Source organism: Roseateles sp. P5_E1, from assembly GCF_054049335.1.
The window spans coordinates 1-46,806 of the sequence record NZ_JBFUMN010000040.1 but is presented as its reverse complement, the minus strand read 5'-3'; the positions used below and the strand labels follow the sequence as shown (position 1 = coordinate 46,806).

The 46,806-nt window shown below is 67.4% G+C and carries 38 protein-coding genes and 1 tRNA gene; 24 read left to right on the top strand and 15 right to left on the bottom strand.

The window, feature by feature from the left end; translation table 11 throughout:
• Positions 1–136 precede the first annotated feature (136 nt).
• A complete protein-coding gene (locus ACXJKJ_RS22685; RefSeq protein WP_457392700.1) occupies positions 137–979 on the top strand; it encodes a LytR/AlgR family response regulator transcription factor in 843 nt (280 codons plus the stop codon).
• Positions 980–1,014: 35 nt separating this feature from the next.
• On the top strand, positions 1,015–2,211 hold the full coding sequence (locus ACXJKJ_RS22680; RefSeq protein ID WP_457355884.1) for a hypothetical protein: 1,197 nt from the start codon (positions 1,015–1,017) through the stop codon (positions 2,209–2,211).
• A 169-nt stretch (positions 2,212–2,380) separates the two neighbouring features.
• On the opposite strand, the gene ACXJKJ_RS22675 is transcribed toward ACXJKJ_RS22680, so the two are convergent.
• A complete protein-coding gene (locus ACXJKJ_RS22675) occupies positions 2,381–3,175 on the bottom strand; it encodes an alpha/beta fold hydrolase (RefSeq protein WP_457355883.1) in 795 nt (264 codons plus the stop codon).
• Between the two features lie 240 nt (positions 3,176–3,415).
• Between ACXJKJ_RS22675 and ACXJKJ_RS22670 the strand changes: the two genes are divergently transcribed.
• Positions 3,416–4,486: a glycine zipper 2TM domain-containing protein gene (locus tag ACXJKJ_RS22670; protein WP_457355882.1), complete on the top strand. Its 1,071-nt coding sequence runs from the start codon at positions 3,416–3,418 to the stop codon at positions 4,484–4,486.
• A gap of 31 nt (positions 4,487–4,517) precedes the next feature.
• On the opposite strand, the gene ppc is transcribed toward ACXJKJ_RS22670, so the two are convergent.
• Both ppc and ACXJKJ_RS22660 read right to left on the bottom strand, forming a co-directional pair.
• Positions 4,518–7,316 carry a phosphoenolpyruvate carboxylase gene (gene ppc, locus ACXJKJ_RS22665; protein ID WP_457392698.1) on the bottom strand — a complete coding sequence of 933 codons (2,799 nt, stop codon included), beginning with the start codon at positions 7,314–7,316 and terminating at the stop codon, positions 4,518–4,520.
• Between the two features lie 90 nt (positions 7,317–7,406).
• Positions 7,407–8,642 carry a cytochrome-c peroxidase gene (locus tag ACXJKJ_RS22660; RefSeq protein WP_457392695.1) on the bottom strand — a complete coding sequence of 412 codons (1,236 nt, stop codon included), beginning with the start codon at positions 8,640–8,642 and terminating at the stop codon, positions 7,407–7,409.
• Between the two features lie 104 nt (positions 8,643–8,746).
• Here ACXJKJ_RS22660 and ACXJKJ_RS22655 point away from each other — a divergent pair, with 104 nt between their 5' ends.
• The 7 genes from ACXJKJ_RS22655 (at position 8,747) to ACXJKJ_RS22625 (ending at position 20,217) form a co-directional block, all read left to right on the top strand.
• On the top strand, positions 8,747–10,249 hold the full coding sequence (locus tag ACXJKJ_RS22655) for an ATP-binding protein (RefSeq protein WP_457392692.1): 1,503 nt from the start codon (positions 8,747–8,749) through the stop codon (positions 10,247–10,249).
• Positions 10,246–10,935 (top strand): response regulator, encoded by a 690-nt coding sequence (locus tag ACXJKJ_RS22650; RefSeq protein WP_457392690.1) that lies wholly within the window; start codon positions 10,246–10,248, stop codon positions 10,933–10,935. The genes ACXJKJ_RS22655 and ACXJKJ_RS22650 overlap by 4 nt, the downstream gene beginning before the upstream one ends.
• A gap of 522 nt (positions 10,936–11,457) precedes the next feature.
• Positions 11,458–14,538: a TonB-dependent receptor gene (locus ACXJKJ_RS22645; protein WP_457392687.1), complete on the top strand. Its 3,081-nt coding sequence runs from the start codon at positions 11,458–11,460 to the stop codon at positions 14,536–14,538.
• A gap of 172 nt (positions 14,539–14,710) precedes the next feature.
• On the top strand, positions 14,711–16,261 hold the full coding sequence (locus tag ACXJKJ_RS22640) for a tryptophan halogenase family protein (RefSeq protein WP_457392685.1): 1,551 nt from the start codon (positions 14,711–14,713) through the stop codon (positions 16,259–16,261).
• Positions 16,262–16,277: 16 nt separating this feature from the next.
• Positions 16,278–16,973, top strand: coding sequence for a SapC family protein (locus ACXJKJ_RS22635; protein ID WP_457392682.1), 696 nt, complete (start codon positions 16,278–16,280; stop codon positions 16,971–16,973).
• Between the two features lie 5 nt (positions 16,974–16,978).
• The gene (locus ACXJKJ_RS22630) at positions 16,979–17,962 is read left to right on the top strand and encodes a cupin-like domain-containing protein (protein ID WP_457392679.1); all 984 of its coding nucleotides are present in this window, start codon (positions 16,979–16,981) and stop codon (positions 17,960–17,962) included.
• Positions 17,959–20,217: a DUF6445 family protein gene (locus tag ACXJKJ_RS22625; protein ID WP_457392676.1), complete on the top strand. Its 2,259-nt coding sequence runs from the start codon at positions 17,959–17,961 to the stop codon at positions 20,215–20,217. The genes ACXJKJ_RS22630 and ACXJKJ_RS22625 overlap by 4 nt, the downstream gene beginning before the upstream one ends.
• On the opposite strand, the gene ACXJKJ_RS22620 is transcribed toward ACXJKJ_RS22625, so the two are convergent.
• Entirely contained in the window at positions 20,195–20,836 is a 642-nt protein-coding gene (locus tag ACXJKJ_RS22620) for a glutathione S-transferase family protein (protein WP_457392704.1), read from the bottom strand. The two genes, ACXJKJ_RS22625 and ACXJKJ_RS22620, sit on opposite strands and share 23 nt — an antisense overlap.
• A 66-nt stretch (positions 20,837–20,902) precedes the next feature.
• On the opposite strand from ACXJKJ_RS22620, the gene ACXJKJ_RS22615 reads away from it, so the two are divergent.
• From ACXJKJ_RS22615 to ACXJKJ_RS22590, 6 genes are all read left to right on the top strand, one after another.
• A complete protein-coding gene (locus tag ACXJKJ_RS22615) occupies positions 20,903–21,721 on the top strand; it encodes an AraC family transcriptional regulator (protein WP_457392673.1) in 819 nt (272 codons plus the stop codon).
• Between the two features lie 7 nt (positions 21,722–21,728).
• Positions 21,729–22,655: a hydroxymethylbilane synthase gene (hemC, locus tag ACXJKJ_RS22610; RefSeq protein WP_457392670.1), complete on the top strand. Its 927-nt coding sequence runs from the start codon at positions 21,729–21,731 to the stop codon at positions 22,653–22,655.
• On the top strand, positions 22,652–23,392 hold the full coding sequence (locus ACXJKJ_RS22605; protein ID WP_457355871.1) for a uroporphyrinogen-III synthase: 741 nt from the start codon (positions 22,652–22,654) through the stop codon (positions 23,390–23,392). Before hemC ends, ACXJKJ_RS22605 begins: the two co-directional genes overlap by 4 nt.
• A gap of 16 nt (positions 23,393–23,408) precedes the next feature.
• Positions 23,409–24,554, top strand: coding sequence for a uroporphyrinogen-III C-methyltransferase (locus ACXJKJ_RS22600; RefSeq protein WP_235531915.1), 1,146 nt, complete (start codon positions 23,409–23,411; stop codon positions 24,552–24,554).
• A gap of 13 nt (positions 24,555–24,567) precedes the next feature.
• Positions 24,568–25,815 (top strand): heme biosynthesis HemY N-terminal domain-containing protein, encoded by a 1,248-nt coding sequence (locus ACXJKJ_RS22595; protein ID WP_457392666.1) that lies wholly within the window; start codon positions 24,568–24,570, stop codon positions 25,813–25,815.
• An 81-nt stretch (positions 25,816–25,896) separates the two neighbouring features.
• Positions 25,897–25,973 (top strand) — tRNA-Arg (locus tag ACXJKJ_RS22590).
• A gap of 67 nt (positions 25,974–26,040) precedes the next feature.
• On the opposite strand, the gene ACXJKJ_RS22585 is transcribed toward ACXJKJ_RS22590, so the two are convergent.
• Positions 26,041–27,075 carry a CaiB/BaiF CoA transferase family protein gene (locus tag ACXJKJ_RS22585; RefSeq protein ID WP_457392663.1) on the bottom strand — a complete coding sequence of 345 codons (1,035 nt, stop codon included), beginning with the start codon at positions 27,073–27,075 and terminating at the stop codon, positions 26,041–26,043.
• A 14-nt stretch (positions 27,076–27,089) separates the two neighbouring features.
• Here ACXJKJ_RS22585 and greB point away from each other — a divergent pair, with 14 nt between their 5' ends.
• A complete protein-coding gene (gene greB / locus ACXJKJ_RS22580) occupies positions 27,090–27,659 on the top strand; it encodes a transcription elongation factor GreB (protein WP_457392660.1) in 570 nt (189 codons plus the stop codon).
• Here greB and ACXJKJ_RS22575 read toward each other — a convergent pair whose 3' ends face one another.
• From ACXJKJ_RS22575 to gmk, 5 genes are all read right to left on the bottom strand, one after another.
• Entirely contained in the window at positions 27,660–29,138 is a 1,479-nt protein-coding gene (locus ACXJKJ_RS22575) for a tetratricopeptide repeat protein (RefSeq protein WP_457392657.1), read from the bottom strand.
• A 163-nt stretch (positions 29,139–29,301) separates the two neighbouring features.
• A complete protein-coding gene (locus tag ACXJKJ_RS22570) occupies positions 29,302–33,069 on the bottom strand; it encodes a TonB-dependent receptor (RefSeq protein WP_457392654.1) in 3,768 nt (1,255 codons plus the stop codon).
• Positions 33,070–33,321: 252 nt separating this feature from the next.
• Positions 33,322–35,580 (bottom strand): RelA/SpoT family protein, encoded by a 2,259-nt coding sequence (locus tag ACXJKJ_RS22565; RefSeq protein ID WP_457392651.1) that lies wholly within the window; start codon positions 35,578–35,580, stop codon positions 33,322–33,324.
• Between the two features lie 207 nt (positions 35,581–35,787).
• Complete coding sequence (gene rpoZ / locus ACXJKJ_RS22560; RefSeq protein WP_056195325.1) at positions 35,788–35,991, bottom strand: DNA-directed RNA polymerase subunit omega; 204 nt, start codon at positions 35,989–35,991, stop codon at positions 35,788–35,790.
• Positions 35,992–36,014: 23 nt separating this feature from the next.
• A complete protein-coding gene (gmk, locus tag ACXJKJ_RS22555; protein ID WP_056195329.1) occupies positions 36,015–36,635 on the bottom strand; it encodes a guanylate kinase in 621 nt (206 codons plus the stop codon).
• A gap of 308 nt (positions 36,636–36,943) precedes the next feature.
• Between gmk and ACXJKJ_RS22550 the strand changes: the two genes are divergently transcribed.
• A complete protein-coding gene (locus ACXJKJ_RS22550; protein ID WP_056195332.1) occupies positions 36,944–37,570 on the top strand; it encodes a Sua5/YciO/YrdC/YwlC family protein in 627 nt (208 codons plus the stop codon).
• 16 nt (positions 37,571–37,586) lie between these two features.
• On the opposite strand, the gene ACXJKJ_RS22545 is transcribed toward ACXJKJ_RS22550, so the two are convergent.
• A complete protein-coding gene (locus tag ACXJKJ_RS22545) occupies positions 37,587–38,501 on the bottom strand; it encodes a YicC/YloC family endoribonuclease (protein WP_457326165.1) in 915 nt (304 codons plus the stop codon).
• A 32-nt stretch (positions 38,502–38,533) separates the two neighbouring features.
• Between ACXJKJ_RS22545 and ACXJKJ_RS22540 the strand changes: the two genes are divergently transcribed.
• Genes ACXJKJ_RS22540 through hemW form a run of 5 tightly spaced genes read left to right on the top strand, consistent with a single transcriptional unit; the run spans position 38,534 to position 42,931 of the window.
• Positions 38,534–39,502: a serine/threonine protein kinase gene (locus ACXJKJ_RS22540; protein WP_056195338.1), complete on the top strand. Its 969-nt coding sequence runs from the start codon at positions 38,534–38,536 to the stop codon at positions 39,500–39,502.
• Positions 39,502–40,410, top strand: coding sequence for a PP2C family protein-serine/threonine phosphatase (locus tag ACXJKJ_RS22535; protein ID WP_056195341.1), 909 nt, complete (start codon positions 39,502–39,504; stop codon positions 40,408–40,410). The genes ACXJKJ_RS22540 and ACXJKJ_RS22535 overlap by 1 nt, the downstream gene beginning before the upstream one ends.
• 13 nt (positions 40,411–40,423) lie before the next feature.
• The gene (gene rph, locus ACXJKJ_RS22530) at positions 40,424–41,152 is read left to right on the top strand and encodes a ribonuclease PH (RefSeq protein ID WP_457392649.1); all 729 of its coding nucleotides are present in this window, start codon (positions 40,424–40,426) and stop codon (positions 41,150–41,152) included.
• A complete protein-coding gene (rdgB, locus tag ACXJKJ_RS22525; RefSeq protein WP_457392647.1) occupies positions 41,149–41,754 on the top strand; it encodes an RdgB/HAM1 family non-canonical purine NTP pyrophosphatase in 606 nt (201 codons plus the stop codon). Before rph ends, rdgB begins: the two co-directional genes overlap by 4 nt.
• A 13-nt stretch (positions 41,755–41,767) precedes the next feature.
• On the top strand, positions 41,768–42,931 hold the full coding sequence (gene hemW / locus ACXJKJ_RS22520; protein WP_457392702.1) for a radical SAM family heme chaperone HemW: 1,164 nt from the start codon (positions 41,768–41,770) through the stop codon (positions 42,929–42,931).
• Here the strand turns inward: hemW and ACXJKJ_RS22515 are convergent.
• Positions 42,903–43,832 carry a LysR substrate-binding domain-containing protein gene (locus ACXJKJ_RS22515; protein ID WP_457324707.1) on the bottom strand — a complete coding sequence of 310 codons (930 nt, stop codon included), beginning with the start codon at positions 43,830–43,832 and terminating at the stop codon, positions 42,903–42,905. The two genes, hemW and ACXJKJ_RS22515, sit on opposite strands and share 29 nt — an antisense overlap.
• A 94-nt stretch (positions 43,833–43,926) precedes the next feature.
• Here ACXJKJ_RS22515 and ACXJKJ_RS22510 point away from each other — a divergent pair, with 94 nt between their 5' ends.
• The gene (locus tag ACXJKJ_RS22510; protein ID WP_056195354.1) at positions 43,927–44,232 is read left to right on the top strand and encodes a hypothetical protein; all 306 of its coding nucleotides are present in this window, start codon (positions 43,927–43,929) and stop codon (positions 44,230–44,232) included.
• 216 nt (positions 44,233–44,448) lie between these two features.
• Here ACXJKJ_RS22510 and ACXJKJ_RS22505 read toward each other — a convergent pair whose 3' ends face one another.
• The 3 genes from ACXJKJ_RS22505 to ACXJKJ_RS22495 all read right to left on the bottom strand — a co-directional run.
• A complete protein-coding gene (locus tag ACXJKJ_RS22505; RefSeq protein ID WP_056195356.1) occupies positions 44,449–45,537 on the bottom strand; it encodes a protein-glutamate methylesterase/protein-glutamine glutaminase in 1,089 nt (362 codons plus the stop codon).
• A 10-nt stretch (positions 45,538–45,547) separates the two neighbouring features.
• Entirely contained in the window at positions 45,548–46,213 is a 666-nt protein-coding gene (gene cheD / locus ACXJKJ_RS22500; RefSeq protein WP_056195359.1) for a chemoreceptor glutamine deamidase CheD, read from the bottom strand.
• Positions 46,214–46,215: 2 nt separating this feature from the next.
• Positions 46,216–46,806, bottom strand: a 591-nt coding sequence (locus ACXJKJ_RS22495) for a CheR family methyltransferase (RefSeq protein ID WP_457392644.1), incomplete at its 5' end; no start/stop codon positions are given.

Here is a 46,806-nt window from a genome sequence, read left to right as displayed (position 1 = left end):
GGCCGACGCGAACGGCCGGCCATGGCCTGGCCCTGCGCAATGTGCGCCAGCGGCTGAAGCTGATGCACGATGTCGCGGCGCGCTTCGAGATCGAATCCACCGAGCAGCGCTTTTCCTTGCGTATCCTGGTGCCGTTATGACCACAGCCCTGCGCGTCCTTCTCGTCGACGACGAACCCCTGGCCCGGCTGCGCCTGCGCGGCCTGGTCGACGCCATCCAGGAACCGCGCTGCGAGGTCGTCGCCGAGGCGGCCACCGGTTCCCAGGCCGCGGCCTGGCTGCGCGAACATGGCTGCGACATCGTGCTGCTGGACGTGCAGATGCCCGGCGCCGACGGCCTGCAGCTCGCCGACAGCCTGGCCCAGCGTCAGGCGGATCAGCCCGGCCTGCCGGCGCCGCTGATCATTTTCGTCACGGCCCATGCCATGCATGCGCTGCGCGCCTTCGAACTCGACGCGCTGGACTATCTGACCAAGCCCGTGCGCCGCGAGCGCTTGCAGGCCGCCCTGGCCCGCGCCGCGCAGCGCCTGGCCGAGCGGGGTGCCGCCCAGGCCCAGCAGCCGTTGGACACGCCCGGCGCGCCCGGCGCTCCTGATATGGCTGACTTCGTCACGCTGACCGACCGGGGCCGCCTGCTGCGCGTGCCGATCGCGGAGGTGCTGTATTTCAAGGCCGAACTGAAATACCTGACGCTGCGCACCGCCAGCGAAAGCCATGTGATGGACGGGGCCCTGTCCGACCTGGAGCAGCGCTTCGGCGAGCGCTTCCTGCGCGTGCACCGCAACGCGCTGGTGGCGCGCTGGGCCGTGCGCGAACTGGAGCGCCACGCGCCGACATCCTTCGGTGAGCTGGATGGCGGTGACTCCGCCGAGGTGGCCGACAGCTGGGCGGTGCGCGTCGTCCATGTCGACGAATGGCTGGYCGTGTCACGGCGCCAGGTGGCGGCCGTGCGCGAGGCACTGGCGGGACAGGCGCGTTGAGGCGAGGCAGGAGGTGGCTGGCGTTGGGCCTGCTGATGCTGGCGACTGCCGGCGGCCTGGCCGGGTGGCGGGTGTGGCGGCCACCGCAGCCCAGCTCGGCGGCGCCAGTCGCCGCGCCATCGGTCGCGGCCAGCTCGACGCCGGTGCCAGCGCTGGCGACTGCGGCCGCGCGGTCCATCGCGGCCTCCGTGGTGCAGCCACAGGCCAGCGGGCCGGCGGGCGCCGAGTCGAAGGAATTCGTCGAGGTCTGCGGCTTCGGCCGGGTGAAGCGTGCCGACATGGATGGCAAGAGCGAGGAGCCGCCGCCTTGGGCGCAGGTCTGGGAGCGGCAGGCCGAGGAGGGCAGGGCCAGCCTGCTCAGGCGTTTGGAGGCGGGTAGCCCGGGGCAGCGTATCTCCGCCGCCGTGCTGCGTGACGACGTGCAGGCGGCCGCCGCGCTCGCGGCCACGACCACCGACGCGGCAGCCTATCGCCTGGCACTGAGTGCCTGCCGCAACGATGCAGCCCGCCGAGTTGCTGCCGCCAGGCCGCCTTTGCCGCCGGCGTCGTATCCCAGTGGCGTGTTCCTGACAGAACCGCAGGCCCCCGGTCCTCTGCCGACGGCCTGTGCCGCACTGACCCTGGAAAGGCTGGAGCTGCTCAACCCTGGCGACGCCTGGCCCTGGCAAGCCCGCATGCAGGACAGCCAGCAGCGTGGCGACGCAGCGGGTGTTTCCCAGGCCCTCTATCAATTCGCCCAGCGTGCCCGCACGGCCCCGCCATTCAGGCCGCTATCCATCGCCATGGCCGAAGTCGCGGCGGCCGAGCCGACGCCGGAGGAGGCCATGGCTCTGATGATGGTGCTTGGGAAAGACATGGCCATCATGCAAAGCCCGCACTTCGAGATCTCGCGCGCCTGCCGCCCCGAAACGCTCGGTGATGCCAACAGGCGCCAGCTTTGCGAGCAAGCCGTGCGACGCCTGCCCGAGATGACGACGGAGCTCATCGAAGCCAGCCTGCTGTACAGGCTGGAGGAGCGCGTCGGCCTGGTGCACAGCGCCAAGGCTCTGCAGCGCGATGAGGGCAACCGGGTCCTTGAGGCGATGGCGGCAGACTCGATGCGGTGGTTGAAAGAGCCCAACTGTGGCGGCCTCAGCCGCATGGGGCGACAGCTCGCCCTGCTGGCTCGCCAGGGCGAGCTGGCCTATGCCCGCACGGTGATGAAGGACAGGCCGGCATCCGCGCCACCCTGAGGCGGCCGGCCTTGCCTATGTTGACGGCATGACTGCACGGACGCATCGCTGGTTTGGGATCGTGGCAGCCGGGGTGACGGCCTACCGGCGGCGTCGAGTGCCGGTTCGGCCGTCCTGGCGCGCATCATGGCCACGCCGCGCCAGCCAGCCTCTGCCAGCAAGGGTTGAGTCAACCTGCTGGTACCCGCTGCATCGCCCTCAGGCTCTCCAGCACCAGCCCATTGACCCGCGCCGCCTCCGTGATCGGCGCCATGTGCCCGGCACCGTCCAGCATCCTGAGCTTCACCAGCGGCAGCCGCACCGACAGGCTCTGCGCCACGCGGCGGGCGCTGGCGCGGGTGGCGCTGCCGCAGATCAGTTGCACCGGCATGCGCAGCAGGTCCAGCAAGCTGTCGCTCCATTGCGCGGCGAACAGGGCCTCGAAATGGCGGCGCACTGTCGGCATGGCTTCGGCGATACGCAGCTGCGCGGCGATGTCCATCTCGGGCCAGACGTCGCGGCCCTGCCAATAGGCGCAGAAACCGCGCGCGGCGCCGAAATCGTCGCTGCGGTCGAGTGCGGCACCCAGCGTGGCGGCGACCGCGCTGATTTCTTCCCACTCCGGCTCGTTCGGACCCAGGGCTGGCAGCACGCCGAAGGCCACGGGTTCGTACAAGGTCAGCGACAGCACGCGCTGCGGCTGCTGCAGGGCCATCTGCAGGGCGACGGCGCCTCCATAGCTGTGGCCGACGAGATGAAAGCCCTGGTTGGTTGCGAACGGCAAGCCGGCGAGCACGCCGTTGGCTTCGACCGACAGCTGGCTGGGCATCAGCTCCGGCCAGTCGGGCCGGCCGCCATGGCCGTAGAGATCGGGCGTGTGCCACTGCCAGGCGTCACTACCCTGGGCAACGAGGCGGCGCCATTGCTTGCCGCTGGCGGCGCTGGAGTGCAGGCAGACGACGGGGGTGGCTTGGGACTCGGTCATGGCGATCTCCGGTATGTGGCGGCATCCTCCGGTGCGTGTGTTTCAAGCAGGCTGCGAAGGGCCGGGCGTTTGTTTCATTCGTTTCAGGCCGCCGCGCCGGCGGGCGGCGCAGGGGATCACGAACCCAGTCGCATGGAAGGGGCTGTAGGTATGGGCCTACCCGTGAGCAGGCCGCAGGCCGATGTTTGCTGCACTGCGGTGGCGCCTAGGCTGGGGCTCCCCAATCAACAGGAGCGCGCAATGAAGCACGCCAAGCATTTCTCGGCAACGGCCCTGGCCTGCGCGCTGGTGGCCGGCACGCCCTTCCTGGCCGAGCCAGCCCAGGCGCAGCAGCGCAGCAGCCAGGTGGCGATGCTGCGCGTGACGGGCTTCGACGTCGAACAGGTCGACCGCCTCGAGCCGGGCGCCGAGCTGAACTTCACGGTCTGGGGCACGCCGGGGGCAAACGTGCTGCTGCAGATCGACGGCAGCCGGCGCACGGTGCGCCTGGACGAGACCAGCGCGGGCCGCTATCAGGGCAGCTACATCATTGGCCGCTCGGACCGCATCGGGCCGGATTCGCGGGTGCATGCCAATCTGCGCCGTGACAACCGCGTCACGACGGCGCTGCTGGGCGAAGCGCTGCAGGCGGGCTGGCCGGTGCCGGGCGAGACGGCCCTGCGGCCGGAGATCCAGTCCATGGATGTTGTGCGCGAACGCGGCCGTGGCCGCGCCGAGGCGCTGCGCTACACCTTGCGTGGCACACCAGGTGGCCAGGCCTCCGTGCTGCTGCAGGGCAGCGAGACGCGCAACATCGTCCTTGAGGAGATTCGCCCCGGCGAATATGCCGGCACCTATGTGCTGCCGCGCGGCGCCTGGGTGGATACCGAGCGGCCTTTGACGGCCCAGTTGCGCCTGGGGGACCGCAGCGTGCGCAGCAGCGTGCCCAATGCGTATGCCAGTGTGAACCTGCCGCCGCGCCGCGCCGAGGCCTGCTATGACTGCGCGACCGTGCAGGCCGTGAATGCCGTGCAGGTCGACGGCGAGGGCCGCGTGCTGGGCACGGTGGCCGGCGGCGTGCTGGGCGCGGTGGTGGGCAGCCAGTTCGGCAAGGGCGATGGCCGCACGGCCGCGGGCGTGGCCGGAGCAGTGGGCGGCGCACTGCTGGGCCGCGAGATCCAGAAGCGCAACAGCGAGCGCACGCAGTACGAAGTGGTGGTGCGCACGAACGACGGCCAGCAGCGCACGGTCGTCTATGCCGACCCGCCGTCTTTCCGCGTGGGCGACACGGTGCGCGTCGTTGGCGACACGCTGGCGGCCTACCAGCGCTAGCGTCCAGGCGACGCGGTCGGGGGCGTGCGCTTCAACCGGTGTTGCGCAGCCCCGCGGCGATGCCGTTGATGGACAGATGGATGCCGCGCTGCACGCGCTCCATGGCCGGGTCGTCGGCCTGGGTGCGGCGGTAGCGGCGCATCAGCTCGACCTGCAGGTGGTTGAGCGGATCGATGTAGGGAAAGCGGTGCTCGATGGAGCGGGCCAGCGACGGGTTGGCCGCAAGGCGCTTGTCGTCGCCGGTGATGAGGCTCAGCGCCGCTTGCGTGAGGTCGAACTCGGCGCGGATGGCCGTGAAGATGCGCTTGCCGAGCTTCTTGTCYTCCACCAGYTCSACGTAGCGCTCGGCCAGGGCCAGGTCGGTCTTGGCCAGCACCATGTCGAGGTTGGACAGCAGCGCGCGGAAGAAGGGCCAGCCCTTGAGCATGCGCTTGAGCAGGGCCAGGTTCTTGGCGCGCTGTGCCGGCTCTTCGCCGAGGAAGGCCTCCACGCCGGAGCCGAAGCCGCACCAGCCGGGCAGGGCGACGCGGGCCTGGCCCCAGGAAAAGCCCCAGGGGATGGCGCGCAGGTCTTCGATGGCGCGCGTAGCCTTGCGTGAGGCCGGGCGTGAGCCGATGTTCAGCTCGGCGATCTCGCGGATCGGCGTGCTGGCGAAGAAGTAGTCGGCAAAGCCGGGCGTGTCGTAGACGAGACCGCGGTAGGCGTCGAAGCTTGCGTCCGACAGCGCCTGTGCAGCCTGCAAAAAGCCCTTGGGCGCGCTCTGCGTCGGATGCAGCAGCGTGGCCTCCAGCGTGGCGGCCACCAGCGTTTCCAGGTTGCGCCGGCCGATCTCCGGGTGGGCGTACTTGGAGGCGATGACCTCGCCCTGCTCGGTCAGGCGGATCTGGCCGTTCACGGTGCCGGGAGGCTGGGCCAGGATGGCCTGATAGCTCGGGCCGCCGCCGCGGCCGACGGTGCCGCCACGGCCGTGGAAGAGGCGTAGCGTGATGGGGCCGACGCGCTTCAATTCGTCGAACAGCTCGACCAGCGCGATCTCGGCGCGGTAGAGCTCCCAGGACGACGTGAACATGCCGCCGTCCTTGTTGCTGTCCGAGTAGCCCAGCATGATGTCCTGCTCGCCGCTCGAACGGTCCACCAGGCCGCGCACGCCGGGCAGGGCGTAGAACTCGCGCATGATGTCCGGCGCGACGCGCAGGTCGCCAATGGTCTCGAACAGCGGCACGATGATGAGGTCGCTGACCGCATACTCGGTCAGCACGCCGCGCAGCAGGCCGGTTTCCTTCAGCAGCAGGGCCACTTCCAGCAGGTCGGACACCGACTCGGTGTGCGAAATGATGTAGTGGCGCAGCGCCTCGCGGCCGAAGCGGGCCAGGGCCTCGTGGGCGGCTTCGAAGGTGGCGAGTTCGAACAGCGTCTTGTCGGTATAGCTCGCGCCGATGACGCGCAGCGGGCGGGCGTCGTTCAGCAGCTTCAGCAGCAGTTCGCGCTTGGCGGCTTCATCGAGCGCCGGGTAGTCGGCCTCGATCCGGGCCGTGGCCAGCAACTCCGCCAGCACCAGCTCGTGCTGGTCGCTGCTCTGGCGCAGGTCCAGCGTGGCGAGGTGGAAACCGAACACCTGCACGGCGCGGACCAGCGGGCTCAACCGCGGTGCGATCAGCGCTTCGGCATGGTGGCTCTTCAGCGAGGCCTCGATGATGCGCAGGTCGGCCAGCAGCTCATCGGGTGTGCGATAGGGGTCTTGCGGCGCGACGGCATGGCGCAGCGCCTCGGTGCCGGTCAGCGCATGCAGGGTGGCGGCCAGGCGGGCATACATGCCCGTCAGCGCACGGCGGTAAGGCTCGTCCATGCGATGGACGTTCTGGTCGGGGCTGCGCTCGGCGAGCTTCTGCATGTCGGCAGAGACGCCCGTCAGGTGTAGCGAGATGGACAGCTCCGCGCCCAACTCGTGCAGCTCGGTCAGGTAGTGGCGCAGCGCCACCTCACTCTGGCGCTGCATGGCGCGCTTGAGCGTCACGGCGCCGACGTTGGGGTTGCCGTCGCGGTCGCCGCCGATCCAGTTGCCCATGCGCAGGAAGCTGGGCAGTTGCTCGCCGGGCAGGTGCTCCTCCAGCTCGGCATAGAGCTTGGGAATCTGGCGCAGGAAGGTGGACTGGTAGTAGGAGAGCGCGTTCTCGATCTCGTCGGCCACCGTCAGCTTGGAGTAGCGCAGCATGCGGGTCTGCCAGAGCTGGGTGATGCGGGCGCGCAGCAGGCCCTCGGTGTCGCGCAGCTCACGCTCCGTGCCCGCGCGGTCGCGAGCTTCCAACAGGCCGGCCACGGCGCGCTCGGCGTCCAGGATGCTCTTGCGCTGCACCTCGGTCGGGTGGGCCGTCAGCACCGGCGAGATGAAGCCGCGCTTGAGCACCTCGGCGATCTCGGTCGGGCGGATGCCGGCCTCGTGCAGATGCTCCAGGCAATAGGCCAGCGAGCCGGGCTGCAGGCTGCCGGCGCGCTCGTGCACGTCGCGGCGGCGGATGTGGTGACGATCCTCGGCGATGTTGGCCAGATGCGAGAAATAGCTGAAGGCGCGGATGACGCTGACGGCCTGCTCGCCGGACAGGCTCTTCAGCAGCTTGTCGAAGCGCTTGCCAGCCTCCTTGTCGTGCTTGTGGCGATAGGCCACCGACAGCTGGCGGATGCGCTCGACCAGCTCGTAGGCCTCGCGCCCCTCCTGTTCGCGGATGACGTCGCCGAGGATGCGCCCGAGCAGCCGGATGTCAGCCACCAGCGGTTCATTCTTGTCGGCCTTTTTGTCGATCTCTTGGCGGGCAGGAGCGGCTCGTGAGGGCATGGCAGGTCGTCCGAGAAGGAATTGCTATAGGAGAAGTAACCAAGTTACCTCTCCGTGACTCTAGCAGTTTCTTCTCTGGAACGGGCCCCTTCACTGTGCTGCCGGCGCTGTCGTGAAACCGTCGCTGAGCGTGCGCAGGAAGGCGACAACGTCGGTCACGTCCTGGGCGGTCAGGGCCGGCGGCTGGCCGGCGCGCCGGAAGGGTGCGCCTTGCTGGACATTGCCGTGGTAGAGGGCGGGCAGGTCGTTATAGACCAGGGCCTGTCCGTTGACGGTCGGGTACCAGCGCGCCGGATCGAGGTCACGCGTGGCGTAGAAGGCGACGGCGTCTTCGAGTGCGGCGAAGCGGGCGTTGTGGAAGTACGGTCCCGTCAAGGCGACGTTGCGCAGCGTCGGCGTGCGGAACATGCCGCACAGGTCGGCGCGGCCAGCGAGGTCGCTGCGGGCGCACAGGCCGAGATCGAAGAAGGCCGGATTGGCGGTGGCCTGGCTCTGGTTGCGCGGCACGCCGAGGGCGTGATAGCTGAAGTTGGTGAACAGGGCGCGGTTCAGGCCTGGCTGGATTTGAACAGGCCGGCTGTCATGGCAACTGGCGCAGTTGCCGCGCTGCGGGTCGTTGAACAGATTGAGGCCGCGCTGCTCCTGGGCGGTGAAGGTGGCGCGGCCGTCCTGGACCGCGTCGAACTTGCTTGTGAACGGATGGAACCTGGCGTCATCGGCCTGGTAGCGGGCGAGTGCGATGACGGCGGCGTCGACCCACTGGTTGTCAGTCGCGGCGGCCGGCAGATTGGCTGCGGCACGCAGGTCGGCCGAATAGGGCAGGGCGCGCAACCGGGTTGCCAGCGCGGCGACGTCGGCATTGGCCATCTCGTCAGCATTGAACAGTGGCCCGCGCGCCTGCTCGCTGCGGTTGTTGGCGCGGCCATCCCAGAACAGCCCGCCGCGGGGGCGGCCCTGGGCGTCAAACCCAAAAGCGCCGGCTTGGTCGAGGTAGCGCGCGCTCGGCGAGCTGCGCAGGCCCTGGTGGGTGCCGTCGGCACCACCCAGGGGCAGGAAGCTGCCAGCGGCGTCCGAATGGCCGCGCGCCTCGACGTGGCAGCTGGCGCAAGCCAGCTTGCCGCTGGCGGAGAGGCTGACCTCCTCGAACAACCGGTCGCCGACCTGGGCCAGCGTCGGCACGGGAACTGGCGCTGGCAAAGGCGTGCGGGGTGGGCGCTGGGCGGCGGCATCGGCGCTGGCGTCGGCAGCGGCGCCGCCAGCGCCGCCGCCGCAGCCAGCGAGCAGGCAGAGCAGCATTGCGGGCAGCAGGATGTGGCGGGCGGGCATGGCGGTCTCCTTCGTTGGCATGCCGCGAGCTTCCCGGCCGAGCGTGGGCCCAGCATGGAGAAACCGTGGAGGCTGGCTCCACAGTTGCCCGGCAAGATGCGCGCATGCGTCTCGTCCACCAGTTGTCCCTGCTTCTCATCACCATCGCGCTGGCGGCCGTCGCGGCCGTGGCCGGTCTCGTGGTCTGGAATCTGCGCGCCGGCTTCAGTGACTATCTGCAGGCTCAGGACGGCGAGCACCTGACGCGACTGATGGAAGCCGCCGAGCGAGACCTGGCCCGGCGCGGCGGGGCGCCGCAGGACTGGCGCCCGGCGCTGCGTGACTGGCTGGACACCGTGCGCGTGTCGACGGGGCATGGCGGCCCTGCTGAAGGACCACCGCCGGGCGGCCGGTCCGACGATCCGCCGCCACCGGAGCGTGGCGATCCCGAGGGCCGCCGTCCGCCGCCTGACCCGCGCCGCGACCCACCACCGCCGCGCCGCGACCCTTCCAATTTCGGCCCACGTGTCGTTGTGCTGGCTGCCGATGGCATCACCCCGCTGGCGGGCCGCCGCGAGACGCTGGGCCGCCCCGGCCAGACCCGCGCCATCAAGCTCAATGGCCAGACGCTGGCCGTGCTGCGGCTGGCGGAACGTGCCGGGCCGGCCGAGGGGGTGGACGCCAGTTTCCTGCGACGGCAGTACATCGGCTTGGGCGTTGTGGTCGGGGGTGTCCTCATCGTGGCCTTGGTGCTGGCACGGCTGCTCGCCGTGCGCTGGGCGCGGCCATTGGCCGAGGCCCAGGTTGCGGCACGGCGGATCGCGGCGGGCGAGTTCGACGTGCGCCTGCCCGCGCCCCGCGATGGCGGCGGCGCCAGCGAGATCACAGGCCTGCACGCGGACATCAACGGCATGGCCGAGGCGCTGCAGCGACTGGAGAGCAGCCGCCAGCGCTGGATCGCCGAGCTGTCCCACGAGTTGCGCACGCCGCTGGCCGTGCTGCGTGGCGAGGTCGAGGCGCTGGTGGACGGCATACGGCCGCTGGACAGCACGGCGCTCAACTCGCTGCAGGAAGAGATCAAGCGCCTTTCCCGCCTGGTTGAAGACTTCCATCTGCTGGCCACGTCGGAGCTGCGGTCCCTGCCTTGCCAGTTCGAGCCCGTGGCGCCGGTTGCGCTGCTGCAGGCGGCCCTTGAGCGCGTCGCGCCGCGTGCCAGGGCGCGGGGCCTGGTCATCGAGGCGCCCTTGCCGCAGGTGCTGCCGGCCGCGTGCTGGGATGCGGTGCGAGTCTCTCAACTGCTGGCCAATCTGCTTGAGAACAGCCTGCGCTACACCGAGGCTCCCGGCCTGCTGCAAGTGTCGGCGCGCTCGCTGGGCACGGCCATCGAGATCCGCATCGAAGACACACCGCCCGGCGTGGCGGAGGCCGAGCTGGACCGCCTGTTCGACCCGCTCTACCGTGTCGACCCCTCGCGCAGTCGCGCCTTTGGGGGCTCGGGCCTGGGCTTGGCCATCGCCCGTGCCATCGCGCTGGCCCATGGTGGTCGCCTGCACGCCGAGGCCTCGACGCTGGGCGGCCTGGCCATGGTGCTGACACTGCCGCTCAAACCCGAGGGAAATGGCCTATGAGCGATCTCATCCTGATCGTCGAGGACGAGCCCAAGCTGGCGGCCCTGGTGCGGGACTATCTGCAGGCCGCCGGCTACCGCAGCGAATGGCTGGCCGATGGCCGCCAGGCGCTGGAGAGGCTCAAGACCGGCCCGATGCCGGCGGCGGTGCTGCTGGACGTCATGCTGCCCGGGCTGGACGGCCTGGAGGTCTGCCGCGCCGTGCGCATGTTCAGCGACGTGCCCATCCTCATCAACAGCGCCCGTGTCGAGGAACTGGACCGGCTGCTTGGCCTGGAACTGGGCGCGGACGACTACGTCTGCAAGCCCTTCAGCCCGCGCGAACTCGTGGCCCGCGTGAAGGCCCTGCTGCGCCGCGCCCAGGGACGGCTGGCGCCGGCCACACTGGTGCCGGCGGGTGGCGGCTTTGCGGTGGATGAGGCGGGCCAGCGCATCGTCTGGCAGGAGCAGGTGCTGTCGTTGACGCCGGTGGAGTTCCGCCTGTTGCGCCAGCTGCTGCAACAGCCGGGGCGCGTTTTCGAACGGTCGCAACTGCTGGATCTCATCCACGAGGACTTCCGCGACGTGTCCGACCGGGTTGTCGACAGCCACATCAAGAACATCCGCCGCAAGCTGGCGGCGCTGGAGCCAGCCCAGGAATGCATCGCTTCGGTGTACGGCGTGGGCTACCGGCTGGACCTGGCCTGAGCCTGCTTTCTCCACTGCGTTGCTTTTGGACAACTCATCACGGGCGCCGTACCTGCACTGAAACCAGAGGCACTCCTCTGGTGCCCAAGTGACCCATCATGGGCTTTCTGTCCCCATTCCGGGAAAACCAGACTGCGCCTGCAATTGAATCCTCCGCCACATTGGGATATTGTTGACAGCGTTGTCTATTTGAATTGACCCGCAGATCGATGTGCTCTTGGCAAGGATGCTGAGATCGCTACCAAAGCTCATCCCCGATGGTTGCGCGCAAGCGCACGATTCGCTGTCCGGCCACCCCGGAAAGAGCTGCTTTCGCAGGTGTTGTTGATTGCGCACACGGCAAGATCAACTCGCGTAAACCCCAGGAGTCATGGGGAGGCCAAAACGTACAGTACGCAGGCGCCTGCAACGGGCACTCTCTTTTTTGAGGAGTGCTGGTAACGCTACCAAGTGCTGGCATCAGCGGGCCATAGAGTCGTCATCAATCGGCGCTACAGCCGCTTAAAGCAAGTAAGGAGACAAATGAAACACCCTCAGATTTCCAAAGTTCGGCGTGGTCCCGTGCGGTCCATCCGGCTCAAGCCCGTTGCGTGGGCCTCATCGATCGCGTTGCTTACGGGTGCCGCGGCCGTGCATGCTCAGCAGGCTGGCGCTGCGGCACCTGCATCTGCGGCGTCGGCTGCTGCCAACTCCCTGGAGACCGTGGTCATCACGGGTATTCGCCGGTCCCTTGACAGCGCTGTCACCCTGAAGCGCGATTCACGCGGCTTGGTCGATGGCATCGTGGCCGAAGACATCGGCAAGTTCCCGGACACCAACCTGGCCGAGTCGATGCAGCGCATCGCCGGCGTGTCCATCGACCGGAACATGAGCGGTGAAGGCTCGCAAGTCACCGTTCGCGGCGTCGGCCCGCAGTTCAACATGGTGCTGCTGAACGGCCGGCAGATGCCGACCTCCAATGGTGCCGGCCGCGCCTTCGACTTTGCCAACCTGTCCTCCGACGCAGTTTCCGCGCTGGAGGTGTACAAGACCGCGCGAGCCTCGTCGCCGACGGGCGGTATCGGCGCCACCATCAACGTCAAGACGGCCCGCCCGCTGGATGTGCGCGAAACCATCGCCAGCATCGGCATCAAGGCCAACTATGACGAGTCGATCGGCCGCCTGCCGGGCGAGATTGCGGGCTCGAAGGTCACGCCAGAAATCTCCGGCATCTACAGCACGTCCTTCGGGGACCGCACGCTCGGCATCTCGATCAGCGGCAACTACTCGAAGCGCAATTCGGGCTCCAACAACGCCTTCACTGGCAACGGTTGGCAAACTCAGCCGATTACGAACGGTGCCGCCGGTACGGCGTATGACGGTGTTCCGGCCGGCAACCTGAAGAACTTCCCGACCAGCGGCTATGTGACGCACACGAATGACGTGCGTTACCGCGTGACCGATCTGGAGCGCGAGCGCATCAACGGTCAGGCCGTTCTGCAGTTCTCCCCGACGAAGGAACTGAAGTTCACGCTGGACCACACGATTGCCATCAACGCGACCAAGCAGAACGCCATTGAGAACTCCTCCTGGTTCGGCCCCTCGTATTCGGGCCCGTTGAATGGCCAGCCGCCCACGACCTTCACCGCCACGGGCCAGGTCTACGACCCGATCATCCAGACGGCCACCTGGGACGGCACGCACGACTTCGCGATGTACGCTGCCCAGCAGGCGGTCAAGACCAAGCTGAACTCCACCGGTTTCAATGCGGCATGGAAGGTCAGCGAGAAGCTGAACATCGATCTCGACGCTCACCATTCGACGTCCCGGACCAATCCGGACAGCCCCTACGGCGACACCAACGTCATTGACCTGGCAATGTTCAACCAGGGCAACACGACGATGTACTACGACCAGAAGTTCCCGGTCATGCAGTCGCCCGGCTTGAAGTACGACTCCAGCAAGACCACCGTCACGGGATCTCAGTTCACGAACAACATTTCGTACCAGGACGTCGACCAGGTCCAGGCCAGCGGCACCTACAAGCTCAGCGCCGACGACAAGCTGCTCGCCGGCCTCGGTTTCACCAAGCTGAAGAATCGTTCCGCCGGCTCGAACAACTTCCACGGCGACTGGGGTGGCATCGGCCCGCAAGGCTCGTTCAAGGACATGACCGTCGCCCAGTACAACATCGCCAGCTTCTACGGCCGGATTCCTGGTAGCAGCGACCCGCGCCAGTTCCCGACGTTCTTCGTGCCGAACTTCGACCAACTGCGTGCGCAGGCCGTCAAGAACGCGCAGTCGTATCGTCCGACGTCGCTCCCGGCGGGCAATCCGCTGAGCGCGGCGGAGGCAGATGCCTACTTCAAGCCGTATACGGACTTCACCAACGGCAACGATTGGCGCACCACCGAGAAGTCGACCGCGGCCTACGGTCAGTGGGACCACTCGTTCGACACGTCCATCCCGATGAACCTGTCGGTCGGTCTGCGCTATGAGCAGACGAAGATCACGTCCTCGTCACAAGTCACCTCCTACAACGCCACCACCTGGTATGCGGAAAACGAGGTGAGGCTCGATGGCGCAACCACGACCTTCGGTACCAAGGACGGCAAGTACAGCTATTGGCTGCCCAGCATCGACTGGGATGCCGACCTGACGTCCGATATCAAGGTGCGCGCGAGCTACGGTGTCAACATCGGTCGCCCGAACTTCGGCGACATGCTGGGCGGTGTCGCTCTGAACGCGAACTCGGGCCGCTACAACATCCATGGTGCCGGTTCGACCGGTGACCCGGCACTGAAGCCGCTGAAGTCCAAGAACTTGGACCTGTCTGCCGAGTACTACTACGCCAAGTCGTCGTATGTGGCAGCGGGCGCCTTCTACAAGAAGGTATCCGACTTCTTCACCACGAAAACGGTTCAGCAAACGTTCGCCGGCCTGAACCAGCCTGCCAGTGGCACGTATTTCGACGCTGCCCGGGCGTCGGGTATTCCTGCTGACAGTCCCAAGCTGCTGCGCAACTACATCTTCAAGAACTACAACGGCCAGCCGGGCGTCACGGTCACCGATGCCAGTGACCCGAACTTCCTGAAGGGCAACATTGCGGGCACGGTCCCCGGCGCCCAGCCGCTGATCTTCGACATCACGACGCCGTCCAATGCCGGTGGCGACAACATCAAGGGCCTGGAGTTCAACTTCCAGCACATGTTCAGCACCAGTGGCTTCGGCGTCTCGGGCAACTACACGCTGGTCCGCAGTGGCCTGAAGTACCGCAACGACGCGTCAAGCACCGATGTGCAGTCCCCTCTGGTGGGTGTCAGCGATTCCGCCAACGTGGTGGGCTTCTACGAAAACGACCAGTGGTCGATTCGTGCCGCCTACAACTGGCGCGATTCGTTCCTCTTGGGTAACGACAACGGCAACAACCCGCGGTACACCGAGGCCTATGGGCAGGTGGACGCGTCCATCGGCTACAAGATTGGCAAGAACCTGACCCTGCAGGCCGACTTGCTGAACTTGAACGATGGCTACATCCGCACCCACGGCCGCAGCAAGAACGAGATCATCTCCGCCATCCAGACGGGCCGCCGTTACCTGGTCGGTGCTCGCTATCGCTTCTGAGCGATGAGCACCGCCGCCCGGTAAACGCCCCTCGGGGCCGTTCGCCGGGCGACCCAGATTGGCCGAGGCGGGCGCGCAACGCCCACCTCGGCCAAATTTCCTTTCAGAATTCCTCGGCCTTTGCGGCGTGCCCGGCACCCGCACGGCCATACTTTGCGGGATGAGTTCCGAGGTGACGACAGCCGTTCGACGTATCGTGGTGCTGGGGGGAGGCTCGGCCGGTTGGTTGACGGCTGCGACCCTGGCGGCGGAACTGGGCGGTGACGGCCCCGACGCGCTGCAGATCACGCTCATCGAATCCCCCGACGTGCCCTCCATCGGCGTGGGCGAGGGCACCTGGCCGACGATGCGCGCCACGCTGCATCGCATCGGCCTCAGTGAAGTCGACCTGATCCGCGAATGCGACGCAGCCTTCAAGCAGGGCTCCTGCTTCGACGGCTGGCTGTACGGCGGTGCCGGTGATCGCTACTACCACCCCTTCACGTTGCCTCACGGCCATGGCGAGGCCGACCTGGCAGGCGCATGGCTGCAGGCGGGCGGCGAGCACGCGTTTGCCGAAAGCGTGGGTGCGCAGCCGCATGTGTGCGACGCACGCCTGGCGCCCAAGCAGACGACGACGCCGGACTTCGCCGGCGTCCTCAACTACGGCTACCACTTCGACGCTGTCAAGCTCGGCCATCTGCTGCGCCGTCATGCGACGACGGTGCTCGGCGTTCGCCACATCGTCGATCACTTCGTCGCCGTGCGTTCGCACGAGAACGGCGACATCGCGGCGCTTGCGACCCGCGAGCACGGCGATCTCGAAGGCGATCTCTTCATCGACTGCTCCGGCATGGCCAGTTTGCTGCTGGGCCAGCACTACGGCGTCGGCCTCCGATGCCAAAAGGGCGTCCTCTTCAACGACAGCGCACTGGCCGTGCAGGTGCCGCATGCCGATGCCAAGGCGCCGCTCGCATCGGCCACCATCTCCACAGCCCATGCCGAGGGCTGGACGTGGGACATCGGCCTGCCCACGCGGCGCGGCATCGGCTTGGTGTTTTCAAGCGGCCATACCGACGATGCCGCCGCCGAGCGCGCGCTGCTGGGCCATCTGCAGCGCAACGGGCTGTCGCTGGGCGACGCAACGCCACGCCGGCTGAGCTTCAGCCCCGGCTACCGCGAGCATTTCTGGCATCGCAACTGCGTCGCCGTCGGGCTGTCTGCCGGCTTCATCGAGCCGCTGGAGGCGTCCGCGCTGGCGCTGGTCGAACTGTCGGCCGCGATGATCCGCGACGAGATGCCTGCCAATCGCGCCGACATGGACCTCGTCGCCAAACGCTTCAACGAGGCCTTCGCCTACCGCTGGTCGCGCATCATCGACTTCCTGAAGCTGCACTATGTGCTGAGCCGCCGCGACGACGCGGACTACTGGCGCGAGCACCGCAGCGCAGCGACGCAACCCGAGTCGCTGCGCGAACTGCTGCAGCTCTGGGCTCACCGCGCGCCGTCGCGCAACGACTTCTATCGCAACGAAGAGGTCTTCCCCGCCGCGAGCTACCAGTACGTGCTCTATGGCATGCATTTCAAGCCCGCGCTGCGGGCCCCGCGTGCCGACCAGCGGACCCAAGCCGAAACCGGCCTCAAGGACGTGACGACAATCACCCGGCGGTTGCTGGGCGGCCTGCCCCGCCACCGCGACCTCATCCAACACATCCGCGAGCACGGCATGCCGCCGGCCGCTTGATTTCCAGAGCCCATCCATGCCGCAACTGCTCAACAATATCCAGCACAAGGACCTGCGCGTCATCACCCAGCGCGGCGCGAAGTGGGGGGACGACATCATGTCGGCGCCCGTCACGGTGGACGAGTTCCGCAAGCTCCAGGCGCATTACCCCATCGTCTTCCAGCCTGACGGCAAGGGCGGCTTCGCGCCGGCGGCGCTGTTCGGCCTGCAGGAGGGGGAGAACCTGTTCCTGAACGAGCAGGGCTGGGATGCCGACTACCTGCCGCTGTCCGTACAGCGCCTGCCGTTCTCCATCGGCGTCGCCGATGACGAGCTGCGCATGATGGTCGACATGGACAGCAAGCGCATCAGCCTGGGCGCCGAGGGCGAGGCCGTGTTCCTGCCGCATGGCGGTACGACCGACTTCACCGAGAACGCGAACTCCGTGCTGCGCACGCTGCATGAGGGCTTAGAGGCCACGACCGACTTCATCCAGACGCTGATGAAGTACGAACTGCTCGAGTCCTTCGTGCTCGACGTGGAGCGCCCTGACGGCTCGCATGGTCAGCTGGCGGGCTACTACATCATCCAGGAGGAGCGCCTCGCCGCGTTGGACGCCAGCACCGTCGGCCTGCTGCACCAGGCCGACTACCTGCAGCCCATCTACATGGCCATCGCTTCGCTGTCCAACTTCACGAAGCTGATCAAGCGCCACCTCGCACGCGAGGGGTGAGCAGGATGTCGGAGCGCAGTGATGTGAGCGCCGAGGCGATCCCGGCAGACGTGCTCCAGTCCACCCAGCCCGTGCTGATGCGCGGCTTGGTCGGGCGCTGGCCGCTGGTGCAGGCCGCGCAGCGGTCCGACGCCGATTTTTGCGACTACCTGCGCGGCTTCGGCGCCGACACGCGCCTGGCCCTCTGGCGCGGCGCACCGGAGATCGGCGGGCGCTTCTTCTACAACGCCGACTTCACCGGCTTCAACTTCCGGCACGAGACCCACACCTTCGGCGCGCTGCTGGACGAGCTGCTGGCCGGCACGCCGGACGCCCTCTACCTCGGCTCCACCGGCATCGACCACTGCTTCCCCGGCCTGCGCCCGCCCAACGACCTGCCTGCCCTTACGCCTTTCAACCCGCATGCGAGCATCTGGCTGGGCAACCGCATGCAGGTGGCCGCGCATTTCGACCTGCCCGACAACATCGCCTGCGTCGTCGCGGGCCGGCGCCGCTTCACGCTGTTCCCGCCCGATCAGGTCGCCAACCTCTACATCGGCCCGCTGGACCTGACCCCCGCCGGCCAGCCGATCAGCCTCGTCGACCACGCGCGGCCCGACCTCGTGCGTTTCCCGCGATACGCGCAGGCGCTGGAGCATGCGCAAACCTTCGAGTTGCTGCCAGGCGATGCGCTCTTCATCCCCAGCCAGTGGTGGCATGGCGTGGAGTCGCTGGAGCCCATCAGTGCGCTCGTCAACTTCTGGTGGCGGCAGTCCCCGGCCTTCATGGACGAGCCGATCAACACGCTGTTGATGGCCCTGCTATCACTGCGCGACCTGCCACCGGCCCAGCGCGATACCTGGCGCGCGCTGTTCAACCACTACGTCTTCGACGCCGATGAACAGACGGCGGCCCACATCCCGCCCGCCGCGCGCGGCATCCTCGCGCCGATGACCGACAACAGCGCCCGCCAGCTGCGCTCGATGCTGCAGAACCGACTCAAACGATGAGCTCATCCACGACCATGACCACCGCTCCCAAACCCATCCGTCGCGTCGTCATCGCCGGTGGCGGCACCGCMGGCTGGATGGTGGCCGCGGGCCTGTCCAAATGCCTGGGCAAGCATTACGACATCCGGCTCGTCGAGTCCGAGGAGATCGGCACGGTCGGCGTTGGCGAGGCCACGATCCCGACGCTGCACATCCTGCACGAGATCCTGGACCTGGACGAGCGCGAGTTCATCCAGGCCACGCAGGCCACGTTCAAACTCGGCATCAGCTTCGAGAACTGGCGCAACGTCGGCGAGAACTACTTCCACTCCTTCGGCAAGACCGGCAAGGGTCACTGGACGGCCGGCTTCCACCATTTCTGGCTGGAAGGCCGCAAGCGTGGCCTGGCGAGCGACTACGGCGACTACTGCCTGGAGCTGCGCGCCGGGCTGGAAAACCGCTTCGCGACGCTGCCCGACAACGGCATCAACTACGCCTATCACTTCGACGCGACGCTCTACGGCCAGTACCTGCGCCGCTTCTCCGAAGCGCTGGGCGTGCAGCGCATCGAAGGCAAGATCGCCAAGGTCCACACCGATGCTGCCAGCGGCGACATCACCGGCCTGCAACTCGATGGCGGCGCGCTGGTCGAAGGCGACTTCTTCATCGACTGCACCGGCATGCGCGCATTGCTCATCGGCGAGACGCTGGGCGTGCCCTACGAGAGCTGGTCGCACTGGCTGCCCTGCGACAGCGCGCTGGCTGTGCAGACCACGCTGGTCGGCGAGCCCGTGCCCTACACCCGCGCCATCGCCCACCCCTGGGGCTGGCAGTGGCGCATCCCGCTGCAGCACCGGGTCGGCAACGGCGTCGTGTTCAGCAGCAAGCACATCAGCGACGACGACGCGAAAGCGGCGCTGCTCGCCAACATCGAGGGCGAGGTGCTGCGCCAGCCGCGCGTCATCAAGTTCACGCCCGGCCAGCGCGAGCAGGTCTGGAAGAAGAACTGCGTCGCCATCGGCCTGGCCAGCGGCTTCCTGGAGCCGATCGAATCCACCAGCATCCACCTGATCCAGAAGGGCCTGACCCGGCTGATCGAGCTGTTCCCGACCGATGGCGTGCGCCAGAGCGATATCGACGAGTACAACCGGCAGACGCAGGAGGCGATCGAGGTCGTGCGCGACTTCATCATCCTGCACTACCACGTCAACAACCGCACGGACTCGGCCTTCTGGCGTGACTGCCGCGAGATGGATGTGCCGCCGCTGCTCAAGCACCGCATCCAGCATTTCCGCGACACCGCCCGCATCATGCTGAACCAGGGCGAGCTGTTCGCCGAGAACTCCTGGGTGCAGGTCATGATGGGGCAGGGCATCACGCCTGCCAGCCACCACCCCATCACGCGCAACATGGACAACCGCAACCTCGCGGAGTTCCTCGGCGACATCCGCAAGGACGTGGCGCGCACGCTGATGAAGTTGCCCAAGCACCAGCAGTTCATCGACGGCTTCTGCCCCGCACCCAAGCTCGACCTGGTCACGAACAAGCCCGTCGTCGGCCCCGAGCTGCGCATCAACCCCAACGCTCGTCTGGAGACGGTGCAGTTGTCCAACGGCGCGACGGTCTATGTCGTCGACGACTTCGCGCAAGACCCCGAGGCCCTCGTGGCGCTCGCCCAGGCCCAGGCCGGCCAGTTCGAGGCGCCCGCGGGCCATCCCTATCCCGGCCCGCAGCTGGCACTGCCGGACGGCATCGCCGGCGCACTGGGGGGCTATTTCGAACAGCACCTGCGCCCCCGGCTGGGTGCCGGCCCGGGGCTGGGCATGTTCGGCCGCTTCTCGCGTGTCACCCAGGACGCCACGACGCTGGACCCGCGCCAGCGCATCTGCCACCGCGACGACTCCGCCATCGGGCCGGGCGAGGTGATCTCGGCATCCGTGCACTACCTGTTCAAGGACGAGCAACTGGGGGGCACCGTGTTCTTCCGTTCGCTGATGTCCGACGCCGAGACGCGCCAGTTCATGCGCGACTCCAACACGCTGAACGGCAGCGCCTTCAGCGACAAGTACGGCATCGCGCCTGGCTACATGACCGAGAGCAACCGTTACTTCGAGGTCATCGGCCGGGTGCCGGCCAAGTGGAACCGTGCCATCTTCTACAGCGGCAGCATCTTCCATACCGGCGACATCAACTGGCCCGCTGCCAAGGCCGGCTACCAGACCGGCATGGGCCGCCTCACCATCAACGCCTTCTTCAAGAGCCGCCAGCCTGCCTAGCCGCCAGCTCTGCGTCCAGCGCCAGCGCGCGCTGGGCGGCCGGGCGTGATCGCATGCGGTCGGCGTAGGTCGCCACGGCTGGTGTCGCCGGCATCATCTGGAAAGCCAACATGTCGGCGAGTGCATTGCCCCACAGGAAGTCAGCCACCGTCAGGCGTTCGCCGAGCAGCCAGGGCCGGCCGTCTTCGAGCTGCTGCTGTACCAGGCGCACGACGCTGTCGAAATCGCCATAGGGCGACCAGGACGGCTGGCAGTCCTCGCGCTTGAGAGCCCGGTCCGTCATCGCCGGCTCGAAGCAGGAGCCGTAGAACACCATCCAGCGCAGAAAGTTGCCGCGCAGCGGGTCGCCCACCGGTGGCACCAGGCCGCGCTCCGGGTAGAGCTCGGCCAGGTAGAGGTAGACGGCGGCCTGCTCGGTGATGAGCACGCCGTTGTGCAGCAGGGCCGGCACCTTGCCCATCGGATTGACGGCGAGATAGGCGGGCTCGCGCTGCTGCTTCCTGGTCAGGTCGAGCACATGCAGCTCATGTTCGGCTTGCAGTTCCTCAACGAGGATGCGCACGCCTGCGGAGCGGCTGTTGGGCGCGTGGAAGAGGGTGACGAAGCGGCTCATGACGATGTGGGATGGAGTGAAGGAGGCGCTGTTGTAGGCTGCGGCCCCCGCCGACGTCTTGGAAAAACACGCATGACAGCCACCGCCCCCTTGCGCGCCGTGACCAGCCGGGCCAAGGGCGTCGTCGACCCGGCGACCGCGCAGCGCAAATTCCGTCTCGCCCGCTACGAGCCCGCGCCCGACCTCGCGCCCTTCCTGGACTACCACTGGGTCGTCGAATGGGATCTGCGCGGTCAGCCCGACTTCGTGCAGCGCACCTTGCCCTATCCGGTCGTCAACATCGTCTTCGACGCCGAGCTGACCGCCGTCTTCGGTGTCGTCAGCGGTTCCTATGAGCACCGGCTCACCGGCGCCAACCGCGGCCTGGGCCTGCGCTTCCGGCCGGGTGGTTTTCGCGGCCTGCTCAAGCGCCCGCTGCACACCATCACCGACCTCCATCTGCCGCTGTCGGCCGTGCTGCCGGTGGATGACGCCCAGGCCGAGCACGCGGTGCTCAGCGAGCGCGACGACGCCGGCATGATCGCCGCCGCCGAGGCCCTGCTGCGTCCGCTGCTTGGCGAACCCGACCCCAAGGTGGACCGGCTCAATGCCATCCTGGCCCTGGCCCAGAACGACCCCACGCTGACCCGCGTGGACGAGCTGGCCGAGCACGCGGGTGTCGGCATGCGCACCCTGCAGGCCTGGTTCAGCGACTATGTCGGCGTCAGCCCCAAGTGGGTCATCCGCCGCTACCGCCTGCACGAAGCGGCCGACCAGCTCGCCAGCGGTGCCGAACTGGACCTGGCCGACCTGGCCCAGCGCCTGGGCTATTACGACCAGGCCCACCTGACGCGCGACTTCAGTCGGCTCGTCGGCAAGCCACCCCAGGCCTACCGCAGCCCGCCTCGATAATCCCCGGATGACCACTTCCATCACCATCGCCACGCGCGAAAGCCGCCTGGCGCTGTGGCAGGCCGAGCATGTGCAGGCCCGCCTCGCCGAGGAACTCGGCATTACCGCGACGCTGCTGGGCATGACGACGCGCGGCGACCAGATCCTGGACCGCACGCTGTCCAAGATTGGCGGCAAGGGCCTGTTCGTCAAGGAGCTCGAAGCGGCCCTGGCCGACGGCCGCGCCCAGTTGGCTGTGCATTCGCTGAAGGACGTGCCGATGGAGCTGCCCGAGGGCTTCGTTCTTGCGGCCGTGCTGGAGCGCGARGACCCGCGCGATGCTTTYGTYTCCAAYGACTACGCCTCGCTGGCCGAACTGCCCGAGGGCGCSGTSGTGGGCAGCTCCAGCCTGCGCCGCGTGACSCAACTGCTSAGCCTGCGGCCCGACCTGCGCGTCGAGCCKCTGCGYGGCAATCTCGACACGCGGCTGCGCAAGCTCGACGARGGYGGCTAYCACGCCATCGTGCTGGCSGCRGCCGGCCTCAAGCGCCTGGGGCTCGCCAACCGCATACGTGCCCTGTTTGATATCGGCCAGATGCTGCCGTGCGCGGGGCAGGGCGCCCTGGGCCTGGAGATCCGCGCCGATGACGGTGCCTTGGCCGAAGCCCTGGCCAAACTCATCCATCAGCCGACGCTGTTGGCCTGCGAGGCCGAGCGCGCCGTGTCGCGTGCGCTCGGCGGCAGCTGCAGCCTGCCGCTGGCGGCCCACGCCCGCTGGCAGGGCGCGACGCTGTGCCTGGACGCCGCCCTGGGCCATGCCGAGGCCCACACCTCGCCGCTGCTGCGTACCAGCGTCACGGGTGACGTGGTGGCGACCGATGCGGCCCGGGCCCTGGGCCAGCAGGCCGCTGCACGCCTGCGCGAACTGGGCGCCGGCTCCTACCTGCCTGGATGACGACCCTCATCGTCACGCGCCCACGGCCGCAGTGCGCGGCCTGGCTGGCGCGCCTGGCCGAACTCGGCGTCGAGGCGGTGGCGCTGCCCCTCATCGAGATCCTGCCGGCCCGCGATCCGGCAGCGGTCGTCGCGGCCTGGGCCAGCCTGCCCGATATGGATCTGGCCGTCTTCGTCAGCCCCAACGCCGTCGAGCAGTTCTTCCGCCACGCCGACCGCCCGTGGCCAGTCCACACGCTGGCCGCCTGCGTCGGGCCCGGCAGCGCCCAGGCGCTGATCGAACGCGGCGTGCCCGCGGGCCAGATCGTCCAGCCCGCAGCGGACTCAGCCAGCCTGGACTCAGAACACCTCTGGCAACAACTGTCACCCCGTCGTGCCTGGGCCGGCGCCCGGGTGCTGCTGCTGCGCGGCGATGGCGGACGCGAATGGCTGGCCGAGCAACTGACGGCCGCTGGCGCGCGCGTCGAAACCGTGACGACCTATCACCGTGCCGGCCCCCGCTTCGAAATGGCCGAGCAGGCATTGCTGGACGCCATTCGCGCAGAGCCCACAGCCTTTGTATGGCTGTTCAGCAGTGCCGAGGCCGTCGGCCACCTGCAAGGCATGGACATGAACCAGCAGCGCGCCATCGCCACCCATGCCCGCATTGCCGAAGCTGCCCGGGCGGCCGGCTTCGATCCTGTGGTTTTGGCGCGACCGGCCCCTGAAGCGGTGACTCAGGCCCTGAAAGGCCTCTGACAGAATCCATCGCACTGTGAGTGAGCCTGCGCTGAATCCCCCTGCTGTCGCCGCGGCCGAGCCCGCCGCGCCGCCACCGTCCCCTTTCGCCCCCGCGCTGCCGGTCTGGCTGCCCTGGCTGCTGGCCCTGCTGGGCGCCGCCGTGCTGCTTTGCGTCGTGCTGGCCTGGCAGAGCCTGTCGCGCCAGCAGTCTCTGGAGCAGGAGCTGGTGCGCCGCCAGGAGGCCAGCCAGGCGCAGGCCACCGAGGCGCGGCTGGCTGCCAAGCAATCCGCTGAGCTGGTGCGCGACACGGCCGCCAAGGTCTCGCTGCTGGATGCGCGTCTGGCCGAGGTCGCCCTGCAGCGCGGCCAGTTGGAGGAGCTGATCCAGTCCATGTCCCGTTCGCGGGACGAGAACGTCGTCGGCGACATCGAGGCTGCCATCCGCGTGGCCCTTCAGCAGACGCAGATCACCGGCAGCGCCGAACCCCTGGTGGCCACGCTCAAGCAGGCCGACGAGCGCCTGCTGCGCTACAAGCAACCGCGCATGGAAGGCATACGCCGCGCCGTCGCGCGCGACCTGGACCGCGTCAAGGCGGTTGCCGTCGTCGACGTGTCCACGCTGACTATCAAGCTCGACGAAGTCGTGCGCATGGCCGACGAACTGCCGCTGGTCTCGGGCAACGAGGCCGCGCCCAAGCAGCGCGACGAGCGCAACGGCGATGCCGCCAAGGAGCGCGAGCGTGCACTGAAGCTGCAACGCGAGCAGGCCGCCGCAGCGGCGGACGGCAAGGTCTCGTTGTGGTGGTGGCAGGCCACGCAGCAACTCTCCAGCTGGACCGGTGTGGTCTGGGGCGAAGCCCGCACTCTGCTGCGCGTGACCCGCATCGACCATCCCGAGGCGGCACTGGTCTCGCCCGATCAGAGCTTTTTCCTGCGCGAGAACCTGAAGCTGCGCCTGCTGAATGCCCGCCTGGCGCTGCTGAGCCGCCAGTTCGACACCGCTCAGTCCGACCTTCGTGACAGCCAGGAAATGCTGAACCGCTACTTCGACACCCGTTCGCGCAAGGTGGCCAGCGTGGCCGAGCTGCTGCGCCAGGTGTCAGGCCAGGCGCGCCAGGTCAGCGTGCCGCGGCCGGATGACACGCTGGCTGCGCTGACCGCCGCCGCGGCCGGTCGATGAAAGGACGCTGATCATGCGTCTCGTCATCTGGCTGGTCCTGCTCTTCGTCGTCGCCGTCGTCGCGGCACTGACTCTGGGCAGCAACGACGGCCTTGCCAGCTTCTACTGGGCCGGTTGGCGGGTCGACATCTCGCTCAATCTCTTCCTGCTGCTGCTGGTCGCCAGCTGCTTCGCCCTCGTCACGGCCATCCAGGCCATCGAGGCGCTGACGACCCTGCCCAAGCGCGCCCGCGAGTGGCGGCTGGCGCAGCGTGAACGCAGTGCCCAGCTCGCCCTGCGCGAGGCTCTGGTCGAGCTCTTCGGCGCCCGCTTCAGCCGCGCCCAGAAAGCGGCGCAGAAGGCCCTCAACATCCAGTCCGCCACGCCCGAACTGGCGGCCGACCAGTCCTTCATGGCCCTGGCCCACTTGCTCGCCGCGGCCAGTGCCCACCGCTTGCAGGACCGCCGCCACCGYGACGAACAGCTCGCGCGCGCCCTCGATCTGGCGCATCGCACCAGTGGCGCACGCGCGCAGGAAGACGGCGCTCGGCTGCTCGCCGCCGAATGGGCCCTGGACGACCGCGACGCCACGCGCGCACTGAGCGTGCTCGGCGAACTGGCCCCCGGTGTCGCGCGCCGCACCCAGGCCCTGCGCCTGCGGCTGCAGGCGTCGCGCCTGGCTCGCCAGCCGCTGGATGCGCTGCGCACCGCGCGCCTGCTCGCCAAGCATCAGGCCTTCTCCAAGGTGGCTGCCCAGGGACTGTTGCGGTCGCTGGCCTTCGAAGCGCTGGACGGCGCGCGTGATGTCGACCAGCTGCGCTCGATCTGGCAACAGCTCGATCCAGCCGATCGCCGTGATCCCCTCGTCGCCGCGCGTGCCGCGCAATGCGCCGGCCAACTCGGTGCGCCGGACGACGGTCGCGGCTGGCTGCGGCCATTCTTCGATGATCTGGCCGAATTGCAGTCTGACGACCGTGCGGCGCTTGCCAATGCTCTCGTGCCGGTGCTGGCTGGCTGCGGGCCTGACTGGCTGCAGCGCCTCGAGTCCGCGCAGTCGCGTTTCCCACGCGAGCGCGCTCTGGCCTATGCGCTGGGCCATGCTCTTGCGGAGCGCCAGCTCTGGGGCAAGGCGCGACTGATGCTTGAGACGGCAGCCGACGACGTGACGATGCCCGGCCCGGCCCGCCGTCGCAGCTGGCTGGCACTGGCGGCGCTGGCCGAGCAGGAAGGCGACGAAAATCGCCGCGCGCGCTGCTTCGAAGCCGCCGCGCGCCTGCCCTGATGGCGGCTGCTCAAACTATTTCTAAAAAAGCGCCAAAGTCTTGTCGGGCCCCTGAAAATCTGGCTATACTGTGAGGCTTCAGCGGCTGTAGCTCAGTTGGATAGAGTACTTGGCTACGAACCAAGGGGTCGTGGGTTCGAATCCTGCCAGCCGCACCAAAACAAGAAGAAATGGAAACACCTCAGAGGTTCAAGCCTCTGGGGTGTTTTTCTTTGTGGCGCCGAATCAGCGGCTGCGCGAAAAGCGTGGTGCAGCGGCCGGTTGCCAATGGCCGCTCTCGGTCTGCGTGAAGCTGCCGCGCGCCAGGGCGTGCGGATGCAGCGGCGCTTCGGCCAAGGTCAGCACCGGCGCGAAGCAGACGTTGCTCCCCTCCAACTGGGCAGACCATTCATCACGCGTCTTCTCGCGCAGGCGCGAAGCCACGCGCTCGCGCAGCGCTGGCCACTGGCTGCGATCGTGTTGGGCGGCGGGATCGACGTCATCCAGCCCCAGGCGCTGCAGCAACTCGGCATAGAACTGCGGCTCCAGTGCGCCAATCGACACGAAGCGTCCGTCGGCGCATTCGAAGCAGTCGTAGAAGGGCGAGCTGTGCAGGAAGAAGTTCTGTTCGGGCTTGTCGCTCCAGCGGCCCGCGGCGCGCAGCGAGTGCAGCAGGCTGGACAGCAGGCCCACGCCGTCCACCATGGCCGCATCCACCACTTGGCCCCGACCGCTGCGCTGGGCCTCCCACAGCGCGGCCATCAAGCCAAAGGCCAGGAACATCGCGCCGCCGCCCATGTCGCCGATCAGTGTGGCCGGGATGCTCGGAGCGACGCCGGCACGCGTGGCTGCCGACAGCACGCCCGTCACCGCGACGTAGTTGATGTCATGGCCGGCGGCCTGGGCCAGCGGCCCTGTCTGGCCCCAGCCCGTGATGCGGCCGTAGACCAGGCGCGGGTGGCTGGCCTGGAAGACCTCCGGCCCGAGGCCCAGGCGCTCCATGACGCCCGGGCGAAAGCCTTCGATCAGCGCATCCGCCCCCTCGATCAGCGCCCGCGCCTTTTCCAGGCCGTCGGCCGTCTTGAGGTCCAGGCAGGTGCGTCGTTTGCCCCGCTCCAGGCCCACGCCGGTGTCGAGCACCTGGCCACCCGGGCGCTCGATGACCAGGACGTCGGCACCATGGTCGGCCAGCAGCATGCCGGCCAGCGGGCAGGGGCCGATGCCGGCCATTTCAATGACGCGCAGACCGGTCAGCGGGCCGGCGGAGGAAGAGGCTTGCATCGGACAATGTTGTCATGAACAAGGCCTTCACCAAGGAATCCGACGCGGCCGATGATGACGATGGCGACGGCCCCTCGCTGCCGGCGCTTCCAGCCGGCACGCGCAACTACCTGACGCCGGCTGGCTATGCGCGGCTGCGTGCCGAGTTCATGGAGTTGCTGGACGTGGAGCGGCCGCGCGTCGTGGAGGTGGTGTCCTGGGCGGCAAAGAACGGCGACCGCTCGGAGAACGGCGACTACCTCTATGGCAAGAAGCGGCTGCGCGAAATCGACCGGCGGCTGCGCTTCCTGACCAAGCGGCTGGACATCGCCGAGGTCGCCGATCCGAGCGTCCATTACGGCAGCGAACAGATCTTCTTCGGCGCGACGGTGACCTATGCCAACACCAAGGGCGAGGAGAAGACGATCACGATCAAGGGCATCGACGAGTCCGACAGCCTGGCCGGCGAGGTCAGCTGGATCTCGCCCATCGCGCGCACGCTGCTGAAGGCACGCGTTGGCGACGAACTCAATCTCGTGACGCCGGTGGGCGTCGAGAAGATCGAGGTCGTCGAGGTCGTCTATCCGGCGCCGGCAGGCGGCTGATCAGGATTTCTTCGCCGGCGGTTTCAGCATCGCGTCGGCGCGGGCCTTTTCGTCCGGACTCAACCGCGCGGCGATGCTGGGCAGGGCCACGGCGGCCTGCTCGTGGCCCATGGATTTGCTGAGGCTGCACCAGGCGTAGGCGGCAGCCATGTCCTTGTCGCCGCCCTGGCCCTGCGCCAGCATGACGGCGAGGTTGAACATCGCATCCGGCTGGCGGCGCTGGGCGGCGGCCTGGAAGAACCGGCGGGCTGTGGCGAAGTTCTGCGGCACGACCTCGCCGCGGTAGAAGAACGTGGCCAGCGCGTTTTGCGCATCGGCATGGCCTTTCAGCGCGGCGTCCTTGTAGAGCACGACGGCGCGCTCCGGCGCGGCGGCGGGCATGCCTTCGCCCAGGTCCAGCATGCGTGCGGCGGCGTAGGTGCCCTCCAGGTGGCCAGCCTTAGCGGCGGCGGCGAAGTAGGCACCGGCGCGCTGCAGGTCCAGCGGCACGCCGTCGGGCTGGCCGGGCAGTTGGTGGTGGTACAGCTGTCCCAACATGTACAGGGCGGTCACGTCACCTGCCTCGCCGGCGGCCTGCAGGTAGGCCAGCGCGGGCTTGGCGTCGGGCTTGGTGCCGATGCCGCTGAGGTGGGCCTGGGCCAGCAGCGTGCCGGCGGGCTCGAAGCCGTAGTCCAGCGCCTTGCTCCACCACTTGTAGGCCTGCACCGGGTCTCGCTTGGTGCCCTGGCCGGTGAGGTAGATGCGCGCCAGCAGCAGCGAAGCCTCGACGCGAGTGTTGATGTTGTCGGGCTTCTGGGGATCGAACTTCAGGCGGTCCGCGGCCGGGTTGTAGGACGCGTCGACCACTTCGTGCAGCCACTCGATGGCCTTGGGTGTGCTGCGCGGCGTGCCCAGGCCCATCAGGTGGATGCGGCCCAGCATCATGGCCGCTTCTTCATAGCCCAGCTTCTTCCAGCCCTCTTCAAACCTGGCGCGGGCCTCGGTGTAGTTGCCCGCTTCGTAAGCCTCGAAGGCCTGGGTGAGCGACTTGTCCTTGCGGGCGATCCAGTTGCGGCCGGCGGCGGCGCGGCGGTCGCCGGGACCGCACCCGGTGGAGGGCGCCATCAAGTCTGGCGCCGTGTCGACGGCGGGTTCCAGCGAGCTGCCAGCGCTGGCGGTCTTGGCATTGCCTTCGGGGCTGAGGTCGCTGAAGCGCTCGGCCTCGTTGGACGGGCTGTCCGACAGCTTGAAGTCACGCATGTAGGCCAGCGTGACGGGGTCGTCGGCAGCCGAGTAGCTGCTCATGAAGGCGCAGGACCGCGCGTATTCGCGTGACAGCACCTTGCTCTTGGCGGCGTCGATCATGGACGGATCGACGCTCTTGTCGCGCTGGCCTGTCACCTTGACGGCGTCCAGCGTGTTGGGCGCCCCGGCAGGCGCACTGGCCGCGGCCAACTGCGCTTGGCTGGCCGGGCAGGCCAGCGCGAGGCATACCGCCACGCCGACGAGCCCCAGGTATTCGGGCCGAGCGCCGGGCCGCTCCCAAGCCGGCCCGCCATGGCGATGTGCTCGCGGCTCGATGCCGCRAGCATCGCCGTCCCCYCGGGGGACCGACCRGGCTTGSCCGCGTYCAGCGGGGCAAGACTGGGCGAGGGGTTTCATTTCAGCGCGGGCTGCGCAGCGTCATGCCCACCATGTAGCGGCGGCMGTTGTAGCCATCGCCATAGATGCTGGGAATGCCGTCGGCATAGTCTTGATAGCCGCCCGTCGTGGTCTGCGTGCGCTCCCCGGTGAGGTTGCGGACGTCCGCGAACAGCTCCAGGCCGTTCTTGAACCGATAGGAGACCTTGGCGTCAATGAAGGCGGTGCGGCTGCCGAAGATGGGGGCGCCCGGGTTGTAGCTCGTCGGTGCGCCGCGGAAGCTGGTGCCGATGGACGGGAAGTTGTTAACGCCCACGCTGGTTCCGGTGTTCGGCGTGAACACGAAATAGCGCGCGGCCACCACCTGCATCGCCACGCGGGCCTGGAAGCCGCCGTCGTCGTACCACAGCGAGGCATTCCACGAATACTTCGGCTCGTTGACGACCGGCAGGATTTCGCCGCTGATGAGGTCCAGCGTCGGCGCGCCCTGGGTCGAACGCACGCGGCTGTAATTGGCGTCCACGCCGGTGTAGCGCAGGATGGACGGCAGGAAGGTGAAGGCGGTCCTCACGCCAAGCTCCAGGCCGCGGCGGGTCGACGCCGGAGCGTTGTCCCACTGGGCGAACGAGAAGTCGAGGTCCTTCAGCGGGGTGCCGGTGATCGGGTCGACCGCATTGCTGGTGGCGAACACCTTGTTGTTGTTGCGGAAGACGCCGATGGTGGGCGCTCCGATCAGACCCCTCTGGCGGAAGACGCCGACCGACACGCTGGTGTCGCGATTGGCATACCACTCCAGCGACAGGTTCTGGTTGACGTTGGTTTGCGGCTTCAGCGCCGGGTTGCCGAGCGTGCCCGAGCAGCCCTGGTCGGGGGCACTGTCGTCCGGATCGGCTGATTCCTCCACGATCTGGCTGTTGGAGCAGACGACGTTGGTGCCGCCCGAGGGCAGCAGCTTGGACACCGGCGGGCGGGCGATCGTCTTGCCGAGGGAGTAGCGCAGCGCGACTTTGTCGACAACGGGCCACAGCACCAGGTTCAGCGAGGGCATCACGTCGGTCGACTTGGCCTCGACCGATGCGTTCTGCGAGAAGGTGTTCGACACGAAGCCGGCGGGGGCCGTCGGGTTGTTGATATCGAAAGCGGCGGTTTTGCGCACCGAGCGGAAAGTCAGGTAGCCGGTGCCGGTCACGTCGGTCTGCACCACGCGCACGCCGAAGTTGCCTGCCAGTTCCATACCGAAGGGCAGGGCCCAGTTCGTGAACGGCACGCGGTCAATCTCGAAGTCCGTCATCAGATAGGCGGCCTTGGACTTCTCGGTGAACTTGGTCATCGGCATGTCGTAGACCTTGCCGTCGCTGGCCGTGCAGGTGCGGAAGCAGTCCAGCCGCACCGGGATGCCAGCGAGTTGGAACATCTTGTCGACGTCGAGCTGGTTCCAGCCGTCGATCAGCGTCGCCGGGCGGTCCTTGGAGCCACCATAGAACTGGCCGGCCGGAGCCAGGGTCAGCGTCTGGCGGATCAGTTCTTCGTACTGCGCCTTGGTGAACGTGTTGGTGCCCGCCACCACGCTGCCGGTGCCGTTGTTGAGCTGGTTGTTGGGGATGTAGCCGTAGGCGCAGGGCTGGCCGTTCGCGGCCACGGAGCCGGCTGTGTTCTCGCAGCCGATGACGTTCCAGCGCGTGTTGACGCCGGGCATGTAGACGCCTGGCACGAAGCCGGCCGTGCCGAAGGTGCCGACCGGGTCCTTGATCGTGCCGCCGGCGCCGCTCCAGGTGGTGCCGCCGGTGTCTCGGTAGTTGAGGCCGCCCTTCAGCGAGGTCAGGAAGGGCACCTTGTCGACCAGGTTGTAGGCCAGGTCGACCTTGCCGGTCTTTTCGGTGCTCTCGGTGTCGAAGGAGCGGATGACCAGCAACTGCGTGTTGTTGGTGTACTGCGCGCGCTGGGCGGCCGTGTAGGCCGGCACGGAGACCGGGTTGGTCGCCGAGGCCGGGAAGGCGGCCAATGGCGCGGCCGGGTTCAGCGTGGAATAGAGCGGGAAGTTGAGTTGCTCGTTGTTGTTGCCATTGGGCAGCGTGAACGACCAGATGCCATTGGGCTGCAGCGCGAAGTTGCCGATGCCGTACACATAGCTGACGGAGGCGCGGCGGTCATAGCGCATCGCGGTGGACTTGGTCGAGCCGCCCATCGCCTGCACGCTGAGGCGGTCGCTCTTGTATTCGCCGCCCAGGATCAGCGTCTTCGAATCGGTGTCGATGCTGCTGAAGATGGTGTCCGTGCCAAAGGAGCCGTTGTTGGTCGAATAGCTCGTCAGGTGATGCGAGGAATCGACCGTGTAGCCTGGCAGCACGTTGGTCGTCGTGCCGAGCACCAGCGGCGCATTGTTGGCGCGGAAGGAGTACGAGTTGGGCAGCAGGGAGGCGTAGGCGCTGGATGCCGGGTTCAGTGTGCGGACGTTGGTGGTCGTGTTGTCGAGGAAGGTGGGAACAGGGGTCGCCGGGGTCGTCTGGTTGAAGGCCGTGTTGCTGCCCACGCCGAGGAAGCCGACGATGTCGTCGACATGGCGCTTGTTCAGGCTCAGCTTGCTGTAGACGGTCAGCTGGTCGTTGACCTTGAAGTCCAGCCGCACGTCGCCGCCGGTGCGCTTGTCGTCCTGGCTCTTGAAGTTGTAGCGAAAGCCCGCCGTCTGCGAGGGCGAGTAGTCATTCCACTGGTTCAGGCAGGTGATCTGCTCGTTCTGGCGCTGCGTGTAGGCGGCAGTGCGGCCAGCGGCGACCATGAGGTTGGTCTGGGCCGTCGTCAGATTGGGGAAGGTGGTGAAGCAGTCGGCCTTGGTCTGCGCTGCGGCCGACTTGGTCAACAGCTCCAGCGGCGTGGAGGCGTTGAAATTCCCGCCGGCGATCAGCGGCGAGATCTGCATCGGCGTGTTGATGCTGTCGCCGTTGGCCGTCGCCGGGTTGAAGGTGAAGGTCTTCTCGGGCGAGCCGTCGAAGTCGCCCAGGCGCACCAGGCCCTGCTGGTTGTTGCTGCCGCCCTGTGTGACGCCATGCTGCTCGCTCTTGTAGCGCGACTTGTTCAGGTTGACGATTACCCCCAAGCGCTTGTCCAGGAACTTGTCGGCCAGCACCAGGTTGAAGTTGGGCGTGTTCTGCTTGTTCAGGTCGCTCTGCGTGGCGGCGGCGCGGAACGAGTAGAAGGGCTTGTCGAAGTCCAGGCCGGTGCGGGTCGTGATGATGATGCCGCCGCCAAGCGAACCTTCCGTCATCGCGGCCGTGGAGCCCTTGATGACGTCGACGCTCTTGATGAGGTCGGAAGACAGCTCGCGGAACTCGGTGCCGCGGCCGTCGCCGCCGCCCAGCAGGTCGGTGCCGGCGCCCGAACGCACGGCCATGCCGTCCATTTCGACGCGGGTCAGCTCGGGGCCGTTGCCGCGGATGGAAACGTTGACGCCCTCGCCGAAGTCGCCGCGGTCCAGCGCCACGCCGGCGATGCGCGAGATGGCCTCGCCGATATTGCGGTCAGGAAAGGCGCCCACGTCCTCGGCCACGATGGAGTCCTGGGCCGTGGCCGCATGCTTCTTGCGGTTGATGCTGGACTGCTGCGACTGGCGCGTGCCGACCACCAGCACGGTTTCAAGTTCCTGCACCGGGGCGCCTGGCTTGCGCGCCGCCGGCTTGGCGTCTTCGGGCTTGGCGCCGTCGCCGCTTTGCTGGGCGAGGGCGGATTGCTGGGCCATCAGGGCCAGGGCCATGGAAACGGCGGTTGCCACCGCAGGCTTGCTGAACTTGTTCACGTGTCTTCTCCGCGCTCCGGTGGGGTCCCGGGCTTGTTGTGGGTCGGTCGCTGCGGGCCGGAAAGAGGGGCTTTTGCACCGCCTTCCCGGGCCGCGGCGCGACCTTAAGCAGCCGCCGTAACTCGGAGAAATTCGTTTTGTCTCGTTTGCTATCCCGAAAAGAAATACCGGGCCCAGAAACACTGGTTAACCCGAGGAAGCGAATAGAAACAGTCACGGCCGTGATTGGCCGCAGCGCCCTCGGCGCGTTTCCTACGGCTTGACGCGCCAGACCCGCTGCACGGGCGCGGTGCGGCGCAGCACGCGCAGCACGTCGGCCAGGTGCAGACGGTCGCGTACGGCGATGAGCAGCGTCATCTCGGCCGTTTCGCGCAATTGCGCCTCGTCGCTCATCGAGATGTGGGTGATGTCGGCCTCGGCCTGGGCCACCGCCTGGGCCACCTGGGCGAGCACGCCCTTGCCGTTGGCCATCAGCAGCGCGATGCCGGCCTCGAAGCTGCGGCCCAGCTCCTCGGCCCATTCGACCTGGATCCAGTGCTCGCTGTCGCGCTGGAAGAGGCGGCGGCCGATGGCGCATTCGCAGGTGTGCACGATAAGTCCTTCGCCGCGCCCGAGGTAGCCACGTACCTCGTCGCCGGGGATGGGGCGGCAGCAGCTGGCCAGCTGCACGGAAGCGCCCTCGTTGCCGTCGATGGTCACGCTGCCCTGGTTGGACGGCGCCTCGGCGAAGCGGCCCAGCGTCAGCGCCAGCGCATCGGGTTTTTGCCCCTGCTCGGCCATCAGGCGGGCCAGCTTCTTGGCAATGATGGTGGCAATCTTGCGGCCCGCGCCAATGTCGACGAGGAGCTGCTCGGTGTTTGCGCTGCCGGCCCAGGCGGCCAGTTCATGCCAGATTGGCGCAGCCGCGTCGTCCAGTTCCAGGCTGGGCAGCCCGAGGCCTTCCACGCGCATCGCCTGGGCCAGCATCTTCTCGCCCAGCTCGCGTGACTCTTCCTGCTCCAGGTCCTTCAGGTAGTGGCGGATCTTGGAGCGGGCCCGGCCGGTACGCACAAAGCTCAGCCAGGCCGGGTTGGGGCTGGCGCCCGGGGCGGTGATGATCTCGACGATGTCGCCGCTGCGCAGCTCGGCCCGCAGCGGTACCGCCTCGCCATTGACCTGGGCCGCGACGCAATGGTCGCCGACGTCGGAGTGGATGGCATAGGCAAAGTCCACCGGCGTCGCGCCCTTCGGTAACGCCATGATCTTGGACTTGGGCGTGAAGACGTAGATCGCGTCCGGGAAGAGGTCGATCTTGACGTGCTCGAGGAACTCGTTGGCGTCACGCGTCTCATCCTGGATGTCGATGAGGCTTTGCAGCCAGCGCGCATTGGCCTGCTGGGCGACGAGCGCCGACGCCTGTTTGCCGCGGCTCTTGTAGATCCAGTGCGCCGCCACGCCCTGCTCGGCGATCTGATGCATGCCCTCGGTGCGCAGCTGGAACTCCAGCGGCGTGGCCAGCGGCCCCATCAGCGTCGTGTGCAGGGACTGGTAGCCGTTGTCCTTGGGCGTGGCGATGTAGTCCTTGAAACGCCCGGCTTGCGGCTTGTAGAGCTGGTGCAGCACGCCCAGGGCCGTGTAGCACTGCAGCGGCTCCTCGGTCAGGATGCGAAAGCCAAAAATATCGCTCACCTGGGCAAAGGACAGGCCGCCCTTCTCGCGCATCTTCTTGTAGATGGAGTGGACGGTCTTCTCGCGCCCCTGCACCTCCACGCGCAGGCTGGCCTTGGCAAAGGCGGCGCGGATCTCGCCCTCGATGCGCGACACCAGGTCGCGCCGGTTGCCGCGCGCCTTGCCCACCGCCTTGCTGAGCGCGGCATAGCGCCAGGGGTGGAAATACTGGAATGACAGATCCTGCAGCTCGCGGAAGGTCTGGTTCAGGCCCAGGCGGTGGGCGATGGGCGCATAGATGTCGAAGGTCTCGCGCGCGATGCGGCGGGCCTTGTGCGGCGCCATCGCACCCATGGTGCGCATGTTGTGCAGTCGGTCGGCCAGCTTGATGAGGATGACGCGCAGGTCGCGCGCCATGGCCAGCAGCATCTTGCGGAAGGACTCCGCCTGCGACTCCTCCTTGGTGGAGAACTGCAGCTTGTCCAGCTTGGTCAGGCCGTCGACCAGATCGGCCGTCGTGGCGTCGAACTTCTCGATCAGCTCGGCCTTGGAAACGCCGCAGTCTTCGACCACGTCATGCATCAGCGCCGCCATCAGCGCCTGGGCATCCAGCCGCCATTCGGCACAGATGCCGGCGACGGCGATCGGGTGGGTGATGTAGGGCTCGCCGGTGGCCCGCTTCTGGCCCAGGTGGGCCTCGTCGGCGAACTTGTAGGCCTCACGCACGCGCTTGACCTCGGCCTTGCTCAGGTAGCCGAGCTTGGGAGCGAGGGCATCAAAGGAAGCAGCTTCCGCCTGCGTGGGCGGCGCCGCCTGGCGCAATCCAGGCAGCGTGAACCAGGCGGTGAGGGAGCGTTGGGCCATATGGTCCCGAATTTAGCCGATGAAAACTGTTGGCCCCTCGTCCAGGGAATACCTGGCCGGTCCCCCGCGGGGACGGCGATGCTTGCAGCGTTGAGCCACAAGCACATCGCCATGGCGGGCCGGCTTGGGAGCGGCCCGTCGCTCGGCCCAAACTCCGAAATGCAAACGGGCGCCCGAGGGCGCCCGTGTGGCAGCAGGGGACGGTGCTTAGACCGGAACCTTGCGCAGCATCTCGATGCCGACCTCGCCGGCGGCAATTTCACGCAGGGCGGTCACGCCGGGCTTGTTCTTGCTCTCGATGCGCGGGCTGTGGCCCTGGCTCAGCATGCGGGCGCGATAGGTGGCGGCCAGCACCAGCTGGAAGCGGTTCGGGATCTTGATCAGGCAGTCTTCGACGGTGATGCGGGCCATGGTGTTCCTTGGAGAAAAGCGGATCAGGGCAGATCGAGCGCCTGAAAGACGGCAGAGCGGTTGCGCCGCTGAGCCAGGTATTTTAGCCGCTGCGCGTGGACGATGGATTTGAGGTCGAAAACGGCGGTGTCGAACACCGCATTCACGACGACAAAATCGAAGTTCTGCGCCTGCGCCACCTCGAGGCGCGCATTGGCCATGCGCTTGGCGATGACCTCGGGTTCGGTGTCGCCACGGCGGTTCAGGCGTGACTGCAATTCGTCCCAGCTCGGCGGCAGGATGAAAATCAGCACGGCATAGGGGAAGAGCTGCTTGATCTGCAGTGCGCCCTGGAAGTCGATCTCCAGTACGACGTCATCGCCATGCTGCATGCGCGCCTCGATGGCGGCTCGCGAGGTGCCGTAGAGGTTGCCGTGGACCTCGGCCCATTCAAAGAAATCACCGCGTTCGGCCATCGCGCGGAATTCCTCCGGCGTGATGAACCAGTATTCGCGGCCATGCTGCTCCTGGCCGCGCGGTGCGCGCGAGGTGTGGGAGATGGACACGGCCAGCTTGGCATCCAGCTCCAGCAGGGCCTTGACGAGGCTGGACTTGCCCGCGCCGCTGGGTGCGGCGACGACGAAAAGATTGCCGGGATATTCCATGGAGAAGTGGGCTTGGCGTGCCGGGCCGGCTTGGGGCTGAAGGCTAAGTGCCTGTCAGCCCTGCGGATTTCTCGCGCCGCCCGGTGGGTGATGGGTGCGAACTTTAGCTCGGACGCCGCCCGGCGCCGCCTGCACGGAGCGGCGATGGCTGCCCTATTTGGCAATGCAGGCCCGATTGCGAGTGCCCGACGCCCCGTGCGTCGTCAAGTCTTGACCTCCGGCAGCGCCACAGCGGCTTGTCCGACGCGGGCGTCGGGTGGCTTTTCTTATCGTCGTGGCGTGTCCATGTGACATCACGAGGTCCCACGATGCGCCGCTTTCTTCGCCACGAGGTCCATCCCGACAACCCGCAAGCGCGCCTGCTCCAGGCGACTGCGGACAGGCTGCGCGCCGGCGCGATCGCCGCCCTGCCGACGGCGGCCGGGTATCTGATGGCCTGCCGGCTCGACGACAAGGCGGCCGCAGCCCGGTTGCTGCGCGTGGTGGACGAGCGCCAACCCGTCATGCTGTTGTGCCGCGACCTCGCCCAGGCGGCCACTTATCTGCGCATCGACGACCGCGCCTTCCGCGCGGTCAGGGATGCCGAGGCGGGTGCCGCTGCCTTCCTGCTGCGCTGCACCCACCGCGTGCCGCGCCGCCTTGCTGCGGCGGCTGGCGGCGCAGGCTTGCTGTATTTCGGCGCCCATCCGGTCTGCCAGGGCCTGTTGGGCCTGCTCGACGAAGCGCTGCTCGTCACGCCGCCGCTTTGGGGGCAAGGCGCAGAAGACCTCGACCTGCTCCCGATTGATGCCCAGGCGGTGCTGGACGTCGCCCTCGACGTCGGCTCGCTCGAACCCCAGGATCTGGCGTGGGTGGAGCTGTTCCAGCCGTCCCGGCCGAGCCTGGCGCGTTGGCCCGTTGGCGTGGCGCAGTCCGAGGTGCGGATGGCCGCCTGAATGACCTGCCCAAAACCTATTCGATGTTTTGCACCTGTTCGCGCATCTGCTCGATCGCGACTTTCATTTCGACGGAAATATTCGTCAATTCCAGCGCGGCGGATTTGGAACCCAAAGTATTCGCTTCGCGATGTAATTCCTGAATCAGGAAATCCAGGCGTTTGCCGAGTTCGCCGCCCTTTTTCAGCAGGCGGGTCAGCTCTTCCAGATGCGCCCGCAGACGTCCCAATTCCTCGGCCACGTCGATGCGGATGGCAAACGCCGCGGCCTCGTTCAGCGCGCGCTCCTGCAAAGCTTCCTGCGGCACGCTGCTGCCAGCGCCGGTGGTGGCCAGCGCCTCCTGCCAGCGCTCCAGGAAGCGCTGCTGCTGGCGCGCCACGACGGCGGGCAGCAGCGGCTCGGCCTCATCGGCCAGCACGCGCAGCCGTGCAATGCGCTCGTTCAGGATGGCCACCAGCTTCTCGCCCTCGCGTTCGCGGGCCTCGGCCAGGCCCTGCACGCAGGCCTGTGCGGCCTCGAGCGTCGTAGCGTCCAACTGGGCTGGTGCCGCCGCGCCGCTCTTGCACCAGTTCAAGGCCTCATGGACAGACAGCGGCGCCGCCTGCGGCAGCCAGGTGAGTACCTTGGCTTCCAGGCTGGCGAGGCGGTTGAGCTGCTCGGGCTGGGGTTGCGGCCAGGCGCCATCGGCGTCGCGCTGGGTGTTGATGCGCAACTCGATCTTGCCGCGCTTGAAACGTGCCGCGATCAGCTCGCGCAACTGGGGTTCAAGGCCGCGCATCTCCTCGGGCATGCGCATGGACAGGTCCAGGAACCGGCCGTTGACCGACCGCAATTCGACGCTGACCGACGCTTGCGCTGAACTGTTGCCGTCCTCGGCTTTAGGGGGTTGTGCCAGGGAATTGGCGTACCCGGTCATGCTGTAGACTGGCATTTCGCATCTCGCAAAACAGACAAAACGCGATTATGTCCAAGCCGAAGCCGGCGCCCTTGCCCGCAGGCACGGTGGTTGGGGGCTATCAGATCATCAAGCGGCTGGCGGCGGGCGGTTTCGGCGTGGTGTATCTCGCCGAGGATCCCGACCACCATCTGGTCGCATTGAAGGAATATCTGCCCTCGTCGCTGGCCGAACGTTCGCCCGGCGAACTGACCCCTCGCGTCAAGCCCGAGAAGCAACCGCTATACCGACTCGGCCTGAAGAGCTTCTTCGAAGAGGGCCGTTCGCTCGCGCAGATCTCGCACCCCAGCGTCGTCTCGGTGCTGAATTTCCTGCGCGAGAACGAAACCGTCTACATGGTCATGAACTACCTGCAGGGCGACACCCTGCAGGACTTCATCGTGACCGCGCGCGACATGAAGCGGGACAAGGTCTTCCGTGAGTCGACCATCCGCAGCCTCTTTGACGAGATCCTGCGCGGCCTGCGCATCGTCCACCAGCACAAGATGCTGCACCTGGACATCAAGCCGGCCAATATCTTCATCACCAATGACAACAAGGCCGTGCTGCTGGACTTCGGCGCCGCGCGCGAAGTGCTGAGCAAGGAAGGCAACTTCATCCGCCCGATGTACACGCCGGGCTTTGCGGCGCCCGAGATGTACCGCCGCGACGGTAGCTTGGGCCCCTGGACCGACATCTACGCCATCGGCGCGTGCATCTATGCCTGCATGCAGGGCTACCCGCCCAATGACGCGCCGCAGCGCCTGGAGAAGGATCGCCTGTCCTTGAGCCTCTCGCGCCTGCGCAATGTCTACTCGGACAACCTGCTCGAAGTGACCGAGTGGTGCATGTCGCTGGACGCACTGTCGCGCCCGCAGAGCGTGTTCGCGCTGCAGAAGGAACTCGCTCGTGAGACCGAAAGGCGCTACACCAAGCTCAGCTTCAGTGAACGCCTCAAACTCCAGCTTGAAAACCTGAAGTCCGGAGCGAAAGCCTGATGCGATTCAATGTCTTCCAGGTCAGCCGTCGCGGTGGCCGTGAGACCAACGAAGACCGCATGGGCTATTGCTTCACGCGGGAGGCGGGACTGTTCGCGCTGGCTGACGGCATGGGCGGCCACCCGGAAGGTGAAGTCGCGGCCCAGATCGCGCTGCAGACGTTGGCCGCGCTGTTCCAGCAGGACGCCCGCCCGGTCATCGAAGACCCACAGCGCTTCCTGCAGGAAACCATCGTCATTGCCCATCAGCAGCTGCTGCGCTATGCCGAGAGCAAGGGCCTGCACGACACGCCGCGCACGACAGTCGTCGCCTGCATCCTGCAGGGCAACCAGGCCTGGTGGGCGCATTGCGGCGATTCGCGCCTGTATCTCGTGCGCGCCGGCAAGCTGATTGCCCGCACCCGCGACCATTCCTATTCCGAGTTGCAGGAAGCCCTGGGCCGCGTGTCCCGCGGCGGCGAGCCTTTCAATCGCAACGTGCTCTTCACCTGCCTGGGCAGCCCCGGCAAGCCCATGGTGGACTGCCAGGGGCCGCTCATCATGGAGGCCTCGGACCGCATCCTGCTGTGCTCCGACGGCCTGTGGGGCAGCGTGGAGGACGGCGAGATCGTTCAGCACATGGCTGACCAGGCCATTACCGAAGCTGTGCCCGAACTGGTCGAGCAGGCCCTGCGCCGCGGCGGCGCGCGCAGTGACAACGTCACCGTGCTGGCCGTCGAATGGGAAGGCGAGGGCGAGCCCAGCGGCGAGACCACGCAGAATCTCGGCAATTCCGGCTTTGCGTCCACCATCCAGGGCGCCCTGGACGCCGACCTTGTCGCCGGCATGGACGACGAGGAGATCGAGCGTTCGATACGCGAGATCAACGAAGTCATCCGCCAATCGGGCCGCGGCGCCAATCGCCGCTAACTCTTCTTTCCCCATGACCAAGACCTTCACGCGCAGCGCAGGCCGCGCCGCCAATCAATTGCGCCCGGTGCGCATCACCCGCGGTTTCACCGTGCATGCCGAGGGCTCGGTGCTGATCGAGTTCGGTGGCACCCGCGTGCTGTGCACGGCCTCGGTCGAGGAGCGCGTACCGCCGCACAAGCGCGGCTCGGGTGAAGGCTGGGTGACGGCCGAGTACGGCATGCTGCCGCGCGCCACCCACACCCGCGGCGACCGCGAGGCCGCCCGCGGCAAGCAGAGCGGCCGCACGCAGGAGATCCAGCGACTCATCGGCCGCTCACTGCGCGCGGTGTTCGACCTGAGCGCCCTCGGCGAGCGCACGATCACGCTGGACTGCGACGTGCTGCAGGCCGACGGCGGCACGCGCACGGCGGCCATCACCGGCGCCTTCGTCGCGGCCCAGGACGCCGTCAACAGGCTGCTGGCCGACAGCAAGCTGTCGCGCTCGCCGATCAAGGACACGGTGGCCGCCATCTCGGTCGGCATCGTCGACGGCGTGCCGCTGCTGGACCTTGAATACATCGAGGACGTGGCCTGCGACACCGACATGAACGTCGTCATGACGGGCTCGGGTGGCTTTGTCGAGCTGCAGGGCACGGCCGAGGGCGTGGTGTTMACGCGTGACGAGATGAATGCGCTGCTCGACCTGGCCGACAAGGGCATCCGCGAGCTGATCGAGGCCCAACAAGCCGCGCTGAAGTGAAGCTGGTTCTTGCCTCCAACAACGCCAAGAAGCTCGTCGAGCTGCAGGCGTTGTTCGCGCCGCTCGGTATCGAACTGGTGAATCAGGGCAGCCTGGGCATCCCGGAGGCCGAGGAGCCCTTTGAAACCTTTGCCGAGAACGCGCTGACCAAAGCTCGCCACGCCGCCAAGCTCAGCGGCCTGCCAGCGCTGGCCGACGATTCAGGCTTGAGCGTTGACGCTCTCGGCGGCGCGCCCGGCGTGCGTTCGGCACGTTACGCGCTGGATGCCGGCGGCGAGAAAAGCGACGCAGCCAACAATGAACGGTTGCTGCGCGAGATGGCCGGCATCGAGGATCGCCGGGCGCGCTTTGTCTGCGCCCTGGTGGCGGTGCGCGGCGCCGACGACCCCGAGCCACTGATCGCCATGGGCCGCTGGAGCGGCGAGATCCTGAAGGCGCCGAGCGGCGAGGGCGGCTTTGGCTACGACCCGCTGATGCACATTCCCGAGCTCGGCCAGACCGTGGCCAGCCTGGGCGCTGCGGTCAAGAACCAGCACAGCCACCGGGCGCTGGCGGCCGTGCACCTGATCCAGCAGTTCCGCGAGGTCTGGCGGCTTGGCTGAGATCGTCCATCTGATGCGGCCGGGTACGCTGCAGTTGCCCGCGCTGCCCCCGCTTGCCCTCTACGTTCATCTGCCSTGGTGCKTGCGCAAATGCCCCTACTGCGACTTCAAYTCGCATGAGGTCAAGGATGGCGCGTTGGCGGTCGACACGGCCGAGGCCTATCTCGCCGCGCTGCGCACCGACCTCGAAGCGGCGCTGCCGCTGATCTGGGGCCGGCCTGTCATCAGCATCTTCATCGGCGGCGGCACGCCCAGCCTGTTCAACCCCGAGCAGATCGCGCAGCTCATCTCGGACATCCGTGCACGCCTGCCGCTGGAGCCGGGCTGCGAGATCACGCTGGAGGCCAACCCCGGCACCTTCGAGCGCGAGCGCTTCAAGGGCTTTCGCCAGGCTGGCGTCACGCGCCTGTCAGTGGGCGTACAGAGCTTCGATGACGCGCAGCTGAAGACGCTCGGCCGCGTGCACAGCGCGAGCCAGGCACGCGAGGCGCTCACCGAGGCGGCTGCGGCGTTCGAGACCTTCAACCTCGACGTGATGTATGCGTTGCCCGGGCAGTCGCTGGACGACCTGTCGCGTGAGCTGGACGCTGCGCTGAGCTTCAAGCCACCGCACCTGTCCATCTACCACCTGACCATCGAACCCAACACGGTGTTCGCGACGCGCACGCCGGCCGKCCTGCCCGACCCTGACTTGGCCAGCGACATGCTGGACCTGATCACGGCGCGTACCGGCACCACGGGGCTGTCGCGTTACGAGGTCTCGGCTTATGCCCGCGAGGGCCACCGCTGCCTGCACAACCTGAACTACTGGCAGTTCGGCGACTATCTCGGCATCGGCGCTGGCGCGCACAGCAAGCTGAGTTTCCCCAACCGCGTGCTGCGCCAGGTGCGCTGGCGTGAACCGGCGGCCTTCATGGCGCAGGCGAACAAGGTCAGCAACGAACACGAGGTGGCGCGCAAGGACCTGCCCTTCGAGTTCATGCTGAATGCGCTGCGGCTCAAGAAAGGCGTCACGCTCACGCAGTTCCTCGAGCGCACCGGGCTGCCTGTGTCGGCGATTGCGAAAGGCTTGGAGGTGGCCCGTGGCCGTGGCTTGCTGACCAGTGATGCGGCTCGCATCCAGCCAACCGAGCGAGGCTTCGACTTCCTCAGCGATCTGCAGCAGCTGTTTCTTTGAGTCGCTGCTGCAGCGCCGCGACCTCGGCGTGCAGCCAGTCGCAGAAGATGCGCACGGCCGGGTCGTCGCGCAGGGCCTCGGGGTAGACGACCTGGTAGTCACGCGTGGCGTCATCGTCGACGGCGTGAGTCGACAGCCGCACGAGCCGCCCGTCCAGCAGCGCGTCGGCGGCAAACAGCTCGCGCGTCAGGGCCACACCCATCCCTTGCTCGGCCGCCTGGCCCAGCATCGCGGCGTCATTGAAGGTCGCCACCGGCGTTGGCACAGCGCCCTTGTGGCCGACCTCGGCAAACCACTGTCGCCACAAATCGGCGTCGCCCATCAGCGGCTGCTGCGTCAAGAGTTCCGGCGTTGCGTCCACCAGGCGCTGCGCGAGCAGCGGCGCAGCGACCACGATGTGCGGCGAATGGAAGAGCGGCTCGCAGATCAACCCAGGCCAGCCCCCGCGGCCGATGCGCAGGCCGATGTGAAATCCCTCGCGTTCCAGGTCCACCACCTGCTGGGATGAATGCAGGTCCAGCGTGATGCAGGGCTGCAGGGCTTGCCAGCGCGGCAGGCGGGGCAGCAGCCAACGCTGAGCGAACGAGGGCAGGGCGGTCACTCGCAGCGTCTGCGCGGCGCTCCCGTGCGCTTGCGCCGCCGCCAGCAGGCCCGCCTGCAAGGCAGCGAACACCTGTGTCACGCCGCGCTGCAGCGCCTGCCCAGCCGGGTTCAGCGTCAGCCGCCGGCCCTGGCGAGTGAACAGCTCAAAGCCGAGCTGGGCCTCCAGGCCGCGGATCTGCTGGCTGACCGCGCTGTGCGTCAGGTGCAGGCTCTCGGCCGCGGCGCGCAGGTTCTCGGTCTGGGCCGCGGCACGAAAGGCAGCCAGGTAATGAAGGGGAAAACGGTCGAGTGAGGCCATCTGGTAAGCCAATCCAACCAATCAGTGAAGAAATAAGCGCTTTGTGGCGAGGCTCTGGATGCATAGCATAACCAGCACTTGAAGGAGACCCGCCATGATCACTCTGCCCCGCTGGATTGCTTTTGCCTCATTTGCCGCTGTCCTCGTGCTCGCCACGACCGGCGCCCGGGCGTTCACGGATTCGAATGCCGAATTGAAGGAAGCGGCCGCGGAGCGCTCCAACCGCGTCATCGTGACCGGCAAGGCCGAACGGCCCGTGCAGACGGCCTGGGTGCCGACCGCCCCGAAGTCGCTGGACGGTTTCAAGCCGGTTTTCCCGGCTGACCCCGTGGTCGTCGCGCGTCACCGTCCGATGCTGCTGGCCAAGGCCGATGCGCCCGCCAGTGCTGGTAAACGTTGAAGCCCCTCGTCCAAGGATTACCTTGGCCGGGACCGCGCTGCGGCCAGTGGCGCAGCGCTTCGGCAGGCACATCGCGCCCACTGGGCGCAATGTGTCCGGCCTCAGCCCCCAAGGGGACGGCGATGCTTGCCGGATTCGCCGACAAGCACATCGCCCAAGGCGGGCCGGCTAGGGAGCGGCCCGGCGCTCGGCCCGCAAAACGCCTGAAATGAATCGTCAGACGCGGTTGAGCGAGATGCCCGAAGTGGCGCGCAGCCGCTCCAGCACTTTGGTCGCAATCTGGTTCAGCGGCAGCACCTCGTCCGCCGCGCCGGCCGCGATGGCCTCGCGCGGCATGCCGAAGACGACGCAACTGGCCTCGTCCTGGCAGTAGTTGTAGGCGCCAGCGTCCTTCATGACCTTCATGGCCCTGGCGCCATCCGCGCCCATGCCGGTCAGCATGATGCCGATGGCGTTCGGGCCGACCACCTTGGCAGCCGACAGAAACAGCGCCTCGACCGAGGGCTTGTGGCGGTTGATGGGTTCGCCGTCCTGCACGCGGGCGATGTAGTTCGCGCCGCTGCGTTCCACGCTCAGATGCATGCCGCCCGGCGCGATATAGCCGTGGCCGGGCAGGATGCGCTCGCCGTCCTGGGCTTCCTTGACGCGGATCTTGCACAGGCCGTCCAGCCGCGCGGCATAGCTCTTGGTGAAGCCGGGCGGCATGTGCTGGGTGATGACAACGGCCGGGCTGTCGGCCGGCAGGTTGATCAACACGTCCTTGGTCGCCTCGGTGCCGCCGGTGGAGGCGCCGATGAAGATGATCTTTTCGGTCGAGGCCCTGCCGAGGCTGGCCATCGTGACGGCCTTGACCGGGGCTGGCGCGGCTGCACCCGGTGCGGGCGGCGGTGGCGCGCGGCGGATGTGGGCCTTGGAGGCGATGCGGATTTTGTCCGTGATGTCCTGGGCCAGTTGGCGGATGCCGTCGGCCACGCCGATCTTGGGTTTGGCGACGAAGTCGATGGCGCCCAGTTCCAGCGCCTTCAGCGTGACCTCGGCACCGCGCTCAGTCAGCGTGGACACCATCACCACTGGCATCGGCCGCAGTCGCATCAGCCGCGACAGGAAATCGAGGCCATCCATGCGCGGCATCTCGACGTCCAGCGTGATGACGTCGGGGTTGAGGTTGCGGATCATCTCGCGCGCGACCAGCGGGTCGGCGGCCGCGCCGATGCATTCCATGTCGGACTGCCGGTTGATGATCTCGGTGAGGATGGAGCGCACCAGCGCTGAGTCGTCCACCACCACGACTTTGGTCTTGGCCATCGGTGGCCTCCTAGAACAAATCGATGGAGCCGCCGCTGCTGGCGACCGGCTGCACCTTTTGAATGGCTGCCCTGTCCTGCTGGATCAGCGCGTCGTTATTCGTCGGTGCCAGGCGCTTCACCATCGCCTTGCCACTGGCCGGCAGGAAGCAGACCTTGCGGGGGTAGACGTCCATCACGTCCTTGGACACGATGGGGATGCGCTCGAGCTTCAGGAAGTCGATGACGAAGTTGGTGTTGCGCTCGCCGACGTTGAGCGAGTTCATGCCCGAGATGACGGCACCGCCGCCGAAGATCTTTGCTTCCATGCGTGCCTTGCTGGCACCGCGCTTCATCATCTCGTTGATGAGCAGTTCCATGGCGAACGAGCCGTAGCGGCCTGAGTCGCCATTGCCCTCGGGCAGCATGAAGTGGTTCATGCCGCCAACCTTGGCGACGCGGTCCCACAGGCAGGCGGCGATGCAGGAGCCCAGCGTCGTCATGACGAGCAGGTCTTCCTGGTCGACGAAGTACTCGCCCGGCAGGATCTTGACCGCAGCGTTCTTGAAATGCGCGTCGTAGAAGAAGAACGAGGCTTCACCCTGCTTGCGCGGCTGGGCCTTGAGGTGGTTGACCTTGGCCACCGCGACCGGGTTGCCGAGGCCGACCGTGGGTGGCGAGGCGAATGGGGTGCTCATGGTCAGACCCGTTCGTAAATGGTTTTGCCGCGCAGCTTGAACAAGTCGCGGGCTTCGGTGAAGTTCTCCGAATGCCCGACGAAAAGCAGCCCTCCCGGCCGCATGACGCGGTGGATGCGCTCCAGCACCTTGCGCTGGGTGGGCGCATCGAAATAGATCATCACGTTGCGGCAGAACACCATGTGAAAGGGGTCGCCCAGCTGCCACTGTGCGTCCATCAGATTCAGCGAGCGGAACTCGACCCAGCGCTGCAGTTCAGGCTTGACGCGGATCTTGCCGGAGTTGGCGCCGGTGCCGCGCATGAAAAAGGTCTTCAGCCGCGTCGCGTCAAGGCCGCGGGCGTCGGCGTTGTAGACGCCGCGCTTGGCCGTGGCCAGCACGTTGGTGTCGATATCGCTGGACACGAGCTGCACCGAGGCGCTGGCGCCTAAGGCCTCGCTGCAGGTCATCAGGATGGAATAGGGCTCTTCACCGGTGGAAGCGGCGCAGCACCAGATGCGGACCTGCTTGCCGGCCGAACCGTTTGCAAAAGGCTTGAGGTCGTCCTTCAGCGCGTGGAAGTGATGTTCCTCGCGGAAGAAGGAGGTCAGGTT

Excerpts from the sequence above, each read along its gene's own strand:
- ACXJKJ_RS22680 (WP_457355884.1), top strand. The coding sequence starts at position 1,015 with ATGCTGGCGACTGCCGGCGGCCTGGCCGGGTGGCGGGTGTGGCGGCCA.
- ACXJKJ_RS22675 (WP_457355883.1), bottom strand. The coding sequence starts at position 3,175 with ATGACCGAGTCCCAAGCCACCCCCGTCGTCTGCCTGCACTCCAGCGCC.
- ACXJKJ_RS22670 (WP_457355882.1), top strand. The coding sequence starts at position 3,416 with ATGAAGCACGCCAAGCATTTCTCGGCAACGGCCCTGGCCTGCGCGCTG.
- ACXJKJ_RS22660 (WP_457392695.1), bottom strand. The coding sequence starts at position 8,642 with ATGCCCGCCCGCCACATCCTGCTGCCCGCAATGCTGCTCTGCCTGCTC.
- ACXJKJ_RS22655 (WP_457392692.1), top strand. The coding sequence starts at position 8,747 with ATGCGTCTCGTCCACCAGTTGTCCCTGCTTCTCATCACCATCGCGCTG.
- ACXJKJ_RS22650 (WP_457392690.1), top strand. The coding sequence starts at position 10,246 with ATGAGCGATCTCATCCTGATCGTCGAGGACGAGCCCAAGCTGGCGGCC.
- ACXJKJ_RS22645 (WP_457392687.1), top strand. The coding sequence starts at position 11,458 with ATGAAACACCCTCAGATTTCCAAAGTTCGGCGTGGTCCCGTGCGGTCC.
- ACXJKJ_RS22635 (WP_457392682.1), top strand. The coding sequence starts at position 16,278 with ATGCCGCAACTGCTCAACAATATCCAGCACAAGGACCTGCGCGTCATC.
- ACXJKJ_RS22630 (WP_457392679.1), top strand. The coding sequence starts at position 16,979 with ATGTCGGAGCGCAGTGATGTGAGCGCCGAGGCGATCCCGGCAGACGTG.
- ACXJKJ_RS22615 (WP_457392673.1), top strand. The coding sequence starts at position 20,903 with ATGACAGCCACCGCCCCCTTGCGCGCCGTGACCAGCCGGGCCAAGGGC.
- ACXJKJ_RS22605 (WP_457355871.1), top strand. The coding sequence starts at position 22,652 with ATGACGACCCTCATCGTCACGCGCCCACGGCCGCAGTGCGCGGCCTGG.
- ACXJKJ_RS22585 (WP_457392663.1), bottom strand. The coding sequence starts at position 27,075 with ATGCAAGCCTCTTCCTCCGCCGGCCCGCTGACCGGTCTGCGCGTCATT.
- greB (WP_457392660.1), top strand. The coding sequence starts at position 27,090 with ATGAACAAGGCCTTCACCAAGGAATCCGACGCGGCCGATGATGACGAT.
- ACXJKJ_RS22565 (WP_457392651.1), bottom strand. The coding sequence starts at position 35,580 with ATGGCCCAACGCTCCCTCACCGCCTGGTTCACGCTGCCTGGATTGCGC.
- rpoZ (WP_056195325.1), bottom strand. The coding sequence starts at position 35,991 with ATGGCCCGCATCACCGTCGAAGACTGCCTGATCAAGATCCCGAACCGC.
- gmk (WP_056195329.1), bottom strand. The coding sequence starts at position 36,635 with ATGGAATATCCCGGCAATCTTTTCGTCGTCGCCGCACCCAGCGGCGCG.
- ACXJKJ_RS22550 (WP_056195332.1), top strand. The coding sequence starts at position 36,944 with ATGCGCCGCTTTCTTCGCCACGAGGTCCATCCCGACAACCCGCAAGCG.
- ACXJKJ_RS22545 (WP_457326165.1), bottom strand. The coding sequence starts at position 38,501 with ATGCCAGTCTACAGCATGACCGGGTACGCCAATTCCCTGGCACAACCC.
- ACXJKJ_RS22540 (WP_056195338.1), top strand. The coding sequence starts at position 38,534 with ATGTCCAAGCCGAAGCCGGCGCCCTTGCCCGCAGGCACGGTGGTTGGG.
- ACXJKJ_RS22535 (WP_056195341.1), top strand. The coding sequence starts at position 39,502 with ATGCGATTCAATGTCTTCCAGGTCAGCCGTCGCGGTGGCCGTGAGACC.
- ACXJKJ_RS22515 (WP_457324707.1), bottom strand. The coding sequence starts at position 43,832 with ATGGCCTCACTCGACCGTTTTCCCCTTCATTACCTGGCTGCCTTTCGT.
- ACXJKJ_RS22510 (WP_056195354.1), top strand. The coding sequence starts at position 43,927 with ATGATCACTCTGCCCCGCTGGATTGCTTTTGCCTCATTTGCCGCTGTC.
- ACXJKJ_RS22505 (WP_056195356.1), bottom strand. The coding sequence starts at position 45,537 with ATGGCCAAGACCAAAGTCGTGGTGGTGGACGACTCAGCGCTGGTGCGC.
- cheD (WP_056195359.1), bottom strand. The coding sequence starts at position 46,213 with ATGAGCACCCCATTCGCCTCGCCACCCACGGTCGGCCTCGGCAACCCG.